The following is a 57,671-nucleotide window of genomic DNA, read 5'->3' as shown; positions in this document are numbered from 1 at the left end:
TTTGTTGCAATTGGCGACTACGCCTGATTTTCTCTAAAAAGAGACCGAATGGGGTCACAATGCTTCCTAATCCAAGTAACATGCGACGAGGGTAATGAATTTTTTTCTGATTTGCAAATTCAATTTTCAAAAAAAATTATTTGTCAAGTATTTTTACCTGACAAGTAAGCTTTTTTACCGGACAAGGTCCAACTCAGAAAAATGCGTGGCTGGCCTCAAGAACAGCTCACACCGGCATGCGGCATGGCACGAAGTTATTTAGGCGGAGTAGAGTGGGGAAAACGAAATATTGCCCTGCTGAATATTTGCAAGTTGGCGGACGCGTTATCGGTCTCGCCGGCGGAGATGTTGAAATCTCAAAAGGGATAAATACGACCTAAGGATCAAATTCGATTAGATCGGAAGTACTCAGTAATACTGTCGAATGTAGCTATACGCCTTCTCAAACAGCTCCTCATCGGCATGCAGTTTGTATTTGAACAAGGATTTGCGTAGCGCCTTTTTGACCTCCCGCTCGCCGGCCAAGGTATTTTGCCAACCGGGAAAACGCACCAGCCGGACGATTTCGTCGATGTCCACCAGCAGGCGTTCAATAATAATTGGTGTATCGGCGACCATAGCGCTTGTTGGGTGAATGACAGAAGATGACTACGGAGCAGCCATTCAACGCAGAGTAAACCGGGCGCCATGTCGTTGGCGCTCCGTTTGAACGACCAGTTAGGCATCTGCACTTGGCCGGCGAGTTGTTTTCGCAGTTGCAGCCTTCTGGTCGCTCGATTGCTTGAGAAAGCCAAGAGTCCGCAGAACTTCGTCCTCGTAGTTTGAGGTGCCAATCTTCGCCTGTAGTTTGGGGAGTACAAGATCTCGGAGTCCGAGTATCTCTACGTCAAACTCTCGTCCTAGTGCATCTGACCTGATCGTGCGATGAAGCGGCGCCGATGTATCGCACCCCTTCACGAGCCAGCACACCCAGACTCGCTTCACTTTCGCTGGGTCAATCCCAACCTGACGATAGGTGGCCTCAATCTGCTCAAAGTAGTTCTTTTTCCTTTCATGGTCTGTGCGACCAGTGCTTGCGCCGTCACGTTGCGGCGCTGCACCGAAAAACTTCTTGTCGAATCGAGACTCAAGGTCCTTGACTGTAGGACACCAATTTGGACGATGTGTCACACCAACTTCGATGTGAAACGATTCGCCATTGGCCAAGTCATGCGCAAGCAGAGCGAACTGCCTATTGTTTCCTTGCTCGACTTTCAAATCGCTCAGCGTGAAGCACTTGCGGCACAGGCGAAAGTACGCGTCGACTATGTGTTCTGCAGCGTTCATGTAAACAGTTGAATCACATGCCTAACGCCAGTCGTACCTGGCGCATTTGTAGTTAGCGCTGCGAACGAAAAATGCGTCCGTGTTGACGGCATTGTTATGCCAATCATGCACCTGGACCGAGCGCCATATCATAGATTCGACCAGTATTCAGGTGTGCATACTGCTGAGGTGTAGCTTGCTGGATTGTAGTTTGGTTGCTCCTCTCAAATGCCTTAATATCTTGATTCGCGATTTTGAGTGCTTCAATCCATTGATTCGAGTTAATCACGTTTCCTGTTCCAAGATTGCCTCTAACTTCAGAATCGAAGGCTGGCCCAACGCGACCATCACTTAACAACAATACAGCCTTTGAAATGCCCACTATTCCAGCAAGCCCGTTTCTTGCTCGGCCATGATATGACAGATTTTGAAAAATATTCCAAAGCTCAATAAGTGCCGTGCAATTTTCAGCTGAAAACGATGCTTCCTCTCTAATCTCAAAGGCTTGTAACACCTGTATATATTGCGCTGCTTGATCGACTAAATTTTCGAGATATGGCTCATCGTGCGTGTTTTCGATCTCCGTACGTCGCATTCTATTTGGACGGCAGGCTTGCCATCTTCGTAGGACAGCGCCGAGTTGCCGAGGACGCGCATTTTGTTGAGTGTTTAGCCAACAATTCCAATCATCCACGTACTTCGCAGCAAAGCGACTAACTTTGCCTTGAAATTGAGCAATGTTGAGATTTGCAATACCGGGCATCAGTGTTCAATCCTTAAGGCATAACTAATAATTAGAAAATTCTGTATATCCACAAAAAAGACCTTCGACAAGATAATTTATTGATCAGCATATGATTTTCCCTTATGTATATCATCAATGATAGGCTGCTATGACAGGTAACGATTCAATCGCTGTCATTGGATCACATTAGGCGATAGGCGGCAAAGGGTCGATAGCGACAGTTCAAGTTATCAAAAATCCTCGCTCTGTACTGTCGCAAACATATTGGAATTGGGGATGGTTTGGGGTGGAATACTGCGCTGGTATAGGCCGCCGCCGGGAATATGCAGTGGCATTCAGTGCACAATTGAATCAATATGGCTGCTGTAGACTGCTTTTGCCAGAATTGACCGACACACTATATGCATTTTTTCCATTCCCCTAGATTTTTCCCTATCAAACCAAAAATCCTGACAATCAAAATCAATTTAGGAGAGCAGGTACCATCCCAAGAAAGGGCACCTGCCTCGCGAGTGCTCAGTTTGAAATAAATGAGCAAGAACTGTCGGATTTTTTCATTTTTTGTGTCATTAGTTTTTCACTAATTTGGCACACTTTTCATTTTTTGTGTCACTCGTGTCGGATCTCATAATTTCTGAAAAACTGACCTTCATAAAAATCAACCAGTTGCATAAATTATGAGATTTTCATTTCTTTAAAAAATCTCATAATTAAAGGTTAAAACTTAACAAAATTCTCATAATTTTTGATAAATTGATTTTAATCATTAAAATTCAATATCTTACAAAAAACAAACCAATCTAGTAACACATTACGTGTGCATGAACTCGCAGTAACAGGCAATAAAAAAGTCCAACTGAGATCAGTTCGGCTTTTTTAATTGGGGTGGTGTCGCCACTTGAAACAAACCGCGTCTGCTCTGCTATTGCGGGTCGATGCAGGCTAGTTTTGGCAGGGGTTCAATTCCCGATTCCGCAATTGAACCGAGATTCCCTTTGGATCAGCGAAGCTCATACCAAACACCGCGACCACTACCATGTTGATTGAGGTGTCCCAGCTCAACCAGCGCTCTGAAGTGTTGCTTCAGGGTGTTTCGATTGCTTCCAGTTAGTCTGATGGCATCTGCCATCGTCATGCGACCGTGTTCTCGAGTGAATTCGACAATCTGCAGCGATAGCTCGGGCAACGGCGCCAGAACCAATTTTTCACGCTCAACTTTTTTGTTGAGGCGACGCATTTGCTCGGCAAGCGAACGCAAGAAAAACAAAAGCCAAGGTAGCCAGTTCGGCGCTTCGGTTCGAATCGTTCCCTGGGTCTGTCTTAACGCCAGATAGTAGGCTTCCTTGTTCATTTCGATGACGCTTTCCAGCGAGCTATAAGGCACGTAGCTATAACCTGCTTGTAAAAGCAGCAATGTGGTCAACACCCTACTCAATCGGCCATTACCATCTTGAAAAGGATGGATTTCAAGGAAAATAACTACCCACAAACCAATCAATAGCAACGGATGCAATTGCGCTAAACTGCGTTCTTCCTGAGTCCACGTGACCAATTCGGTCATTAATCTTGGGGTATCAAAGGGCGTAGCGGTTTCGAATACCACACCAAGTTGCAATCCGTTTTCGTCAAAAGCAACCACGCTATTGGAGGACGATTTGTAGTTACCACGATGCCAGGCATCCTTTTCGCTGTAGACCAGCAGGTCGCGGTGCAATTGCTTGATATGGTTCTCGGTCAGCGCGATGTCCGCCCAGGAAGCAAATACCAAATCCATGACTTCGGCATAACCCGCCACTTCCTGTTCGTCTCGTGTGGTAAAGGTCTTGATCTGCAAATTCGACAACAAGCGCTCAACATCGCGGTCCGATAATTTGCTGCCTTCAATGCGAGTGGATGACCCGATGCTTTCAATCGTTGCGACTCGTCGCAATGCGGAAAGGCGATCAGGCGCCAGTGTGCCCAATGCACGCCAGGCACCTTTGAACTCATCAATTTTGGCGATTAAGCCAAGAATCTCCGGGGTAATCTGGATGGTGTCAGAATTTATCATGTGACCAATCTTACGCCCAATAACACCCATTATCCATAAATACACCCATTTACACCCAAAAGCGGCAATTCCATGCTCTATACAGGTTTTTGCGTGGAGTGTTTCATGGAGAACAAACAATGCCCTGCATGTGGCCAGCTATTTCAGCCTCGACCACAAACCCCACATCAATCCTATTGCTCAGCTATCGGTTGCCAGCGCCAACGTAAAAAGCAGTGGCAGCGGAACAAATTGCAGAATGACCCAGATTATCTAGATAACCAGAATCGCGCACAGCAGGCCTGGATTGATCGCAATCCGGACTATTGGCGTCAATATCGCAAATCACATCCAAAGTATGTCGAGCGAAATCGAGCTTTGCAACGGGGACGAAATCGGCAAGCGACTGCCAGCGTAATTGCAAAGAGGGATGCGTCAATCCCTGTTAATTCAGTACCTCCAGGCATCTATCAGCTGAGCCGCAAGTCAGACGACCCTATTGCAAAGATGGACGTGTGGATCGTAGAGATCACGGTGCATGCCTGTGTTTGCTCGGGTTCCGTGAAAATTGCAAAGAGATGACCTGATAGACATTACCAATGGCTGATATTACCGTTACACGTAAATAAGTCCTTGAAACTGGACACATCTGATCCGAATTGACTGGCTTTGGATCAGGCTGAACAAGGACAACATGCAAATTGGCGCTTACGGGATGGGCTATGCAATCAGACGATACCAATGAAACCGATAGTGGGCATCCTCCTGCACTTAAAGCCGCTCAATACGTGCGGATGTCGACGGAACACCAACAATATTCCACGGAAAATCAGGGTGACAAAATTCGAGAATATGCCGCCCGACGTAACCTGGTAATCGTGCGAACTTACGCTGACGAGGGTAAAAGCGGATTACGGATTGATGGTCGACAGGCTTTACAGCAATTGATCAAGGATGTCGAAGCCGGTACTCAGGAATTTCAAGTCATCTTGGTTTATGACGTTAGTCGCTGGGGGCGGTTTCAGGATGCCGACGAGTCGGCTTATTACGAATATATTTGCCGCCGCGCCGGCATCCAGGTCGCCTATTGCGCTGAGCAGTTCGAAAACGACGGCTCACCGGTATCCACCATCGTCAAAGGCGTCAAACGCGCGATGGCCGGCGAATACAGTCGCGAACTATCCACCAAAGTATTTGCGGGGCAGTGCCGACTGATAGAGATGGGCTTCCGCCAAGGCGGACCTGCCGGTTATGGATTACGCCGGGTATTGATTGATCAATCGGGCGCACACAAAGGCGAACTAGCCAGAGGCGAACATAAAAGTCTACAGACCGATCGAGTCATTCTGATGCCGGGTCCGGATAATGAAATTAAGGTCGTCAATCAGATGTACCGATGGTTCGTCGATGAAGGCATCAGCGAAACCGAAATAGCCAATCGACTGAATGAGCGAGGTGTCCGTACCGACCAGGATCGTCACTGGACGCGCGGTACCGTTCGCGAGGTCCTGAGTAACGAGAAGTACATCGGGAATAATATTTACAACCGCATATCCTTCAAACTAAAAAAGCTTCGCATCGTTAATTCGCCGGATATGTGGATCAAGAAGGAAGGCGCTTTTGAAGGCATCGTTTCCCCGGAGCTGTTCTACACGGCACAAGGCATTATTCGGGTGCGGGCACATCGATACAGCAAAGACGAACTGATCGAAAAACTGCGCAATCTCTACGAACGCCGAGGCTTCCTCTCAGGGCTGATCATCGACGAAGCCGATGACATGCCGTCCAAAGCCGCCTACGTTCACCACTTCGGCAGTCTGATCCGTGCCTACCAAACCGTCGGTTTTAACCCTGACCGGGATTACCGCTATCTCGAAGTGAATCAGTTCCTTCGCCGCCTCCACCCGCAGATTGTTTTGCAAACCGAACAGAAAATTGCCAACCTCGGTGGCAGTGTCGAGCGCGATCCGGCCACCGATCTGCTGCTGATTAATCGCGAGTTTTCAGTCTCTGTTGTCCTGGCTCGGTGCCAGACTCTCGATAACGGCCATTATCGCTGGAAAGTCAGATTCGATACCAGCTTGGCCCCAGATATCACCATCGTAGTCCGTTTGGACCAACCTAATCAGGCGCCTCTGGATTACTACTTATTGCCGAAGCTGGATTTCGGCATACCCAAGATCAGTCTCGGTGAACACAACGGCATTGAATTCGAAAGTTACAGGTTCCACACACTTGATTACTTGTACGGCATGGCCGAACGCAGCCGGATCCGGAGAGCGGCATGACCAAACAACATCGGCAAGGTAGTGTCCACATGATTCCCATTGAACTGATTGTGGCACTCAACCCGCGTGATCGTAATCATCGTGTTTTTGGCGAGATCGTTAACAACATCAAAACCATTGGCCTCAAGAAGCCCATTACGGTGACACCCCGCCTCTCTGCGGATGGCCAAGATCAATTCCTGCTGATTTGTGGCGAGGGGCGACTCAAAGCCTATCAAGAACTTGGGGAAACCAGAATTCCAGCGCAAGTCATTCAGGTCGACGATGAAGACGCCTTCATCATGAGCCTGGCGGAAAACATTGCCCGCCGCCAATGTCGACCGCTTGAGTTATTGGCCGGCATTCAGCAATTGAGGGATCAGGGTTATGACAAGGCAATCATTGCCAAAAAAACGGGGTTAAGCGCCTGTTATGTCCAAGGCATTTTGATGTTACTGGATCAAGGAGAAGAGCGGTTGATTGTCGCCGTTGAAAGCGGACGAATCCCTTTAAATACCGCGCTAGAAATTGCAAACGTCGGCAACGCCGAAAAAGATGTACAAGTCGCTCTCCAGGAGGCTTACGAATCGGGTGAGTTAAGAGGCAAGCAGTTGACTCAGGCGCGGAAGGTTATTTTACAACGCCAAAGTCTAGGGCGATCCATCGCACATGCAGCACCGCGCAAAACGCCCAAAGAGGTTACGACGATCAGCTTGGTGAGAAGTTATCAAAAGGAAGTCGACCGCCAAAAACTGATGATCAAAAAGGCGGAATTTGCCCAACAACGTCTGATGTTCGTTGTCGGCGCCTTGCGAGAATTGCTCGCGGATGAAAATTTTACAACATTGCTGCGCGCCGAAAGCTTGGAAACGCTGCCGAAATACCTGGCAGAGCGTGTATCGGCGGGAGGCCATTAGCTGTGACAGAATTACCCCTCGGTTTTGAAATGTCACAATTGGTGATTCCGCTCGATCGGATTTTACCTTCTCGAAAAACGCCAGAGGGTTTGCTGAACTCCCGGAAGTTTAAGCAAATTCAATCATCAATTGCCGAAGTCGGCCTGATAGAGCCTTTGACCATCGGCAAGGCTAATAAAGCGACGGGGCACCACATTCTGCTGGATGGCCATATTCGGTTGATGGTGCTGCGCCAGTTTGAATATGACGATGCCCCCTGTCTCATAGCCACTGACGACGAATCCTATACCTACAACAATCGTATCAACCGGCTTTCTACCGTGCATGAACATTACATGATTCGTCGAGCAGTGGAACGCGGTGTCTCCCGGGAGCGGCTCGCCATTGCGTTGAACATGGATATCAGTTTCGTGGACAAAAAGCTCAATTTACTGGATGGCTTATGCGCTGAGGTAGTTGAGCTCTTGAAGGACCAGGAATTCTCGGCTTATGTGAGTCCGGTGCTGCGGAAAATGAAACCCATTCGACAATTGGAATGCGTGGAACTCATGGTGTCAGCCAACAATTTGACCGTGCCCTACGCCCAGGCATTGTTGATGGCGACGCCTGACAATTTATTGGTCGAACCCAGCAAAGCCAAGCGAATCAATGGCGTAACGCCCGAGCAAATCAGCAAAATGGAACGAGAAATGACTAATTTACATGGGCAGTACAAATTGGTCGAGCAAACGTATGGTGAGGTCATTCTAAATTTGGTTCTGGCCAAGGGATATTTGTCCAAACTACTCGATAACCCGCAAGTGTCGCGTTACCTGCGGCTTCATCAGCCTGACGTACTGGCCGAGTTTGAAAACATCATCCAGACGGTATCGCTGGATAAATAATGCACATTGTCGGACACGGCCATGAGCGGGCAAACCATGAAATGCTGGCCGGCAAGTTCCCGGGCACAACCGGCCGTTCGCCACCGACAGCTTTGCAGCGGCCCACCGCCCAGGAAGACGTACCCGTCGCTGTTCCCTCTCATTAGCCTCTTTCAAGACGATGAAAACTACTGCACGGGTTTGACATAGACATAAAACTTTATTTGTGCAACAAAGCCTTTCATAAGGAGGAAATTTGGATTTAAATAAGCTAGGCAACCGTCTTTCTGTAGCTTATTTTCTGGGAATTATTCTGGCAATAAATGAGCAGACTTTAGCGCGGTGTTGTGCTTAAGGTGTCAACTAACTATGTATTGATTACTTTCTGAATAGTTGGATCTGCCGCAAGTGAGTTTCTAACTTTTTCTTTTGCATCGTCATCAAGCGATGCTGCTTTCGCAATTTTTGAAATAATGGCATCAAGCTTAGTTTTGCACTTTTTATCTTTGTTTTCGGTTGCTTTTGTAATTATTTCGTCAAAATCCTTATAATCTAGCGTTTTGGCTGTAGATTTAAATTCCTTATAAATATTCTCAGGTATCCAGCCAATATGTTCCTGTAGAACTTCATTAATCATTTGTTCAAAAGTCGCTTTGTCAGGCGCTCCAGCTGGCACATAGTCTTCTGTCCCAACTCTTGAATACAAATTACCAACAAGCCATCCGAGTTTTGATTGAAAGTTATCTTTAAGCTCCAAGATTTTGGCATCTAAGCACAGATCGTAATGTTCATATGCTCGGATTGCTATTGATAGTAACAAAAATGTGCAGCTATCTTCAGGTAGGCCAAGTTGAGGCATTTTTTTAAGAAAAAAAAGCTCTTTGTCATTGTTGTTATAAATTTTCTTTAATTTATCTTCTAACAAATATTTGTTTTTCGATGAGCAAAATAATTTTTCATCAATTTTAATTGGGGCATCGCTCTTTATCTCGGAAATATACCTGTTAATAACCAAGTCAAGACTTCTAACTGCTGCTAAAGTTATGTATCTTGATTTGCAATCGCTACCGTTTCTTCTAACGAGGTCACAGCTCTGAGTTAATATTTGAAAATGCGTATACTCATTCGCTGAATAGTGAGGGTGTATGGTATCTATAAGAGAAATTAAGCCTGGTGTTTTTGCAAGTATATCGCCCTGCTTAAGAGAGCTTTTGTCGGGAGCGTCTGTGTATGTGAAATGCGTATTCATTTTCAATAAAAACAAACATTAATGTCAAACAGCTCCTTTTAATGTCATATTAATTTTTCTAAATTCATCCCTGATAATTGATTTTTTATTTACAACTTTTCCTGATGTCATCGCGTAAATAGTTTTATTTGTGGGAAAGCTGCTTTTTGTATTAACGACATTATCCTGTTTATATGTATAAAATACATATTCATAGGCATTAGAACCAGCCGACGATGATGTTGCAGTATAATTGATTGATGCTGACTTTGCGTTCATGATAAATATCCGTTAATTATTGTTTTCATCAAGGTCTATTTCATAGACGTTTTTTATAAAATCAGTAGCTTGTGCAATCCTTTGAATAGCAGTTTTTTCGTCAAGAATTGAAATAACATCTGATAAATTAGACACATCAAAATGAAAATTAAAATCCGCTCGAATAGAGTTCATGTTATATGATATGGATAGATTCAATATTTGTCTGCTGTCCAGTTCATATATTCTCTGTACGATGGTTTGCTTTAGTTTGTATGTATTAGCATCTATTGCGGTGCTATCAAGTAAATCAAATTTCGATGAAATAGTATCTATGTCATCCGTATCTTCAAAGCTAAAATTAAAGCCAATGCCGCTAACAGGTGTATGTTCGAGTAGTGTTGCTATTTTTTTACCAATATCAATCGCAAATTCTAATCCGCTAGAATTTTCATTGTCTGGCTTTATCTCTAATCGCTGAGCTGATGGATAAAGCTTTATATTAGGAATGCTTATCTGAACAGGGAGGGAAGTGTCATTTAACGGAAAAGCAATCGTAGCTTCTTCGCCTTCTGTAAGGAGGTTTTTATTTATCCATTGAGGATTAAAAATGCTTGGATTCCAAGCCCCAACAATTACAATGTTGTAACTTCCTTTAACAGGTCTCATATATATGGCTCTTGAATTAAGCGGGTCAATGTTGACCGTTATAGCTCCCCATGCCCTTCATGCATGGATTCTTACTGACAAACTCTATTATTCTAGCACTGATCCATCAAAATTGCTGTTTCGAGCAAGTCCATAGCTCTATCAGGGAATCAATATTTAACATCGTTTAGTCTATCTAGTGATCACAGCTGAGAATCAAGGCAAGGTGTGCGGCTGCGGACTCTATACGAATAGTGATTTCTTCCGACGTTGGACAGCACTATGTCTTGCCGGTTCATTAGCGATTCTGGAAATTGAAGTACCGCCTACCTACTTTTAAGTTGAAATGACGCCGCTATGGGCGTTACCGGAGAGGAAGGGCATGGGCGTCCTCTTCTTACTTATAGCCATCCTGCTGTTATTGTTTGACGTTTTTACACAGCCTGGGTCGAACACTGACTGTCGCTGACCGTATGAAGCAAGCTTATTAACCTTGGCTTTAAATCCCATCTTCACGGTTGACCGTAATACTTTATATAGGCATTACGCCAGTCATTGACTAACATCTGTCTAGCTGCGCTGAGCGACAACCGTCCAGCACACAATTCTTTGTTTAACCGGTTTTCCAACTTATCTTTCAAGTGGGCATTCCAGGGTGTGCCGCCATAGGCTTGCGGCCAAAGGTTGTTGACGTCATCAGCACCGCCCAGTTCACGACTGATGAGATGGTCTATTTCACAAGTTCTGCCATGCGCATCGGTCGTACAGCGTGGGTCGTCATAACCGCTAAATCCATAGTTTGCGAATACTTGTTTCTTCATGTTCGGCGTGACGTGGCGTTCATCCGCACCCCATTTGATGCTACAGATTTTGGATTTTGTCAGACCTGGACGAGTTACACCGGGTGTTTTGGTTAAATCGGGAATGTCGTCAGCACGAGTGCTTGCAGAAAACAGTAGGACTACCAGCGACAGGAAACTACATAACCTAGCCATTCTACCCCCTTGGGTGCCAACGGCGTTTGCAAGCTCGGGTCATAGCATCCCGACGTTATAAATTGATATGACCACAGTATCGTAAATACCGATACCCAACCAAATTAAAATTAACAATGACCCTGCTAGTCAATACTGTGGGGGAATGATTGACCGCTGCCAAGGCCATTTTCGGAGTCGACTGTCTGCGCCATGGTAAGACAGTGGCTAGTTTGCAATGTTTGCAGCGCTATCTAAACTAGCGGTTAGCAACTAATATTTTAGCTTTGCGACTGAAGAAAATGGAAACGGACGGACTCGTTATCCGCAAACATAAGCCCGAAGACAAACGCCAAGTGTTTTTATAAACTAACGGACAAAGCAATCGATCTGGTGCCGGTGCTACTTGAGGTTAGCCGCTGGAGCGTAATTTACGATAAACATACGGCAGCCCCACCGGATCTCATGCGTCGCTATCAAAAAGAGCCGCAGTAGTTGATAGCAGAATGGCAGGAAGCAGCACGAGTTCGGCAGTCATGCTACGCTTTAAACATAAGAAAACCAGAATGATCTGCCCGGAAGCAGGTTCAGGTTCATACGTTAGAGAGTGTCCATGACATCAAAAGCTTTACAAACATTTGAGCACGCTATTCAAGATGCAGATGATCTATTAAATCACTTTGATGTGTTGAACAAAAAACCGCCACCACCGGAAGCAGAAGTACTCAAACGAGCGTGCCTTGTTATGGCTTTGGCGGCATTGGAAACCTATTTTGAGGACAGAATTGTAGAGGCTGCGGATGCTATGTCCGGCCTCGGTTCTGACGCAGGTCATTTTGTGAAATTCTACAAGTCGTCTCTAGAAAACGATCTGAAGTACTTTCATACTCCAAGCACTGAAAGAGTCAAGATCATTTTCGTTAAGTACCTGGGCTTCGATGTGACCGAAGGTTGGACTTGGAATAATTATGATCCAAGTCGCGCACGTAGCGAACTCAGTAAGATTGCCAAAAAGCGTGGCGATATTGCGCACCGATCATGGCGACCAGATCCAAGCCAACCTGCGGCTCACGCGGTCACTCGTGAAGATTTACGTAAGCACATTCGCTTCATCAAAGATTTGGTAAGAGCGACGGATGTTTTCCTAGATGAAAAACTCTAACAATCCTCCATAGTGGATCTGCTTAGTACTTAAATACGTCTCTTGGCGATGTGTCTGGGAAAAGTGGGCAAGATCGCCCTGCTAGAATTTAAAAAACCAATTATGATCATCGTAGGAATTTAGATGTTTTTCTTTGACCCTTTGACAAGAATGTTAATTCGCTTATATAGATTTCCTTTTGGATGTTTGTTGATGGCGGCGTTTCTAACCGTTTTTATTACGTCAGCATCATCTGAAGCGAATAGCACTAGGCCTATAACTACTATCATTGATCAATTAGTATCTACCGGCGCTTATTATGGATTATTGGTGTGCTTAAGTTCGTTTACCATTTCCTTTCTTTACTCCAGTTTTAGGCTGTGGAAATGGCGTAGCGGAGATAGTGATGAAGTGTGCCATGTATGTGGCGGCATAGTAGACCAACTAGAAGGGCGATGGGGGTCGTATTTCAAATGTTTGGCTTGCGGGAATAACCGATCGATACGATAAGCGTACCACGATTTCAAGTACAGATAGGCAAGCGGCGCGAGTTCGTGCAGTCATGATACGGTTTACACCATTGTCCGGTAAAAAAGCCTTCAACAGTCTGAAGGGCAGTTAAATTAATGGCTCCAGTCATTAGCGAACATAACGACGTCTCTGCACTTCTTTATTAGCTAATTTAATATCTACCTTTAACCTTTCAATTTGGAGATCTATTAGCTCATCTTGCTTCGGCTGGATTTTTGTATGCCACATATAGAATCCATAGGCTGTTGATAATGTTCCAGGCAGTAAAAATAAAAACACATATAAGCCTAGCTCGAACTCTTTATTTGATTTGTCTATAGCTTGCTTCTGTTCGTGAATAAATAAATCTAGCTTTTCAGAATCCGTGAGCTTATCTTTAGCTTCGAGAATTCTTATAGGGGCATATCTCTCGAAAGCTCGCCGGTTGTATTCCTCAGCTCTAATGAAAAACATTATGCCAGTAGTTAACATGACAACAAGCCCAAACATCGCATAGAACTTGTAAATATTATCAGTTGGTAAAGGGACTTCTGGTTCCATGGTTTATCATTTGATCAGCTAACGTTAAAAGTAATTGGTCGCCAAAGCGCTGAAATCTCTTAATGGCAAGGCGTTCACATTAAATTGCCACTACAAATTCTCTTTTATTACCTTAGGAATTCGTAAGGGACCAACAATAAGTCAATTTCCGGCAAATGTTGAACATAATGTAAAAGCTTGGTCGACTTTAGGACATTCATAAACCTATTCCCGGTAAATGTGGAGTATCAAAAATTACTCAATGATTTCTTTTCCGATTGGCGTACCCCAACCAAATTCAGAATGTTTGTTCTGAGGCGTGATTCTGCCGAGTAATTGCGTTAGGGTATATCTACGTTTAGAATAATTATTTTTAATTTTCTTTGCAGCGTTAGGGAATTTTTTCATGTTATTTTTAGATAGTCCTTGCCGCTAATCATTGAGTTAGGCGAAGTTTCTAAGGAAAGAAATACTTCGCGTGATTGTTTATAACACATAACCTAAACCCCTCAAACATTCCATAACGAGTCATGACATCATCTGCTATGTTGAAGCAATAAAGATTGTCTGATATTCGTTTTATCAAAAGCAAACAACAGCGCCTATTGACCGAAAGCGAGATCGCGAAGGTGTGCCGTAAAATCCAAGCGGGTCTCGTAAAGCCCTCTATCAAAACTCATATAGAGCACGTCAAGCATGTTAAGACCATCGTAGAACAAAAGCAGCAGCAACCTGAAAACGCATGCCCTAAATGCGGAAAACCGATGATCCTGAGAACCGCTAAAACAGGAGACAACCAAGGTAATCAGTTTTGGGGGTGCAGCACTTATCCCAGATGCCGCACTGTGAAAGCTGTTTAACGTTAGATTTGATAAGGCGGATACTGTATCTATAACACTTTTTGCTCGATCTCAGACTTTAACATTGTGTTCCTAATGTACGCGTTACACGCGTTTTTGAGTGTGATCATGGCCTTTTGCGGACTTATTTTCCGAATAATCCGTACATTAGGAACCGGTCTACGTACTTTAGGAACTACTAATAGTTTTATGGATTTCCTTCAAGGCAATCACCCATTTATCCACTAATCTGCCGGCAACCACCTTGAGCATGTTGAATGAGCCTCAACTCCTTCATTCTCTGGATTACGTCTAACTCGCCAGTAATTGGCGAGTTTCCGGTAAATGTTGTACGTAGCGAAACAAGAAACTGGATTTCAATAAATCTTCTCGCGCATATAATTTCTGCCGCAATTTTTTCGATTCGCCATGATCAACGGGATAAATTTCGGCGTCTTCAAGTATGTCTATTATTCGACTCGAAGCGATCTCAGATGTTTCCGAGAGCTTGGATAAGATAACGAATTCCCGCCTAAATCGCCGAATATGATCTGGAAATACCATCTTAGTGCCTCGAGGGCCGACGCTATGAATAAGATAACCGCGATTGACTAACTGATAGGCAAATTCTTCGTTGATACAAAGTACTTCTGCCACGTCAGTAATCGTCATGGCATTTGATTGAGGTTGCAGCCCTTTTATCCAATTGCAAAACTCCGCTTTGTCTAACCAGAATTCCCGAAATGTTCGAGGCTTAGCGTCTGGTTTTCGAACAATAATCTGCCCAGCGATAATCCCTTTGAACACTTGTAAGAACGGCAGTTCGATCCGCCCTTGGATGCGGTTTTGCATGGCTGGAGCCAGAAGTACGCAGTCCTCCGTAGGGGGCGCCGCGCTTTTGTTGATGGTTTCCATCAACGCGTCTAGCTCCAATTTAGAATATTGCCAAGTCGTACAGTAACCCCTCCGCGGAGCCACTTCAAATTTAAAACAGCCATTATTTTGCAATTGTATGAATTGCGCCTTGGTCACACCCAGGATGTTGGCAGCCTCGTACGCTGTCACAAGCCCCTTTAGATGTGGCAGAATCTTCTCCAAGTCAGGGCGATAAACCGAGCACATACTGTACTCGGTATTGGTTTGTTCAAGATGAACAGCGACTTGTTTATCTATAATCGCTCGATTTAGCTCCGATGGCGCTAGATTGTATTCCCGACATGCTCTGCTAAACGAATACCACAGCTGAACTTTTTTGGCATCGGGACTGAATAAGGTATGCTTTTTCGTGATGTCGCGGATCAAATTCTCGGTGGCGTATTGTTCGACAATTTCCGTTAAAGGCTGAAACATCGGCTCGGGAAAATCATTGAAAAATTGTCGGTAAAAATACACTAGCCTTTTTTGCTGAATGCCGATAAAACTGGCATGGGTAAGATGGACCGTTTGCAAGTAGCGCCAAAATCCGTTCTGGTTGGAAAACAACGCATCTGCACATTGTTCTGTTCTCACGCTAAAGTCAGCCAAGTGCTCGAAGTTCTGGCGACCAGGTTTAGCCAAATCCTCTCCGATTGCCAGCCAACTCATTAAGAACACCAAGAATTCACAACGCCGAAGCAATGGCAACCACTGCGCTGTATCGAACAGCGGATGCTCACCTGGCAACAAACCCTCCTCCAAGAACTGTTGCAACCGAATCACCGCTATCGGCGCAGGTTTGGTTTCGGCGCTGGCAAGATATTCCAAACATTTGCCGGCACTCTTACGCGGGCCGTGAAAGCTGTAGGGCTTTTGGCAACGAGGACACAAATCCATTAACCATATTCGATGCTTTATGCAGGCAACCGATATTTTCAGTTGCCAGCTAATTCGCCAATAGTTTTCTTCCTGTAAACAAATTGGGCAATAACGGAGTCGCTTGGAATTTAGATGGATTTTCGGTAATGCGCAGACCTGAGGAAGCCAGCAGGCTGTGTGCTCAAATCCGGTCCATTCAGCCTCAACACAGGCTTGATACAACTTTTCAAAATCGACAGTTTTTACGCCTTTGCCTTCTAATAACCACCGGTAAGACGAATAAGTATTCTTATCGGCCAATCGCGCTAGGTAACTAATCGGATTTTCATCAAAATAGCAATTGGTCCGAAGAGGCGGACAAATCAGAGATAATTGGGTATCGCTCATAGCTGCTCCTTTTTTCTCGTCTTTGCCAACTCAACAGCCGGCGCTTTGTAAAACACCATACCGCGCTGATCCAGCCGTTTACCGAGAAATTCAGCATTGAAGGGATTCAACTTGCCGACGCCTTCAACCCAAATCGATTCACTGAACGCCGCTTGCAAACAATTGCGGTCGATGCCTGGCAAGTCGGCGTTAAGTGCAAACTGGTAAGCGTGAAAACATCAACGTCGCGGGCAAAATCCCTCAAGCCGAACGCTATTCGCGCGGCTTTACACCGACAGCCAACATGCAGTCCGCTTGGCAACTGCAAGGCCGAACCATAGCCTGGCCGGATCACGAGGATGGCCATTATCAAATTCCCTACGTTTATTCCTGCAATGGCAGGCCGTTTGTCAAACAATTGGCCGAACAATCGGGGACTTGGTTTCGCGACGTCCGCGAGCCGTCCAATCTCGCAAAACCCTTGCCGGATTTTCATAGCCCACAAGGCCTGTTGGACAAACTACTACGCAGCAAGGCAGTGGCGGAAGAAAAGCTGAAACAAGAAGGTTTCGCATATTTGCGCCTGCGCGACTATCAGCAAAATGCCGTACAAGCGGTCGAAATTGCATTGGAAGCCGACCAGCACAACTGTCTATTGGCGATGGCTACCGGCACCGGAAAAACCCGCACCATCATTGGTTTGATGTATCGCTTCTTGAAAGCCGAGCGCTTCAAACGCATCTTGTTTTTGGTGGATCGTACCGCACTGGGCCAGCAAGCGATTGATAACTTCAACGATGCCCCGCTGGAACAAAACCAAACCCTATCCAACTGAAATACCTTTTTTATGCATTGAAAGCCAGGGGATTTGAAGACGCAATTTCTGGATCAGCGCAACCACAAATTACCCAACAAGGATTAGCAGAAGTAAATTTTCCAATAGCGCCACTTGCTGAACAACACCAAATCGCCGCCAAACTGGACGAACTGCTGACACAGGTAGATAGCATCAAAACCCGCCTCGACGCCATCCCCAAAATCCTCAAACGCTTCCGCCAATCCATGCTGGCTGCGGCGGTGAGTGGGAAGTTGACTGAGGAATGGAGAAGCCACAATAAATATTCATTAAGTTTTACTGACCATCAACGCCTGATTTCTGAATCTAACTTTAAGCCCAAAGCTAAAGATATTGGAAGCGCCATTTCCGAATCCGAGATAGGTTGGCTCGAACTGTGTCTTGGTCATGTATTTTCTGTTAAATCTGGTGATGGATTAACAGCAAAGGAAATGATCAGTGATGGAAAAATTCCGGTGTATGGTGGAAATGGAATTAATGGTTATCACGATAAAGCGAATATCGTTGAACCGACGATTGTGATTGGTCGTGTCGGTTTTTATTGTGGATCGGTTCATCTTACTGAACAACTGGCATGGGTAACGGATAATGCATTGATTGTTAGTTTTCCGTCTGAATTGGTGGATAAAAAGTTTGCGTATTTATTGCTGAAAGCAACTAATTTGAATGTTGATTCTGCGTCAACTGCTCAACCAGTAATTAGTGGTGCAAAAATATATCCACTTCAAATATCAATCCCATCTATGGAAGAGCAGTTAGAAATATCGCTGCGAGTTGAACAACTTATCTCTTACGCCGACCAAATCGAACAACGCGTTAAAGATGCCCAATATCGTGTCAACCGCCTGACGCAATCCATTCTCGCCAAAGCCTTTCGCGGCGAACTCACTACTGACTGGCGGTTGCAAAATCCCGATTTAATCAGTGGTGAAAACAGTGCCGAGGCTTTGCTTAAACGTATTCAGCTTGAACGGAATGCACAACTTGCGGGGGGCAAAGCAACCAAAGTAAAAAAAAAGTCGAGTGAAATCATGACACCGAAACAAATTATTCCAGTCTATGAGGCGCTGCAAGCAGCTGGTAAGCCATTATCTGGGCAAGAGCTTTTGGCAAGCTCAGGTTATCCGAGTGATGCCGATACACAGCAATTAGAGCAATTCTTTCTGGATATTAGGCAACAGCTCAATCTTAAAACCATTGTCCGAAATCGCCTGGATAGCACCGGTCAAGATTGGTTTGAATTGAGTAAATCTGAAGAGTAGTTCGTGAAAATTGATAAGTTGCATATCCGGTCAAGATTCAAGAATCTGGAAAATGTCGTCGTTGATTTTGACGAAAACAATTTGATGACGGTTATCGTGGGCCGTAACTCGTCAGGAAGATACGACGTTAACTGGCAGCAATATTCGCAATGAGTTTTTTCATTTGTTTTTACCCAGTGTTGACTCATTGCGCCAATTTGCTCGTGACCTGAGTCCTGACGAATTATTTAAGATGCTGGAAAGCACACTGCTTTCTGAAATCATTTCGGAAGTCAATATACGGGTAAAAGTTGCTTCCAGCGATGAGCCACTTACATTTCGCGAGTTGAGCGAAGGTGAACAGCAATTGCTTACGGTACTGGGCTTGCTTAAATTCACTGGTGGAAAAGATTCTTTGTTTTTGCTGGATGAGCCCGACCGGGCTTGTGCTTGTCGGATTGATACCTACTCCACTTGTTTCGAAATGGCGTTCTTTTATCAATCGATGCTTTTGTGAGTGGTTCAAAGTAGCATTCCAGTTGGTAGGCGGTACTCAGACCGGTTTTTTGCTTGACGCCGGCATACCAATAACGGACGCGTAAGATATTGATGAGACGTCGATTGCTGGGATCATCCCAAAATTGCTGCAGGAGCAGCTGCTTTTTTTCTTCGACGCGAAAACTCATAACCAATTGATTTATATAAATGTTAACTGCTAATTTACAGTAAAAGTTTGCTTAAACTCTCCAGTTTTTTCAATAAACGACTTCGGTTAGGCTATTCGGCATCAGAATCACTACCGAGCGCAACATGACACAACCCGACTCTATCGAGCCTTTAATACTGGAATTGCAGGAGACGTTGACTCGCCTGTACGGCCCATTATTGGCGAGTCGCGACCTCTGGAAATTGTTGGGATTTACCAATCCGGCGGCTTATCGCCAAGCCCGTTTGCGGCAGCGGATACCGGTAGTGGAATTCGAAATTGAAGGCCGGCGTGGCCGTTTTGCGTTGACGCAGGACGTTGCACGTTGGCTAGCCGAACAGCGCTTATCTATCCCACAAACTAATAAAGACCAGGAGCCAACAAATGAACTAGCTGACAAGCCCAAATAATTCACAGACTCAGAACGACAAAAGCCCAGGGCTGCAACCCCGGGCTTTTCAAGAAACTGTCAAGAAATTCACAGACTCATGACAGTTTCATTGTCGATCTAATCCAGGCCGGCGTCAAGTCGGCTGTCTGTTCCAAAACCCATTTTTTAATACATCGCAACGGGCGAAGGATTTCGCATGCCCGTTGCGAAGGAATGACAATGAAAATATCCATAACCACTTTGCGCCAAGTGATTCGACTCTTGGCAGACCCAGACCTTTCGATGCGCTCCATTGGCATCTCCTGCCGCATTTCACCCAATACCGTCAGAGCGGTCCGAGTGGTGTTGCTCGGAAAACAATTGACATGGGCTGATCTCCACGCCCTGGATGACGGCAAGCTTTACCAAGCGTTGTTCGGCGATAAAAAGTCGGGCGATTCTCGAAAACCTGTTCCAGACTGGATTCAGGTGCATTCAGAAATGTACAAACGGGATATGACCTTGCAATTGCTTTGGGAGGAATATCGCCAGTGCAATCCGGAGGGATTTTCTTACGAGCAATATTGCCGCCGTTACCGAGCCTGGAAACGCAGTTGTAAGATCAGTCTGCGTCAAATCTATTTTCCGGGCGAATACATTTTCGTCGACTTTTGCGGGCGCACCATGCCGATTCGTAACGCTGAAACTGGCGAAGTCTGGTTCGCCCATGTATTTGTCGGGGCACTGGGTGCTTCCGGGTATTTGTTTGCCATTGCCGTCGCCTCCCAGAAAATTGCCGACTGGCTGAAGGCTCACGCGCTCATGTTGGCGCATCTCGGTGGTGTACCGCGTTACATCGTGCCGGACAATTTAAAATCCGCAGTGCTACAAAACAATAAACAGGGTTTGTTGTTGAATTCAGCCTATCAAGAATTTGCCGAGCACTACGATTTCATCGTGATGCCGGCCAGACCCCGCAAACCGAAGGATAAGTCTTTGGGTGAGATCGGCGTACAAATCGTACAGCGTTGGGTGCTCGCCCGATTGCGTGATCAAGTATTTTTCAGTTTGAACGAGTTGAATACCGCCATCAGCTACTGGATGGAAAAACTCAACGAACGTACCACCCGGACGTATCCGACCAGTCGGCTCCAGCGATTTCTCGATCTGGATGCGCCTGCATTAAAAGGACTTCGTGAAGATCCTTATCCGTATAGTCAATGGCGTTATCAGGTCAGAGTAGATGAAAGCTATCACGTTGAATACGAGCAACACTACTATTCGGTGTTGTATACCTATGCTCATCAACAGGTTGATATTCGGGCCAACGACGAGTTTCTCCATGTCTACTACCAACGCCGATTAATTGCATCGCACACACGAAAATTCGGTCCCGGTCGAACCACATTGGATGAACATATGCCTCCCAACCACCGTTTGTTTCGCGAAGGGACACTGGAAGGCTTACAGACCTGGGCGCAATCCCTCGGCCCGTCCACTGTGACGTTTCTGCAACGTAGCCTGGAAGACAAACGCTACTTTGCCAGCCGTCTGAAAGCCGCGCAATTACTAAGGCGAGACGCCCAGAAAGACCACTGGCAGGAGCGCATTGAATCAGCTTGTACCCATGCCCTACGGTTAAATTGCCTGGGTTTTGACCGGCTAAGGGGGATTATTAGCACCAATGCTGATAGTCGCCAGTCTAAGGTGCCAGCCGTCAAGGTGATTGAACACGAGAACTTGCGTGGCGCCGATTATTTCACTACCACATCGGAGGCGCCCTAATGATCATCGCTGGTACCATACCTCATAAACTGGCTCAGCTTGGCCTACACGGCATGGCCGCGGCCTTGGAAAAACAGCAGTCCGAGACGAAATTTACCGACATGCCATTTGATCAACGTCTGGGTTTGTTGATCGAGCAGGAATTGTTGAGTAAAGACGCCCGCAAAATCGAACGACTTTTGAAAAACGCCAAACTCCGTTATTCCCAGGCGGTACTCGAAGACATCGATTACCGGAATCAACGTAGCCTGGACCCATTGCAAATACAAACGTTGGCGACCGGTGAATGGATGCGGCAAAAACAAAATCTGATTCTGACCGGTACGACCGGCACCGGCAAAAGTTGGATCGCCTGTGCCTTTGGTCAACAAGCCTGCCGGCGAGGATTAAGTACGCTCTATATGACCGCAACCCGCCTATTTGAGAATTTAACCGTGGGGATAGCCGACGGCAGTTTGCCCAAACTGCGACGTCAATTAATCACCGCATCGTTATTAATCATCGACGATGTCGGCATTGGCGGCGTACCCGCCCAATTAGGGCCGATACTTTTAGAAATCCTGGATCAGCAATCGATGGTTGGCTCCTTAATCCTAACCAGTCAATATCCGACCAATAAATGGTATGAATTGTTCGAAGACGCCACGGTCGCCGACGCTATTTTGGACCGGATCGTCCATCGGGCTCATCCGATAGAACTCAAGGGCGAATCGATGCGGAAGCTGAAAGGTAAAAATACATCCTAGAGGACGAAATCCATCACTTGTGCAACTAGTTAGACCAAGGGTGTGCAAGTGATGCACTTAGGTGTTCAGATGTCGTGCACTTGGGTGTGCAAGTGGGTGCAATTATGCACCCGTTCGGCTTTGGGTTGTGGCGTAATATTCAGGCGCAAAGCGGCGCCCTGACCGGCGCTATTGCGCCCGCCATACGAATTTATAGACATAACGATTCCTTACCGCATTCGGTAATGAAGTTTTCTTTAGGTGGTAAGTTGTGCCAGGGTAGGCTTGACTAGAACTGTGAGCGGCGAGATACTGAGCTTTCCGAGGGCGGAGTATCTACTTCGCTTGCAGTGCGGGGCAAGCCATCTGGTTTGTTCCGTGCTGCACTTTACATGTTTATCTCCCGGTATTTGACCGCTGACTCGCGGTTGCGTTTAAGGCAAGGACGTTCAACATCAGCGTAATCTGTCCTTGGTTCAATGTCCCTAGTTGTTTTCTTAATTCATTTATCAATTGATACTCAGCAAGCACCATGTTGTCAGGCAATTGGAAGGATCGTTTGGATTGTTCCGCACTGTCCCACATAGCGTTTTGCTCTTCTTCATTTAAATCTAAAACGCTAATCAGCTTTTCCATTATTTTTTTCGATGGCGGCGCCTTTCTGCCTTTTTCCAGAGAGCTAATGTAGCTGGCTTGAATACCCAGATCGGCGGCCAATTGTTTTTGTTGTAGTTGACGGCTACGCCGAATGTTTTCCAAAAACAACCCAAACGGAGTCATTAGTTACCTTGTCTCAGTGATGTCTCTCAATGGTAATACGTTCCCAAATTTTATTCAAAGAATTTTTCATGGTCTTCACAGCCTAACCCTATGAATTACATAGGCTCTTTGAGCCTCATTTCATGTTTTTATCATACGTTTATGTTAAGTGGCTAGGAGATGTTTTCCATTACTTTGCGGCCGGTTACCTCAAAAACGCCCATTGATTATATGGCGATCATGATTGCCAATTTCCAATGGTGGAAGGAATAAAATATGTATTGGCGGTAGTTATAGGGGGCGAGTGGTTTGTCTTCGATGTTAAGCAAGCTGTTACCAGCTTTCCAATCGCGCAAAAATATTTCGAAAGCAGTTCAAACTGATCGCATTAAACGGTGATGTATTTATCCGAACTAAATATTGCTGGTATTGGTTCAAAGAAATGGCCTAATTGAATTGAACATACACCCCAGCATTCCGCTCCGGGTAACTCTCATACACATGCTCGAACACCGCCGAGCATTTACTTTGGTAAATTTTCGGCGTGTAAGCGCGCGGCAGGCCGGAATCGAGGGTGTCTTCGATGGTGAGCTTCAGTTGTGAGCGGGCCGTGGATTTTTGCCGCCAGTTCAGTACCAGTAGTTCTTTCAAGCGTGCCAATAATTCGCGGGCCACTTTTTTGACTTCGCTGCGTTCCTCGCTAGTCAGTTCCGGTGCGGGACGGGTCAGAATGTCGAAGATGACCAGTTCTTCCTCGCTCATATGCTCCCGCACATGACGCTGCTGCTCGTCGTTCAGGCTGTTACTCAGGGCCAGCAATTCGGCATACAGCGCTTCAATCGAGGCACTGCCGTTGTTGTAGCTTTCAATCAACGCCTCGAACTTTTCCGCAAAGTCGGCACGGGTGCGATTCAAGCGGATCATTTTTTCCAGTTGCGCACGAATCGCCGCCTTTAACACTTCCAGGTCAGTATTTTTATGCTTGGATTGTTTGAAGCGCGAGGCCAACGCTTCGAAGTTGATCTTGGACAGGTCTAAGGCCGGCGGCCCCTGTTCGCGAATGGCGTGGCCGGTAATGGAATCATCCAGCAAGCTGTTTATTTGACCCATCACAACTGAAATATCCGGTGGATTGGGGTTTAGCTTGACGCGCATCGCTTCGGCCAGCGTTGCCAAACAAGCCGCGCGACTGGCAAACTCCAGCGCGGCAGGGTCGGGTTTGACGGCTTGGTACAGGGTGTTGACCAAGCGCTGGTGTCCGAAAAACTCCCGCCGTAAAGGATCAGGCGAAATCAACGCATTGATCGCGTCCTCTATGGCCTGCAAGCGTTGCAAGCTCCCGGCGGGCAGCGCTTCAATCTGATCCAACGCCACGCCATGCGCCGCGCAAAATGCAGTGGCATGGCTAACGGACTGCCGCAGCTCATCCACTAACTGCTGCTTTTCCTTGACCGGATTCTTGCCATCTTTGCCGGCACCGTAGATCGCCAGCGCTTTTTCCAGCGAGACAAACACATTGGCGTAATCGACAATCATGCCGCTATGCTTGCCGGGAAAGACCCGATTCGCGCGGGCGATGGTCTGCATAAGCGTATGGTTACGCATCGGTTTATCCAGATAAACCGTCGAGCAACTGGGTGCATCAAAGCCCGTCAGCCACATGGCGCAGACGAAAACCAGGCGCAGCGGATCAGTTGTGTCCTTAAACCGCTCGTCCAAGCCCGGCTGCGACTCATTCATGCGCTTGCGATGCAGCGCAATGTCCAATCCCAACGTTTGCATCTGCTGGATTTCATTTTGCCCAGGCGAAACAATCACCGCCATGTCGGTGCTGACCAACACATCCAATCGTCCCTTCAGTTCAGCCATACGCAAATCGCGCTGGGCCTGCTCGGGGTTCGTCTCTGCACCCCGTGGAAGGAAGGACAATTCACCAAGCTCCTTTCGTACTCGTTCGGTTTCCCCCGTCCAATGCACCTGCACCTTGTTGTACATCCGCAGAGCGGTTGCCTTGTCGATGGCAACCACCATCGCCTTGCCGATAAAGCCGCGCCCCAGAAAATGCCGCACGATGTCTTTTGCCACCGTTTCCAGCCGGTCGTCGCGTGTCAGTAGGTGGTATTGACGGGCCAGTTCCCGTTCCAGCTTGGCTTCTTGGTCGGGATCGAGTTCGGCGTCCTCGATCAGGCGGTAAATGTCTTCATTCAAGTCCGGATTGACGAGCTGCAATTCCGGCGTTCGGTTCTCGTAGAACAGCGGCACCGTGGCGCCGTCTTCAATCGACTGCTGGAAATCGTAGATCGACACATAATCTCCAAACACGTCTTTGGTGCGCTCTTCGCCGGCGATCAGCGGGGTGCCGGTAAAGGCCAGGAACAGCGCGTTGGGCAAGGCCGCCCGCATGTTTAGCGCCAGGGTGTCGTATTGGCTGCGGTGGGCTTCATCGGTCAGTACAATTACATCGGAACGGTCGCACAGTAATTCGGGCATCTGGAACTTGTGCACCAGGGTAAACACGTAGCGATGATTGCCGCGCAACAATTCCCGCAAGTGTGCGCCACTGGCAGCATGACATGCATCGCCTTCGGCCTCGCTGACCGCGCCGACAGCTTTGAAGGTTTTGGCGATTTGCTCGTCCAGTTCCACCCGGTCGGTAACGATGACAAAGGTCCAGTTGCCGATCAACTTACGCATCACCTTCTGCGCATAAAACACCATCGAAAAGCTCTTGCCGCTGCCCTGAGTTTGCCAAAACACGCCGCCGCGCCCGTGGCCCAATTCGCGGGCTTTTAACATCGCAGCGATGGCGTTATTCACACCGAGAAACTGATGGTTCTGGCCGACGATTTTGATTAACCCGGCTTTGTGCTCAGAAAACAGCGTGAAATTCTCCACCAGATCCAGCAAACGGTTACGGTCGCAAGTCCCGCGCAGTATCACTTCCAAAGACACCCGCCGTGGCTCGTCCTCGCGGGCTATGCGTTTCCACTCGAAGAAGCGCTCCCAGTCGGCGGTCAGCGACCCGACCCGGCTATCCGTGCCATTCGAGGCGATCAGCAATGCATTGCTCCAGAACAGCGCAGGAATCTGCTGTTTGTAATGGGTCAGATTTTCGGCAAAAGCCGCGTGTGCCGGCACACCGGGTTTCTTAAGTTCGATGACCAGCCACGGCAAACCATTGACGAAACCGACCAGATCAGGCCGGCAGGTATACAGTGCGCCGGTCACGCTAAACTGACTGACCAGCATAAAGTCGTTGTGCTCCGGGTGCTGCCAATCCACCACCCGTAACCGTTCGGTTCTCTGGCCGCCATGTTCCAAATCGGGCACCGACACCGTAATGCCGTCTTTCAGCAGCCGGTAGACTTCGCGGTTAGCCGCTTCCAAGCTCATGGCCGAGCGGTCGCGGATCAGCTCATCAACGGCGTTGCTGATGGCTTCCGGCGGCAGCGAAGGATTAAATTTGCACAGCGCTGCACGTAGCCGCACTACCAACACCACTTCGCCCTTGGTTTCCCGGCCCAGCATACCGCCTGTTCCGAAGCTTTCTTCCAACGCCGATACCGTTTGCCAGCCAAGTTCGGCAAATAACTCTATGGCGGGCTGCTCGACCAGTTGATCTTCGGTATAGGCGTGGTGGCTCATGGCAATGCTTTAACGATCGGTTTCAACACATGATCCATTTTGATTAACCGCTGTGTTAGCCAGTCCAGATATTCCTCCCACCGACTTTCATCTTCAAGAGATGCCTGTGAATACCATGTAGCGATGCGGCAGGCTATCGCGTCGGGTAGTTCCTGCCAATCCAAATCAAAACCTAACTTGTCGTGAATTTCCTGTTTGTACTTAGAGAGATTGGCGAAATGCTGTTTTGCCGCCATTCCCGGAATCCACAATTCCACGCCTAGCCGTTCATCGCGGGTATTGGCCGTCAGGTTTAAACCAAACCCAGAACGCCCGATGGAATTATTCAACCAATGCTGGGGACGCGGCTTCTGTGGTCGAATATGTGGCGCTTTCACCTTCAATCTTTCGATTAAGGCCATCCAAAACTTTTGCTGCAATTGTTTGGTTGGAGACGTAGATGTCGCGGCGCGCGCCAGTTCACGACCTGATTTCGCCCAATCGTTGGGTTTGACCACCACCTCAAATTTCGGTGCCAGAGGCGAATCACCAATGCGCCAAAGCTCCACCTCAACCGCGAAGAAGCTCAGCGCATCCGTGGTGTTTTCATTCAAAAACTGAAGTGCGGAAGCATGCTCGGGCCGAAATGTCTCCGCAACCCAAATCACCTTCTTCGCGCCTACACCAGCGGCATAGGCAATGATCTGACCTAAGTGCGAGTGGTTGGTTTTTTCCAGCTGGTTTTCAATGATGACCTTATCTTCCCCATCCGTGCAAAGAATATCCAACTTGAAATCCCCAACCCAATGCTCGGTAGCCACCAGCAACAGCTCACTCAGGCCCAGCGCATCGGCTAGCGAGTTCAAATTGTCGGTATCCGCTAGCCACGGCGTAAAATCGTTTGCCTCATGTTTCCAAGCTACACGCAGTGGCACCCGTTCCAGTTTGCTTAGGTTAAATTTCATTCGTGGTTCTCTACATTGATCTGACCGGAGAGTAGGCGTGGCAGAAGTAGGTCGCGGGTTTTGCGGAGGTTTTCAATCTGAGAAACCAGAACACGGCACGACTCAACCATTGGGTCAATAATTCTTGCCCATTCAAACTGGACTTTTTCTGCTGGCACTAGGATTTGAAATTTCCTAAAGTCTTTTAGAACGATACGTGGAACAGCCACACCCGACACAATTCCTTTCATGCGTGCCTTAGTTACAGGGTCGCGCAAAGTGAAGCACAGATAATTTGGGCGAATTGAACTGTTTGGACGGAGCATTGCAATAGAAGACAATATAACCAAGTCTTGCTCTTCACCGACAACGAAAGTGTGTTTCAAATAACTTCCATCCTTCGCAATTAAAATGTCATTCTTCAATGGTTTGCAATCATTCCTTACAAGGTTTCTCGTAATCATCACTGGTGATTCGGCGACAGCTTTCAAGATTGATTCCCCAATCATGCATATCCTTAACTGAAGCCATTGGATAGCCGTATTCGACAGATGGTGGACTGAAATGGGAGCCGTCTGTAATTCGAGAACATAAATCCATCAATGCTCTCACCTCCCACCCTTTCGGGATCTCACCAAGCGGTGAATCAACACGCGGATGATTTTCATGGCCGGGGAAGCGGAAGTGGACGAACCACTCGCGGTAAAGGTTGCGGGCCATCGTCTCCAGAATCTTGATGCGCCGCTGGTTGTTCTCGATGAGTTCGTCGTAGGCCGACAGGATACTAGCGATGCGTTGCTGGACGGGGAGTGGTGGAAGCTCAATCTCAATGCTCTTTAATAGCACGATGGTGAACGCCGACTGGGAAGAACCAATTGTGCATTTCTGAAGCTCCGCTTTGCCTTGAGGTGAGCCTATCCAGTAATACAAAAACTGGCTGTCGAGCCCCTTGAAGTGGCGAAACCAAGTCAAGTTTCCATCCTTGAAATAGAAACGGTCGCCTGGCTTTACAACATAAACGGAACCGAGCGTGCCAACCGATGTAAGCAATAAGTCACCTTGCTTAGGCGCGCCGAACTTGCGCTCAATCTCCCTGAATTTCTCTTCTGTGATGAAAAGCTCCGTTGAGACTTCAAGGTTACCTTTATATTTTTCGGTAATTTCCCGTCCGCGATAAAAAGGCACACCTTCGGAAACGTAGTCTGCCGCGAAAATACGTTTGCTTGAGGTGATCTCACATAGTTCATCCATGCGTTTTAGCGACCAAGTTGCCATCCTCAATTTCCCAAAATACCCGCCACATTCACGGCAATCGTCTGCTCCAACTCCCGAGCCTGCGCATTCAACACTTCCAGTTCCTCGTTCAGCGCCTCGAGTTGTTCCTTGAAATCTTCGTCGCTGACCTCTTCGCCCGGCGCAACCCCAACATAACGACCTGGATTGAGCGACCAGCCCTGGGCTTCGATTTCGGCCAGCGTCGCCGCCTTACATAAGCCAGGCACATCGGCATAGGCGGTCGTTTCGCCAAAAACTTCCTTGAGTTTGCTCAAGGTGTCCTCGCCACCGACGGTCAAGTCGAGCGCTTCGCCACGATACAGACGAACCAGGTTGGCGATGAAACCGATCTGCACCGGTGTCCATTCGCGATGGGCCCGATCCACTTGCCGGTAAATGTGGCGGGCGTCGATGAACAACACGCTGTCGGCGCGCGGCGACTGGGCTTTGGCTTTATCAAAAAACCATAGGGTACACGGTAGAGTGACGGTGTAGAACATGTTGGGGCCGACGGCAACCATAACATCCACCGCGCGAGCCTCGATCAATTGCTGGCGGAGTTCCTGTTCGGACGAGCGGGCATCGGAGGCGGAGTTGGCCATAACGAAACCGGCACGGCCAGTGGCGTTAAGCGCGGAGTAGAACAGTTGTATCCACAAATAATTGCCGTTGTCGGTGCGTGGTAGGCCAAACGGAAAGCGCCGGCCAGCACCGACCATGTCCTTGAGCCGTTCTTTATCCACGGCGTTGACGTTGAACGGTGGATTGGCGAGGACAAAATCGAATTGGCCGGTGGCGTTGTGCGGGTCGTCGTAATAGCTGTTGACGTTGCCGCCGTGTTTGATGTCGCCTTCCAGGCCATGTACCGCCAGGTTGAGACGACACAAGCGACCGGTTTCGTCGGTTTTTTCCACGCCGCAAATCGCCAGTTCGGCGGCTGGGTTTTTCTGGTGTTCGGCGACAAAGCGCGCCGATTGCACGAACATGCCGCCCGAGCCGCAAGCCGGGTCGAGAATCCGGCCATGAAAGGGTTCGATGATTTCGGTCAGTAGCCGGACGATGCAGCTTGGGGTGTAAAACTCGCCGCCTTTTTGGCCTTCTGTACGGGCGAATTCGCCGAGGAAGTATTCGTAGATACGGCCAAAGGCGTCGTAATCGACGGTGGCAGGAATCTCGGAGACTTTCTTTAGCAGTTCCTTGAGCAGGGTGCTGGTAAACAGGTTGTAGGTTTTGGGCAGTACGCCCGCCAGTTGCGGATTGTGCTTTTCAATGCCGCGCATGGCCGCGTTGACGTTAGCGCCGATGTCGGTAGCTTCCGGTAGGGTCAACAGGTAATCAAAACGGGCTTCCGGTTCCAGGTAAAGTACGCCTTCGGCATGATAGGCCGCAGGTTCATCCACCCGGCTACCGCGTCTGGACGATGCGCCCGCTGCATCAAGCTTGTTGCGCAGTATCGCAAAGCGCACTTCGGCGAAGCGCAGAAAGATCAGGCCAAGAATAGGGCCGGAATATTCCTGAGCTTTAAGGCCCGAGTTGGCGCGGAATTGATCGGCAGCATCCCAAAGACGCTTTTCCAATGTGGCGGTGTTGGTGTCCTTTTCGGAAGGGGCAATCCAATGCATGGTTTGTTCTTGGCTTTATCGAAAAATGACGGGAATGATAGCTTAGTTACGCACTTTAAAGTACTTGCTACCCTATGGTAGTACATGAGTTCACCGGCGCCGCATCAAGCATTCAAGTCATAAGATCGTACAAGTCTGGCCGCCAACCAGATCGATCATGATTTGTCGCTAGACATTACTTGCGAATTGGATCTGCTTGGGGTTTCTTCTTATTTGGCATCGCCGATTCATTTGTAATGAAATCCGGCTTTCCAGAAATACTAATGGCGCCCGAAGGCGCCACCAAAAGCATGCAGGGATAACAACTTTATCCGCCAGCAAAAACTCCCTGCTCACTAAGCTCAATACGGAAGGCAGTGTCTTCAAACTCCAACCCGGTTACCCGTCAATGGCAACAAATAACAATCAATCTCATTTGAACAAGTTTTGTAGTTATTTAGGTTGAGTTCAGAACCTGCCTAATCCCCCCAAATTCAATTTGTCGATCAGTTAACCAAGCCAGAGCCCATTTCACGAATTATGAGATTTCATTTCACAATTGTGAGATTTTTTTCATCTATTTTGAGATCTGACATCGACAACAGCTGTCGGGTGCCAAATTAAGTGAAAAATGGATCATTGAATTTAAAGCTGTTTTTCATTTTTTGTGTCATACCCTATTCTCGCTTTTGACACAAAAAATGAAAAATTCCGGATTTTGTGCCATTAATATTGAAAAATTTCGAACCCATCTCTGATAGAGCAAGTTCGGCCAAAAACCCGACGTTCGGTCTACTGGCAGTTCAGACGTTCAAATGACAGCAACGCACTAGTTGCTGACACTCGCAAATCAGAGCTCTTCGTTGCGTAGGCCCATGAGAACGACATTAATCCTGGTTGTTATTCAGGTCTGTAACACTGTAAGACAACGAGTTATTTGGTGACTTGTTGTCATTTAGATTAATCGCGATGACTCAGATTCGCGAAGTTCCATTGATCAGTCTGCTGGGTTTCTTGCCAGCTAAACTCATTTCCAGGTACAACTCCACTCAAATCTTGATTTACTTCTATCCCTTCGCAAGCATCTAGTTCAGAGACAAACTTTGCAAATGCTGCGTTTATGGCTTTTCGGTCATCAAGATCACCATTCCATGTGTCCTCATCGACAACAAAGTAAACGGCTAAATGATACGCTTCGCCATCTCTGAGCTCTTGGTTCTTTTCTGCTATAGCAACCCTTACCTCGGAGTTATCCTCAGCAAATAGATCAAGATCCAGCGCGTCTTTTAGGGCGTCCGTTGCATTTCGAATACGATCACAAAAGTTGTTTGGCCAAGATGGGCGCCCAGCGCGGAGTGCATACCATGCCAATACCCTTGAAGATGAAATATTGTCTAAACAACGTGCTTGGTCAGGTACATTAGTTGAGAGCAAGTTCCGAGGAATAAGGTAACGATCAGCTACCGCATGCGCAGTTAAGACTAAATCAGCATGGGTTTCGCGATTTGGGCGAAAGTCGAGATGACGGGTTGATTCCAGATTGCGTCGGCCTTTGCGAGGTTTGCCTAAAATTGGCTTGCAAAGCAGTACTTCGACCAACGGCTCTGCATCCAGTTTTGAAACAACGATGTCGCAAGTCTGCGAAACGACAACAAGCCAATCATCTGCTGCAACTAATGCCGGCTGCTGATCGTGCCGTATTAAGTAGGGTTGGAGCAGGGGGAGCATTTCGGCTGCTATCACAGACCCAGTCCGCCACCCATGCTGAGCAACATCATCACCGAATGCCAAGGAAAATCTCCCTTAGTCGTCCAAAGGAAGAGATGATGTCCGTCGGGTAAACCCTGCTTCACGAAGGCGCTGGCTGCGTGTTTTGGGTTTTGTCTGAAGCTTGGTGGCCAGTTCATCAAAGCTAGCTACAATCAAGGTTTCGTCGATGATATCCGCAGACATCATAGCAAGTACGGTTTTTCCGTCTGTCACAGCTTCACGGCTTACTGAACTGAGTGGTACTTTAGACCGTGACATCCATTCCTTAGCAATACGTTCTAATATCGATAGACGCACGCGGCTCGCTTCTTGAATTTGTATCGGATTGGCAGCATCAAGCCACTTATAAAGCTGTTGGCGCGAAATACCAAGGACGGATGCCAAATCCTGAGTCGTAAATCCAAAAGCCGCTTGGAGCGTGGCAAGGCGATCAACTCTCAGGCGAGCGGCGGCTGTCGAAGGGTGCTGTTCCTTCAACGCACCTTTTTGCAGAGCCTCTTTGGCTTGTTCTGACCAGCGAATCCAAACATTCTCGCTAGGAATATCGTCCGAAGCAGCAAACAACTCAGGCGAATTTGTTGGTGAAGAAACGCAGAGTACATATGCCACAGTGCCAGCAGTTAGGGCCTTGCCAAACCCTTTTCCAAAGCTGTGAAGACCTAAAACGCTCGAAGCTAAAGCTTGAGTCTGGTCGTCAGAGTAGACTACTTGAACCCTCCCAGATTGGTTGCCCGCTAAAGTTTCTACCGATTTTTGAGCGGCAGAAATGATATCGCCAGGGTGCTGCTGCATCAGTGCCGCTTGGCGAGCAGTGTATTGGCGCGTTACTATTGTGTTGCTCATATCCATTCTCTTTTCGCTATATCTGAAAGCGAGGCTTTGAAAGTTCTCGACGTCAATTTTTGCATTTCCGTATAGATCCCCAAAAGTTCTCCTGCATCAAATACCTGCCCAATTTCTTTGAGGCAGTCAGTATCGACGAACCCTATCGCCTGTCCGTTCTGGATGTGTTTCTCAGCTCCTTGCATCATTAATGGCTTGCTTAGTGGTAGTGCATTGAAATCCGGCGGCAGCAAGAGACCCTGTGGTGCTGGCGCAGCTGCGCGAAGATTTACTAAGCTTCCGTCGTACTGAAATGCTGCAGCCCACATGGAGCCAGTAGAGTGAGCTCCTTCCGGTTCAATACCTTTGAGTCCATCCGCTAAATAGTCAGCTGGCGAACGGTCATTTGAAGGAACAATCAAGTCAATGTATCTCAAACCTGCTCGCTCGACGAATGCTCCAAGACTGGCATTTTGAATAGCATCTAACACTTCAGCCCAGCGACCCAAGAAGTCGTTCGATTGAACATAGCTCGTTGCGTGCAACGAGATTGCGCGCGTGCCTAACTGAACACCAAGTTTTTGATCAACCGACAACAGCTGCCATAAGGGTTGTGGAGTGGGCTTGCCCCCATCGATAATTAGTTCTTTAGCTTCAATCGTACGAGGAAAGGAGTGTCTCAGACTGTCCTGAAGTCCAGGAACCTTAACGCTCATTGAGTAGTAGGGGGAGATGGCAAGTTCCGCGACAACATAGACGAGGGGCGGATTACGCCACGTCCCAAGCGCAGTGGAATTCATAACTTATCTCCTTATTGTCACGGTTATGTAAACATGCTTTCTTCAAAGTATACTAGAAATAGTTTACAAAAAAGTTGACACTTCTGCGCAAATAAATTTTTCAATGTTTTTTTGACCGCTCCTCATTGGAAATTCTAGTCCAGGTATCACGTGAAAAATCCGCTCAGCCAGGCGACTGATTAGTGAGCTGCCAATTTCTCTAAGATCAGAAAATATTAATTCCAAAACCAAAAGCTTAAAATGCCCAGAACAGCTGAACTGAATTAAAGTCACGATGAACTAGGTTAGTCACAAATTGGTTGCAACCGATACCGGTCAGAGCTTTAAAAATTGCCATCAGTGAAAAATCTCAGCACTTACAGCTAACGGTAAAAACAGAGAATCCATTGCAAAACTGAATGGCAGGTCCACTAAAGGATAGCTCGGAGGTTCAACCTTGAATTTTCGGATAGTCACATCGTCGTTTTCTAACGCTGCCCAATTTAGTCTGGTTCCGCTATAGACGAATACGCGCTCATACAAGGGAACCTCGGCGTTTAAGCTTTTGAAGGTTGCACATCCGGATAGTCCGATAATGCAAATTGCTCCGTATAGGACTTTCTTAAATGTTAGCACCGCTGTACCTCTACTATTTCACCGTTAGCAATCTACCTTGATAATTAATACAACCAACTCACAAACGACAAAGGCATCTTGTTTAAAAGATCTCGCCTTTCACGCCAATTCGGCATGAACTTATCCATATGCTCTCGGAAACGTTCGTTATGTTTGCGTTCTAATAAATGAACCAACTCATGGACCAGAATGTATTCCAAGCACTCGGGTGGCTTTTTGGCGAGTTCCAAGTTCAACCAGATGCGTTTTGCGCCAACGTTGCAGCTACCCCATTTGGTTTTCATCTTCTTGACACTCCAACCAGCAACCTCAACCGCCATGCGTTGTTGCCATTCAGGGATTAGCTTTTCGACCTGCTTTTTGAGCTCTGTCCGATAAAACTCATTCAAGACCAAGGCACGATTTTCAATGGACGTACCGGGATTGACGAATAAATGGATTTTGCCGCCAGATACTTTGACTTCATGCCGACCAACCCGTTCTATCAAGTTCAAACGGTGGCGTTTGCCCCAAAAGTAATGACATTCGCCACTGACCATCTCTCGATCTGACTGCCGAGGTTGTGTGGCAAAGTCGCGTTGCTGCTTTTTAATCCAAGGTATGCGGCTGATCACGGCCATACGAATGGCGGTGTCAGTCATCTGTTCTGGCGCCGCCACACGAATGCGGCCATCGGGCGGCAGCACGCTGATATGCAGGTTTTTAATGGCCTTGCGATTCAGTTGCAGGGATAACGAGCCAATCTGCATCTGTGGCATTAGTGATAATCCTTCTGCGCTTTAGCCAATTCCATCACGCTGGGAATATCGATGTCATAGCCTGCGGTTTCTTCCCGAATCGCATTGGCAATTTCGCGCTCTTTAAAGCGGTCGCCCACCCAATCGGCTTTCTTGGTAAAGCGAATGGCGCTATCGATTTTGGTAGCCAGCACTTCATCCTGGCCAAAGTTGTCGTAAAAGGCCCGCTTGGCTTGACTATCCAGCGATGACGGATAGCTGGCACTGGCTTGTTCCGGACGAATCACTTTGCGGGATAGTTCGCGAATACGTTCCAAGTATTTCTGATAATCGATGGCCTTTTGTCGACGCTGCTTAATTAACTCATCTAACAACAACGACATGTGTTCGTAGTATTTGGGGTTGACCGGGTTTTCATCAACAATGGTGCGACGGACATTATTTTCGATGGTTTCCGCCATCGCATCCTGATTTTTGCGAATGTTTTCCGGGAGAGATTCCGTGGCTTCTATGCCTTTTTCAACGATCAGTTGGATTAGCCCAAGCTCTTCAAAATCCATCAACTGTTCACTGGTATCAGCACGGATATACATATCCAACAGATGCCGCATAGCCGGTTCAAAGCGTTTCATATCCAGCAAATCACCACTAGCCAACTTCACCTCGTCGCGCACTTTTTCAAAATGCGCCACTTCCGCACGAATCTGCTCAGCTTCGGCTGAAGCGAATCCAGCCTGCGGCAGTTCATTGGCAATATTGGCAAACGCCCGTATCAGCTTGGCAACGTTTTGATACAGGGTTAGACGCAACGCTTCTTTCTCACTAAGCGCGTCCGGATTAACCCCAGATTCACCGCAAAAGTAATGAATGTAATCTTGAGTCGCGCGCGGCGCTTTGACCGGTTCGCACAAGGCGCGAACCATTTCCAGGGCGTCGTCCAAATCCAGTCGCGCCTGTTCCAGACGGTCTTTCAGCAGCCCGGCCACATCCTCCTGGTCGTAGCCATCAAAAGCCCCTTGGGTGTAGTCGGTAATAGCCTTATCCAGCGAACGGAACAAATCTTTGTAGTCGACGATGTAACCATATTCCTTATCATCGCCGTCCAAGCGATTCACCCGGCAAATGGCCTGGAACAAACTGTGATCCGCCATTTGTTTATCGATGTATAAATAGGTCGCAGAGGGCGCATCGAAACCCGTCAGCAATTTATCCACCACAATCAGCAGACGCATTTGCCCCGGCTCTTCGATGAAGCGCTTTTTAACCGCCTTTTCAAACTCTTCAACTCGACTCGCTGCTACATCTTCCGGCTGCTCAAAGTAATCGGCCAGCATCCTGCGATAAATTTCGTATTTGAATAGCTTTTCGGTCAAACCTTCGCCGGTTTCCTCACCTTTGATGCTGGTCGCGGTCGGCTGGAAACTGGTGACAATCGCCACCTTACCGGCCAAATCCGACTGATTGAACATTTCATAGGCTTTGCAAGCCTGATAAACACTGGCGCACACCAACATCGCATTGCCGTAGCCATCCATCAGCCTGGGCTTGGTATCCATGTCCAACAGAATGTCATTAACGATCTGCTGCAAGCGCGACTTACTAGATAACACCTTTTGCAAGGTGCCCCATTTTTGCTTGAGCTGGGTTTTGGCGATGTTGGATAAACCACGGGTTTTGGCTTCAAACCATTCGTCGACTTTCTTTTGCGACGTGATGTGCTGATCGATGTCTCGCGCCTCATAGCGCAAATCCAGCACCACGCCATCGGCCACCGCCTCGTCGAATTTGTAGGTGTGGATATAGGTCCCAAACACCTCCACCGATTTTTTCTTGTCCTTTTTCATCAACGGCGTACCGGTAAAACCGATAAACAGTGCAGTGGGCAAAATGCTCTTCATGGCCTCGTGCAATTTGCCGGATTGGGTGCGGTGACACTCATCGACAAACACGAACAAATCACCCTTAACCTTGAAATCCTTGGGCAGGGATTTTTTCAGTTCTTCAATAAACGCGTCGGTCGCGCCTTCATCTTCACCTTCGGATTGCCGGCCGAATTTATGTACCAGTGAGCACACCAGCCAGGGATTGGGCTGATTGAGCGTTGCCACCAGGTCAGCACCGCTTTTATTGCGATAAATAGCCTCTTCCACACCGGTAAAAACTTTTTCAATCTGCTCATCCAGCTCGGTACGGTCGGTGACGATCAGCACCCGGCTATCTTTCACATTTTCGCGAATCCACTTCGCCAGCCACACCATGGTCAAGCTTTTACCCGAACCTTGGGTGTGCCAGATGATGCCACCTTCACGCCGCGCGATATGCTGCTTGGCAGCGGCAATGCCGAAAAATTGGTTATGGCGGCAAGTTTTCTTGACGCCAGCATCAAACACCATAAAGTCGTGAATGATTTGCAGGAAACGCTGTTTATTGCAGATGCGGCTTAAATGAAAATCCAGCTTGTGCTCATAACCATTAGCCACATCCTCTTTCCATTCCAGATAATACTTTTCCGGGGTTTCAATCGCGCCGTAACGCAAGCCCTGAGTATCGTTACCGGCCATCACCAGTTGCTGGGTGGTGAAGAAATTACGAATGAAGTCTTTCTTTTGATTATCCAAATTCTGGCGTATGCCTTCGGCCACCGATACCGAAGAGCGCTTCAGCTCCAAAAGACCTAAGGCAATGCCATTGACGTATAACACCAGATCGGGGCGCTTTTTGTTTTCACCCTTGATCGACACTTCTTCGGCAATGGCAAAATCGTTGGCTTCCGGATTGTTCCAGTCGATCAACCAGACGGTTTGATTCTGTTCACCCGCGCCTTCTTTATCCTTCACGCCGTAGCGTAACAAGCGATACACATCCTTATTGGCGTAATACAGCTTTTTACCTTCGCCCAGTGCCGCCGCCGTATCCAGTTGGCGGATGGCGCGGGTAATCAGTGCATCACTAACGCCACGTTTTTGCAGCCACACAGTTAATAAATCAGTTTCAATGTTTTTATTGCCTGCGCGATCTTGCCAGTCGCCCAGATAACGGTAGCCTAGTTCTTTTTGAAAAAAGGCCACAATCCGATTTTGTGTTGCGCGTTCACGCTGGCCTACCTGACTCAAAGCAAACTCCTTTTCAACTAACGGTACAACGTGGTTTTCAGGTAATCGTCCGTTACCACGAATTCTGGCTCTTTACCGGTCAGAGCCCTAGTCAAAGGCACAATTTTAGTTCTCACCCCCATGCCTCGAAAATCAACGTAACTATAATCCCTCAACACTTCCATAATCAGCGTGTTTCGTGGCGAGCGCTGCCCAGCCTTCATTTTTTCTATCGTCATTGAATTCGGCAGAGCACCGGGGCTAATTACTTCAAAGCGATCGGCATAAGAACCAACTTCGATTTCAACAAACCGCGTCCAATCCCTATGCGCCAGGGCGTTAATTAAAGCCTCTCTCACGGCCTCTAGTGGATAGAACCACTGGGTTTCTCGCCTTAACCCTTCATCAATCTCGCCTGCTTCCTGTGAGATAAATGGCCCAATCGCATCCATAAAGCGCTCGATGACGCCGCCATCAACTAACCGCTTGCCTGAGTCATCAATATCCCAACGGCCAACCATCGGCCCATCTAAAATCTCATCCAGTTCAGCTTGATATTCTTTGTCTTGGGTCTTGAATGCCAGGACACGGAGCCCGGCTTGTTTCAAATATCTGCGTGGATTCTTGCCAAACAACACCAAGCCGGCAATGGTGCAATATATATTGCCTGCTGCCTCGGTAAGAAAACTGAGCCCCAATAACCGAGCCTGCCAAGCCTCCGGTGAATTTGGTATGTCCGGGTCCCTTAAAATGTCTTTCAAGTAATTGGTTAATCGCGCATCATCCAAGCAACTCATATCGGTACGCGGCACTGGCATCACTTCCGTATGCAACATGCCACCTAGCTCGAACAATCGCATTTGCTGTTCTCTGGTCGCAAGCCTGGAAGTCGAACCCACGCGAATATAGATTTCCTCTTTACCTTTATCGCGCACCACGTAAGGTTTCGAAATGCCTTGTGGAAAACTAATGACCGCGACAGACTTCCCATCATCCTGCTTTATTTCTTCATAAAAGGGCAGAATCAGCGGATGAATTTTGTCCTGCATTACATTCATCACCCACTCTTCAAGGTTCGGACGTTGAATGCCGCTTATAGTGCCGTCATCTTCAACTCCCAATAACAACTTACCTCCTTGGAAGTTAGCCATCGCAACCACTTCTTTGGCCAATTGCTCAGGGCGAATGTCGTCCCGTTTAAACTCAACACCTGAGTTTTCACCATTAGCAATAATTTCTAACAATTCTGTTTTCAGCATTTCGCTCTCCTAAGGCGACGACTACACCTATTCAAAGCCATATTTCTCACGGCGTTGATTGAATGCACTTTTACCGCCTTCTAATATCTCCGCTGATAACTGTTGAATCGCAGGTACATCGATGGCACCTTGCTGCTCAGGTAAAATACGTCCTTTATTGTCATCCACGCTCAACACACCAATCCATTCAGCGTCACCAAATACAGGAATATTGGCGTTATGTGTGGCGAACAAAAATTGCCGCACTAGCTTGGCTCTACGCAGCTCAGAAACAATCCTCTCGGCAATAAAAGCGTTATCCAAGTTGTCTTCCGGCTGATCAAGAATAAGCGGGTCTTGGTTATCAAGCAGCAACAGATGTAAAACAGCCGTGCATTGTTGACCTGTTGATAAATCATCGATTGGTCGGAAATTCGCTTCTCGTTCACCATGGGTCACATTAAGCTCAATCGCCATGGTGTCTGGAAGCAAAAGTTCTTCTAGCTGTAACAACTGGCTTTCGGTCATTCGGCACAATGCTTGGATAACCGCTGGAGTAAGTCCCCAATTGCTTTGTTTAAGCGCCTGCTCTCCTTCGCGTATAGTTGCTGCCAAATTAGCAGGGGAAAAATCACCTTCCACGACCCAGGCTAGTTTTTTGGCACCGACACCTTCCAATTTGCATCCTTCAAGGAAATTGACGAACACCTGTCGGTTCCCTTCGCTTTGCAACTTTAGACGTACCTTTTGTTCCAATTTGCGGTTTAAGCTCTTAACAGACTTCTGCATAGCGCTGGATCGTGCACTGGTTTCCTGGGCTAATTCCAGTAAAAGTTTTTTACGTTGGCTATAAAGCTCATCAATTTGGGCTTGCCTATTTTGTAATACGGTTTGTTTGGGACGGATCTGCTCAATCTGTTTAAGTAACGATTGATACTCAGCTCCAATCTGGCGGCCAGTTTTACCTTGACTGGCCGGAATATCTTTAAAAGCACTTTCAAGAGTTTGCTCTTCACCTGCAATAGCACTCTGTATTTGTTGCTGAAGCGGTGCCAGCCCAATGGTCGCTTCTTGCTTCATCAGCTCCAGTTCTGTAATCGCGTGCGTCAGCTTGCCGGTTAGCTGCTCCAGCAACAATCGTTGCTGTTTTAAAAGATCGGCATGAGGTAGCTCGTCCAAAGCGGCATCACTAAGGAAAGTTGTATCGGGTAGACTGTCTTTTAACGTAACAATCGCCTCACCAACGCGTTCCATTTCCTCGGTGATACGTTCGCCGAGCTGCTTTTCTTTTTCCAGCTTCGGAATGATCTTGAGTTTTTCATCTAGTCCTAAGGCTTGGAACTGTCGCGCCTGATCTTGCAATTTGGGTAAGCGTTCAACATCGGCTTCGATATCCGCTTTCTGCTGTTTTGCTCGATTGATGGATTCTCGATTGTCTTTTAGGCTGCTCAATATCTTGTCAATTGTGGTATCGAAGTTAGCGTGATCACCCTCCAAAAAGCGCTCAATCAGTTGATTCCTGCTGTGCGGGTCGCGGGTCATCTCGTAAATTTCGTTTTGACCATAGAGTTCAATCCCCGGCAACAAATCAATCGGTTTGTAAGGCATAACACTGCCTTGATCATCAACAACGAACGGCTGATTGCCATACTTGCGGCTGACCTTAAATTTTCGACCATGCATTGTGGCGGAGCGCACTATCAATTCAACGTTCCCGCTTTCCTTGCCCAGGTTGTTTTTCAAAATTGCGTCATGTTTAGACTTTGCCTCTTTCCCAAAAGGCTCAAGGTCCATTGCGAAACGAATACACTCCAGTAGCGTCGATTTACCGGTACCTCGGCCACCGATCACTGCGTTCAAGTGTTCTGAAAGCTCAATATCCACGCCATCTAAATAGCCCCCGACAAATCGCACTCGCTCAATGGCAGAGGCAAAATTTTCGGGTTTCTCTGAATTCAAACGAACTCGCGATCCTGCATCCAGAAAGGCTTGCTTAAACGAGGCAAAACACGGTTTGGTCATTTTGACCAAACAAGAAGCACCTGGGTTTTTAATATCTTCAGGTTTAGCAACATCCGCAGCATTAAGCGCCGCCATTTCACGTTCGCGCCGATAAGCGTCCTCTTTATTTGTAAACGCTCGGTAATACAAAACCTCAGATGCTTCTTTTAAACCTTCAATAGTGCCGGGTATCTGGGCTGCTAATAATGCCTCGTGTTGCCACACATGGTTCATTTTGCGCTTCAAAACACCATCATCGTTGGTGCTGTGAGCTGCAAATATGAAACCGCCAATTTCTTTGACTTTATCGATGAGTTGAATCGCCGTGAGGTTGGTTGGCAGTACGCCATCTTGCGGATCGAGTAAATCCAAACGCCCCAATATCCGCTCCAGCTCTTGCGAGGTTTTGCTTTCATCGAACAGACAAACAAAGTGAATTTTCTCGCTGGACGCAATTTCAAAGCCCGGAAACACCACAAGCCCATTTTGAGAAAACAGGCTTCGCAACTTATCGACTCCATCAACCGAACCATGATCAGCCAGACCTACTACTTCAATAGCTGCTTCGAGCGCGGCAGTTAGTAGTTGCTGGTTATATTCATCCTCGGATAACGTTTGTTGTGCTCCGCGATATTTGATGTAGCCGGCCGGATTGACCTGCAAAGCGCATTTAAAGAATCTCGCTTTGGTGTAGATGGCTTGTCCGTTTACCTCAGACATTCGCATTCTCCTTTGGGGCTGGTTTAACCAAGCGTATTCTACCTGTCAACAATTCCTGCATGATGCCCTGTTTGATTTGGCGGGTTTTGCTTAGGCGTTGTTGCAGGGTTTGGATGTCGGCGTCCATATCGGACAGGATGGTGGCAATGGTGGTTTGTTCTGATTCCGAAGGCAGGAACAGTCTGAAATTTTTAATCAATCCAGTATCAAGAACACCAGCGCTATTTCCAGCGGAACTTACTAACTTTAGAAGCTCGTTTTCCATTGCCAGAAAAAAGAAGGTTAAAAACCTGGAGTCTAATCCATTTGTAGGAACCAGCGCTTTAACATCCTGATTAAACGCAACTGGCGCCACAACCATTCCGACTCTAATTTCATTGTGAAGTGCGCTTCCTCTTACAAGTAATAAAACAGCTCCTACTGGTGCCATTTTACTGCCAGTAGCAACAGCTTCTACGCTCAGAAATTGATCTGACGTTGAAATCTCGAAGCTTTTTAATGTCGATCCACTAATCCAAGGAATGGAACCGTTCCAGAACTCTTCATTACTTCTACTGGGCGTGCCACCAGACATCCATAGAGTGTGGTTGCCAATAGTTGATAATTCCCAATCCTCCGGAATTTCCCCCAGCTTACTCTGCTTATAGCCCTTTTTTGTACCGTCTTCGCGCAGGTTGAAGGGTGGCAGGCGGGTGCGGCCGGTGAGGAGTTGCTGCATGGTGGCGGTTTTGATGGCCCGTTTTTTGGCAATCAGTTTTTCCAGCTCATTAATCATAGCATCGACATCGGACAGGGCATTAGCGATGGCGGTTTGTTCTGATTTTGATGGAATCGCCGCACGTATTTTTCTTACGGCATCAAGATTCATTCCAGCTTTTGCGCCTTGATCAGCGGCTCCTTTAAACAGCTTTTGGACATTCTCTGATGATAAAAAGTAAGCTATATATTTTGAATGTATTTCCTTTTTATCAAAACGAATAAGTGCAACATGCTGATTAATAAAAGCAGGCTTTTCCAATCGTTCATCCACATAGCTGCAAATACCAATATCAGCGGTAATCGATACAAGAATATCGCCATTCTCAAGCGATGTTCTTTTGCCTTCTGACGATTGATAGGGCAATAAAACAAACTTTGTCTCAGTCAAATCTAAAAAGATTGACTCCCGCGACATATTTGTAATCCTAACGAACACATCTCCATGACCGGCATAAAAGGACGCCCAGCCGTCTTGTACCAGCACATAGACATCGTCCTGCATGACTTCGGCCCAGTAATCCATGAGGATTTGGTAGACGTCGTATTTATTCAGCAAGGCGCTGTTGGCGTAGGCTTGTAACAGGTCTTCGCTGATGCGCTGGATGATGAGTTTAGGTTTCTGGGCTATTTCAATCTCTTTTAACGCGGCGCGTTCACGCCAAGCAGTGAACGGTTGCAGGCTTTGCCGGGCAAAAGCGATGAATTCGGGGTGGTTCAAAATCGTGGGTTTGACCTGAGCGGTCGAGATCAGCGCTTGGCTGTAGCCGGGTCGGAGTTCGGCAAACAGGCTGTGACGCAGACTGGGGAATACCTGCCAATAGTCTTGCAGCGCGGCGATGTCGCGGTTGGGTATGCCGCCTTGTAAGTGACCGCTTAAATCGTGCAGGTCTTCGGGTTCGCTGCTGTCGATGTAACGGGGAACATTCAGGTTGTAATCGTTGGCGGCGATTTCGCTTAAGGCCACCATGCGGCTATAGCGCGGCAACACCAGTTGTTTGGTAAAGGCATCGACGATTTTGTGGATATCTTGCGCGCGCAGCCGGTTTTTGTTGCCGTCTTTCATATAGCCTTTGCTGGCATCGATCATGAAAATACCGCTGCGGTGCGCGGCGTGTTGTTTATCAATGACGATGATGCAAGCCGGAATTCCGGTGCCGTAAAACAGGTTGGCTGGCAAGCCGATAATGCCTTTGATGTACCCTTGCTTTAGCAGGTTTTCACGAATACGCGCTTCGGCATTGCCGCGAAACAACACGCCATGCGGCAGAATCACCGCGCCTTTGCCGGTGGATTTCAGGCTTTTGATGATGTGCAGCAAAAAGGTGTAGTCGCCGTTTTTATCTGGCGGTATGCCCCAGGTGAAACGGTCGAATTCGTCTTCCTGCGGGTTAATGCCGCTGGTCCAGTTTTTGTTGGAAAACGGCGGATTAGCGACGGCGAAATCGAAGGTTTTGAGTTTGCCGTTGGCGTCTTTCCATTGCGGGTCGGCAATGGTGTTGCCTTTCCAGATTTTGGCGGTGGCATTGTTGTGCAGAATCATGTTCATGCGCGCCAACGCGCTGGTGGCATTATCCATTTCCTGGCCGAAGATGGTCAGGCCGCGTGGTGCTTCGTCGCTGGCTTTTAACAACAACGAGCCGGAACCGCAGGTGGGGTCATAAACGCTGGCATCTTGCGGCGTATCCTGGCTGATACCAATCACTTTAGCCAAAATGCGCGAGACTTCCGCCGGGGTATAAAACTGGCCTTTGGATTTGCCGGATTCTGTAGCGAAGTGGCGCATCAGGTATTCGTAGGCGTCGCCCAGCAAGTCGTCACCGTCGGCGCGGTTGGCGGATAAGTCAATGCCTTCAAAAATACCTACCAGTTTGGATAGGCGGTCGATCATGTCCTTGCCTTTGCCGAGCTTGTCTTCGTCGTTAAAGTCGGCAACGTCGATCACGCCTTTCAGGTCGTTCTCTTCAGCAAGGGCACTAATAATCTTGTTCAGCTTTTCTCCGATTTCTTTATCGCCTTTTAATGCCACCATGTCATCAAAGCTGGCTCCTTGCGGCACAACGATCATGCCGTACGGGTCACCCCTGTACTTGTCGGACACGTACTTCATAAACAGCAGCGTCAATACATAATCCTTGTATTGGCTAGCATCCATGCCGCCGCGCAGTTCGTCACAGCCGGCCCAGAGGGAAGAGTAAAGTTCGGTTTTTTTAATAGCCATTTAGAGGTAAGGATTCCGTTGGTTTGTATTCGGTTTATTCCGTTAAAGTAGATCGGTATTGAGTCCCGCCGCTTTCAGGCGTTGCGTCAGGTTACGCATCTTGCTGAATTCAGTGCCAAAACTCTCGCGAAGACCTACGCCTTCGCAAAACTCTTTAGCGGTGATGTGTTTGAGTTCATCAGCGTACTTAATCATCTGCAGATGTAGCTCAGCGGTATATTGATTACGCGGCGCATCCACCAAGGCTTGCTTGATGCTGTCGTAGATCTCGTTTTCGTTCATAGCTTAAACACGCAGCGCGCATAATTAGAAAATTTAGCTAAATTAGCTAAAAATAACTCAACAAGCAAAAATTTCCTTCTCATAATCGGAACCCTGGCAAACGCGGTATTCGTTACCGAGTGTTATTTTTAGCAAGCGAGGTAAAAGTCTTGAGCTTAAGGGCTGAAAAAGGGTAGCTAACAACACTCAAATTAAGCACCGCTCGTCATTATGTCTTGGATTATTTACATAATCACTAATGGGTGTTGTGGTCATATCAACGTAAGCTTGATTACCCAATAGTTGAAACACGTCATCTTCCCCTGCTGATTTATTCAGCCAATCCCGGTAATGGTCAGTAGGCATGATAACCGGCATACGCTCATGAATCGGTTGCATCAGTGCCGTTGCTGCGGTCGTGATGATGGTACAGGAATACAGAGTTTGCGCGTCGTACTCCCAATGTTCCCAAAGTCCAGCAAAGGCAAATAACTGATTGTCTTGACGATGGATATGAAACGCTTGTTTGTGCGATTCCAAATTCTGCCACTCATAAAAACCGCTTGCGACGATTAAGCAGCGGCGCTTATGAAAGGCAGCGCGAAAACTGGGTTTTTCTCTGACGGTTTCCGCGCGGGCGTTGATCAGATGGTGGCTGTTTTTATCGTCTTTAGACCACGATGGCACCAAGCCCCAGAACAGGTTTACCGATTTTAAGGATTTGTCGTCTAGCTCAACGATGCAAAGGATTTTTTGCGCAGGGGTAATGTTGTAGCTGACGTTAAAGCGCGGCAAGCGTGGCAACTCAAAATGTTCAGCTATGCTTTCCGGCGTTGCCCTGAGGTTGTAGCGACCGCACATACCGACCATTCCTTACCTGTGGTTCGTAAGACCCATACCGATTAAAACCACCATTGGACTCATTAAATGGATATTAACCAAATTCTGTTACAAGCGTTTGCGCCCGTGATAGCAAGCTATTGGTGGCTATTTGTCTTGTTGATCGTCATCGGCTTCTTGAAAACACCGTTCATGAAAGGTGTGATCGGAGAAGCCCTGGTCAATTTAGCGGCCGCGTTGTTTTTGGATAAAAACATCTATCGCTTATTCAAAAACGTCACGTTACCGACCGAAGACGGCACCACGCAGGTGGATCACGTCATCGTATCGCCTTATGGCATTTTCGTCATTGAAACTAAGAATCTGAAAGGCTGGATATTTGGTAGTGCGCAGCAAAAGATGTGGACGCAACAAATCTACAAGCACAAAAACCAATTCCAGAATCCCTTGCATCAAAACTATAAGCACACGCAGACGCTGCAATCTGCATTGGAAATTGAACCCAGCAAACTGTTTTCGTTAGTAGTGTTTGTCGGTGATAGTGAGTTTAAAACCCCGATGCCCGAGAACGTGGTATTTGCCGGTGGGTACATTCGCTTTATTAAAAGTAAGCAACAGCGCCTATTGACCGAAAGCGAGATCGCGGATGCGTGCCGTAAAATCCAAGCAGGTCGTCTAAAGCCCTCTATCAAAACCCATGCTGAACACGTACGGCATGTTAAGCGCATCGTAGAGCAAAAGCAGCAGCAACCTGAAAACGCCTGCCCTAAATGCGGAAAACCGATGATCCTGAGAACCGCTAAAACAGGAGACAACCAAGGTAATCAGTTTTGGGGATGTAGCGCGTATCCTAGATGCAGGACTGTGAAAGCTGTTTAACGTTAGATTTGATCAGGCGGATTTTATCTATGACACTTTTTGCTTGATCTCAGACTTTAACATTGTGGTGAAAATTAGACGCCATTTTGCAACTAGCAAGCAAAAAGCCATTTAAATCAACAGGCAGATAGTTCGCAGCCATCACATTGCGACTTCGCGCCCAACGCTTGTTCCCCACTCAATCGGCTCGTGTCGATTATCGGGCGTAATTTCAGCCAGCAAGTCGTCCAACTTGAGCTTTGGTTTTGCTGTTGTTCGTTCAATCCGAAAACCCGTTTCGTCAACAGTTAGTTCAACTGATGAACCAACTTCCAACTTCAATTGGGCGAGCATCCTGGCCGGCAATCGAACCACGGCACTATTGCCCCACTTCTTAATTTCAGTTTGCATTTATTAACCCTTCTTGGATAACCAAGTTAAACCATAAAATTTATTTTCAATGAAAACAATACCTTACTTATTGAGCCAAGCGGTCAGGCGAGGGAACACGTGAAAAAATATGGGCATCCGAAGAAGCTTAAGTAAGTGCCATTCGTATCTGGCACTACTTTTTCAATGCCAACGAATCACGACGAGCAACTAAGGTGGGACAATCCACCCACCTCAAAGAACTCAGGCGGTTTCAACCTATAGTATTTATCTTCCACGTCCTTCGACTGCTCTTCATAGGGTTGCGTCATCACGTCCTGAAGTTCTCGAATTAGAGAATAATTTCCCACAGCTGCTTGCTGATATGCCGGCACAACAAACCACTCTCGCAAAATGTACTTTGGGTTTACAAGCTTCATCTGCCTAGACGTTTCCTCAGTGGAACTGCTGAGAAGTGTTTTCCATTTCGCGAGCCACGCTGTCCAACGCTTATCTACCTCTTTGAGGGTTGTGTCATGCGCCGCAAAATTGTAGAAGCTTTTCTTGAGTGGGCCAATGTCGTCGGGTACCGACGAGAGCTCGCGGAAGAAAATAGTGTAGTCGACAGGCGTTTGCATCATGAGTGTTCCTAGCTCGCTGATTAGTGCGCTGCAAAGCGCCTTATGAGACGCTGTTTTCAAATCACTAAGACCCAGCTTGGCGGCCCACATCTTTTCCATTTGCGCTTCCATAACTTTCGAGAATCCACTTTGAATCTCGTCGAGCTCTAGCAAATAGTCCTGATGCGATGCCAGCAACGGCCGCAACGACGAACAAAACATATCGAAATTGCGTTGCGCTGCGCTAGGTTGATTCATGAACGAAAAGTGATGACCGCCTCCCGTCCAAGGCTGATAATGGGGGTTAAACACATCGCAAAAGCCGAAGGGGCCATAATCAAGTGTAAAACCACCGACTGCACAGTTGTCGCTGTTGAAATTACCCTGGCAGTAGCCGACGCGGATCCAGTTCGCCACCAGTGACGTGAGGCGGCTACGAAACTCGCGCGCCAACAACAGCAATTTATCGGGGGTTGTGAGTTGTTTATTGACCACGTCAGCGTACTCACGATCAATCAAGTGCAACACAATTTTCTCCAGTTCTTCCAGCGCTTTTGGGTGTTCGTTTTTACGGGAGCGGCGAGCGAAAAGTTCAAGTTGACCGACGCGAATGAACGACGGCGCGACGCGTGTCGATATGGCGACAGCCTCAGATATAAGCATGTCAGGATTCTCCGAGCGCGAACCCTCCGAGTACCACGGTCGCTTTACTTTCTCCGTTTTTGAAACGTACAAACTCAAAGACCGCGATGTCGGTACGCCAAGGGCGTGCATGTGCTCCTGAGCCAAGAACTCGCGGATACTTGACCGCAAGACAGCGCGACCGTCTGCGCCTCGGCAATATGGCGTGCGACCGCCACCTTTGAGCTGCATCTCCCAGCGTCGACCGTTGATGACGGCCTCAAGCACAGAAATTGCACGACCGTCTCCATATCCGTTGCCAGTTTGGAACGGACACTGCTGAATGTATTCCGTACCATAGATGGAAAGTGCGTACCCAGTCGCCCAACCAACCTTGCGCATCGGCTCTGGAACCTGAGAGATGTCGCCGGAGAACATGCGGACGAAATCGGAGGACTCTGCCATGCTGTCGGCAAAGCCAAGCTCGGAAAAAAAGTTTTTGCTGTGAGCCGCATACTCAGGGTCTATGATTGGAGTCGGCTTGACGGGAACATAATGTCCCGTAAAGACTTGTCGCGGCGCGTGGTCGTTACCGTTTTTTGTCGCGTCAGGGTCACAGTTGAGCGTGTCCATCAGAGAATAGTTTGCCAACTTCGCAAGATCCTGGAGCATCGATATAGTCGAGGAGGCTTTCTGGGGCAGTCGGTTTGTCATAATTGTTTATGCCAAGGCTCGTTAAGGTAAATTCCAATACTAAAAGTTCCTAATGTACGCACAATCGTCTTTTCTGGGGTATTAAGTTTCGTTTTATCCGCTTGTTTTGAGGATTATTGATACATCAAGAAATTGTTCGGCGTACATTAGGAACCGCCATTACTCATAAGATTGTCAAAGATTTGCCGCGTTTTGAACAACAGCGGCGTCAATTTTTTCAAGTTAGAAGCTCACCATTGTCATTGCAGAAAGAGTGTAATACGTCACAGTGTGCCGGTTGATGACTACTATTCAACACCCGCGATGGACTTGCCGCCTTTTTTCCATGTTAGTGATGTTTGTTAGTTCCCAGCAGTCAGGTTTTGCCGGCCTACCATCCTTGGATATACTTTATCGTCGTTGCATACATCGCGTTATCGCCATCGCGTTGTAAGTAAGCGAACTCGGCGGACCCTGCAAAAATACGATGATTTTTTCTCTGGCATTTCTCCTGCTCAGCGCCTGACGATTTCAAGTATGGGTATGTCTTTGTAACTTGGATTTGGGCCCAGCTTACCGATCATTTTCCATTCGGCGCCACAATCCTGACAAACGTATGTCCGTTGATAACTCATTCCATCTGGTAAGTATTTCGTTTTCCCCCGCTGTTTTAAACCCAGAAGCATTTGACCCTCTGAACCAAAGGGCTGACGTATACCGTTTTCATCGGCTGGACTGCAAAGATTACATGGCATCATAGGGTTTCTACTCCATTTCATTTGGAGAGGACGGGGCAATCAAACTGGCTCCATTGCCACTCAATTCACCATATAGGTCAGACCGACGAAAAAAATACTGCCGGCTGCCATCGATCAAAGGTCCTGAAACTGGTTGCACCGGCAGAGTTTGCAATAGCCATCGCGGCGCCCGATTTACTGACTTGGCATATTCAGCCAATGACATATAGGTGGCTTGAAAATTGTCGAGACTTGCTTGCGTGACTCGCCGACCAGGAAGATGATCTTGGATAGTCGTCAGTAACCTCAGCCTTACCAAGTCGTATACCACTTGTTGTTTCAAGCCTAGTCTCTTCGCTGCCTGGTCGACAGAAATACTGGCACCGTCGGCATAGCGCATTTCCGCAAGCCACTGCCAAGTCTGTTGCTCATCAAGCTGGATATTTCCCAATGGCACTGACTCATCCGGCTTGCCCACTGGTTTCAATTGGTTTGCCAAAAGCGCCCGAACGAGTGCGATGAATTCCCCATCGCGCAGATGCCAATACTTCAATATGTATCTGACGTTTATTGTCGGTGGCGAGTGCATCGTTTCTGTGCCGGCGAAAACCAATGCTTGCACTTGCTGTTTTGGAATTAACCAAGCAGCGGCATTGCCGTGCATTCTTGATACCAACGGTTTTAGGATGCCATCTGCAATTAAGTCTCTAATCCGGGCCTTCGGCAGCACCAATTGTTTGGCAGCTTGATCAAGCGTGACACATCCCTTTGCCAGAATCGCTATTTCAGTAAGGCTCTGTTTATCGACTGAACGCATCTTCCGACCGGACGGCAATTCAATCTGATTCCCAGCGATCACCTCGGCTCGAATGAAATGGCGAACAGTTGACGGTGCCACGCCGGCTTTTTTGGCGGCTTGTTTCAAGGTCACGCGGGGATGTCTGGCAATCGTTTCTAGCTTAAACGCTCGGTGGCGTTTATTGACTATCCCTGACCAATGCACGTGCAAATAGCCCTCGAATGCGTCGTGCAGAAATTGAAAACATTCATTGGACAAGTCCGTGTATAGCGTCCGATAGAGCGACCCGAAAGTCCTGCGAATACTGGATTGACTGTCCGCTTGCTGATTTAGAGTGCTCAATAGGGCGTGAAAGTTTTCCGGCCAGCCATCCAATAGCCGACTCACTTGCAGCATCAACGTGGTTGCCGTATTCAGTTGATGTAAATTCGCAATCTTCCCCGGTTTGGCGGGTTGGAAGGTTTCCGAGTACTGCCCTAAATAACCAATCAATCTGATCCATTCTGGCAATGACATAGCAGGAAAACCCGCCAATGCCGACTTGCTGTCAATTGCCGCCTCAACCGCGCGGCTGACGGAAATCAGGGGTTCATCGACTCGATCAGCACCTCGGGCATCGGCAAGCCACGCCCCACAAGCGCATTGCTCAAGGTTAACCCGTTCTAGCCGTTGAGTGCTTCCACACCTAGGACATTTTTCAGATAACCTGATCGAATGCCGGTTGCAAATACAGCTGATTTTCAGCAGCCATGGCCCGCGTAGATGTGCCGACTCGCGAAGGCAGAGCGGACACCAGCGCATTTGACTATGGTTAAAGTCGATGGCAGTCAGCCCGTTCGACAATGCGCTTGGTCCCCAAAAACTTGGATGGGGTCCAAACAATGCCTGTCTTTCCTCAGCTGATAAGCCAAGCGCTTGGCATAGGCATTCAAAGTTTCGAAATGTATTGCCTAGCTGCCGCAGCGTTTCGTAACCGTTTGCCCGTGCAACGCGCATCAAAAAACCCAGGGTGGCCTCACCATCGATCGGTCGCGGACGCACAGGTAAAGCGCAATAATCGTTCACGACAATTATGCTGGTTTTTCCTGGCACGCCAGTCGAACCAAGGAGCCAACGAAGTACAGCTCATAATCGGGTATCACCGTCAGGTGTAATCCCAGCTGTTGCAAAACATCGCTAGGACTCTGTAGCTCACGCAAATCTTTCGGTATCCGCCACCAATAGCTGAGCGCTCGACAATCCGCTAAATCAGCTTGCTCGAATGCCACACTCGACAGGCGATTTAGGATGTCCACCAACTCCAACTCGTATTCCCGCTTACCGTATTTGATGGGCGGTATAACTGTTGTTTGTTGATAGCGAAGCATTTCGGGATCGAGGTCGCCGATGTGTTTGGATAAATTTGCCCACCAGTGCATCAACCGTGTTTGGTTTTCGCAACGCCGTGTCGGCGAAATCCAGGGGTTATAAAACACCGCCGACGAAATTGGCAATTTCAGTTGGTATTCGGCCAGCATTTGCGCCACTACCATCCGAATTTTCGTCTGGAAGTATCCATAGTTACCGGTGCCGACAAATCGCATCAGCCGATACAACCAATCTAATTTCGTAACCGAACAGAGCAAGTCTTTATGCCCTCTGAATCGTCTGACAAGTATTCTCAGTATCCGATGTTTCAATTCGTCAGGCGACGCCATAAGTAACACGGCAACCCAATCGTCAGACCAGAAAGGTCTGTAATTCCGCTTGCTCTGAATCGGCTTGCGGGATCGATGACCGTCACGACATAACGCTTTACGCAATCGACCGCCCCATTCAAGACCTGCGTAAACTTCACTGAGCGTATAACCTTGGGAAATTGACGGCTCAACACGATTATTAAAGCGGCTGGGTAGGTCAATATCTTCCGATTCCGCTAAGAGCTGTGCAAATAGCAACTGATTGCGACTGGCAAGTTTAATGGGTGCATTGATAATCGACTGACCACAGGCACAAAACCAATCCGGCATTAATTCGGACCAGGAAAAAGTTTTGGCGCAAAGAGCGCAGTGCTCATACAATCGGATCTGATGAACGGGGCATGCCGCAATCTGCGGCAATTCCCAAAGGGCAAAATGAAAACCGCATTCGCTTAGGCAGAGAACACAAAAACGTACCGGGGTAATATTTAATCCCGGCCTGCTATTCTCATGCCCATTCGAGCATTTCGGCAAACGCCGTTTGCGCAGCCACCAGGTCCGATCGAGTTCGGTTGAAGTCCCCAGCAACATTTGTAAGGTATCAAAAGCCGCTGGTGGAGCATCAGTTGCCGTTCCGCGATACAAAGCGCCTAAGGTATGCTCTAAGCGACGGGCTATTCGATGCCCGTTGCCCCCCTGAAAACGGTATAGATAACCCGCTAGACTTTCTCCTTGCTGAAATTGGGCTCGAACTGGAAAGTCACTGAACGGAATCAACACACCACCTCCCGGCGGCCCCTGCGGACGCTGGAGAGTGAACCAGGCTCGAACGGTTCATTACCCCGATCTAAGCGGCGAAACACAAAAGCAGGATTAAAAGGATTTAGTTTGCCCACGCCCTCCAGCCAAATCTTGGCTGTGAATACTTGTTCCAATAACTTAGGGTCAATTTCTTCCACTTTATTTTCAAGCGCGAATTCCAAAGCAGATAGTAAAAGCGTTTTGATGTAACCCACTCGCCCATCGCTAGCGTAATAAAGACGCATGGCCAAGTCATCCCAACCATAATTCCCCGATGATAACGGTACCGGCAAACAAAAGCCCAATGATCTAAAAAGTTGTAAGCACTCGCTATGGATAGTTTTTTTATCGTCCTGCCCCAAAGCCAATCGAATACGACTAGAAAAACGCCTCCGCAGTTGTTCGTTGACGCGCAAAAGCTCTTCGAGTCGTGGTATCCCCAGTAAAACGGTTGGAATCGCTGTTTGATCTACCAATGATTTTAACCAGTCACCCACTTTGTAATGCGTCGCAGCCAACCCTCTATCCTGAATGTGTTGGGCTTCATCGAACAGAAGCATTTCAACCTGACAGGCTCGGCATAAAGTTATCACGCGTGAGGTCTTCGCCGATACCGTTCCGCATGCTGCAGCTGGATCGCCCAGTTGTTCAAGCATGGAAGAAGCCACACTCGAAATAGTGGCGCCAGATGGTACCGAGACTACCAGCACCGGGGTGACATCACGATCCGGCAAAGTGAATTTAGGATATTGATGTTTTACCCATTTGCAAAGGCTGCTTTTTCCGGCTCCACTTTCCCCAAGAACCAATAAATGACGAGGGATTTTGGTCTCGCGATAAAGCGAAAGATTGGTTTTGATAGCGTCAATGGCTGTGACAAACGGGGGAAATGGAATATATTCTTCATCAAATTGTTGTATAGCAGAGAGAGTTTCGTTGGAATTCATCGTAGTTCCCCTTTCAACGTTTCATTTGAAAGGATGTGATGATTTCCATCGCCACCTGTTCTTGATCCTGTTCAAACGCTTTTGACGCTTTGGCTTTTTGCAGCTTGGGTACCGCTATAACATCGGGTTTGGTATCGGTATTTAGATCTGACCCATTTGGTTTACTACTAGTTATCCCCAGCAGGGCCGCACTGCGGCGCCGAGCACGATGTTTTCGATTGGTCATTAATTCTTCGACGGCTTGTGCCAGTTCATATCGAGCCCGTTCGAGAGCAGCTTTATCGATAACTGCCGCGCCTTGCTCCCGCAGATATTGGCGAATGAAGTCGTTCTGTTTGACGGTGAGTCCATGGGCAAACGCGTAGTCGATGGCCTTCACCGTCACCGGCTCGGCATCATTGGGACCCCAGACCTGGATTTCACCCAAGTCTTCCGAGTCGTAGACCAACCGAACTTTCACCCCTTCACCAAATCCCCGCAGGATGGGACCGAGTTCATCGCCACTGTAGCGGATGCCATGCAGGGAAATGCCATCGCGGCGCAACGAGCGTTCTGCGACTAGGCCTATACGGCGTTGCAACGTTCGCAGATCATCCGGTAATGTCGGCTCATAATGCGCAATGCTTTCTTGCCAGCGAGCCCATGGCGTTGTTTTACCGAGTCCTCTATGTTCGTCCTGCGCATAAATATCGACCACCCACTTTTCGAATATTTGCTTAAATTCGGCAAAGGTTAACAACGCCGCTTTTTGTGGATCGTAATCGCCGCGCAGATAATATTTGGCAAAACTGGTACCCGGCAGCTGGTGGGCAAAGAAATAGTTAATCGTTTTGAGATAGCGCTCGACCACACCTTTGAAGCGTGGTGCGTGCTTCGGACAGTATTGAATACGAATTCCCAAGTCATAAGCCACACTTTCTAGATCATTGCTATGGAATTCCAAGCCATTGTCGACCACCATGACTTCAGGCAAACCGTAACAAGGCCAGGTATTGGCGATTTTTAAGTTTGCTATGACACCATCCGCCAATTTTTTGGGCAGAATGGCATGCCGTAATGCGCCCATCACCGCCGCAGTAGACGGGCTATCGAAACTCAAATAGTACCCAAGCAACATCCGGCTATAGTGGTCGATAATCACGGTCAACGTTGGCCTGCCCAGAGGTAGCCAAGTTCTTTCGTCAACTAGGAATAGATCGAGCGGTGTATGATCAATTTCAACCCGCTCCAGGATACGAGAAGTTTTTACACCAGCTTTGCCGATCCTAAAACGCCTATCGGCAGATGCTTTACCTTCCTTTAAGACCACTAGTTCGTACGCCTCGGCACGCTTAACCAATCGGTATAAGGTACGCAAGGATGGCGGTTTGATAGGCTCACCTCCGAGAGTGCGTTGGTTCTCAATGTCGATTTTGCCAAGCAAGCGCGTATACACGTTACGACAGGTAGCTTGCGGTGAGGCCTTAAAAGCTTCCTCCAAAGCTTCTGCTACCAACTGGAGAATACGATCATTTTGCCGCAACGCTTTGGGACCACGAAGATCTATCCTCGGAATGATCGCTCGCGTATCGTTAGTTGAGTTAAATCGGCGATACCAACGATATACGGTAGTCACGCCCGGCGGGGTTAAGTCTCCAACTTCCACGGCGGCCTGCTCAATCAACGGCTTCAAATACGCCGGTGTAAAAATCGGAACACCATGATCAAGAATACTTTCAAGATAATGCTTACGACGCTTCACGACGTTTCTAAGGCCTTCGGATAGTTCATCGAGCGGTCGTGAAAATGAAGGTACTAACGAGGTAGTAGCAGAGGCAGCCTCAACAGTCTTTGCGGAAATGTTGCCTGCCCCATACTCAGCGAGCAGTTGCTCACGACTGATCACCGAAAAATGGCCATCATTCGTGCTTTCCAGCAGTAAATCACCATTCGGTTGGATACGATCAATCCGATATGCAGTACCGTCCCAATCAAAAACCCTGTTCTTGTGCAATGCAAAACCAGCCATTGTCAGCCTCCGTATTCAATTCAATTAAGGTTTCTAGAGAAATTGGCTGATCCAAGGCACAGCGCAGATGTCCAGCTAGCAATAGACTGCAAGGGTCAATGTCACTTAAGGCGATTAATTGGCTAAATGGATCAATACAAGTTGTCCTCAGCATGGCTGTTGCCTTTGCAATCGATATGGGGAGACAATGGCGAATCTTGTTGATGGCAACCGTCATAGCGTCCGGCGATGGAGGAATTCGTCGAGCCCGATGATAGACCCAGCGCAGATTGGATAATCGGGGCTCTTGCCGTATTACTTCATCGGTCAATATAACGAAGGGCATTTTCGATCTACGCATATGCTCAGCGACACAATTAAGTTTGTGCTGCACATCATCATGACCAAGGCTACTGACCGGTTTGACTTCGATGAGGACGATTTCGCCGGTGGTCAACACCAATTCAAAATCAGGCGTATATCGGCGCAATTTGGCGCCATCGGGATAATGAAGGGTTAAGGGTTGTTCACGATAGCGGACAATATTGGCAGATGCCTCGAACAGATAAATCGCTTCGAGTTCTAGCAATCCCTCATGGTGAACCATCCGCCCGTTCTTGCGGCTGGGGAATTTACCGCGGACAATGCCGCCTGATGGGGTGATGACATTTCGAGCTCGTTTGTGAATGTCGCCGTCAGGTTGACGACCTCGCCAAGCCCCCTGCCAAAGATTTTTTGACATGATTACTCTCCTGCAGTGCGGCTAAAACAGGCAAAATGCTGCCGGCCACAGCCACGGCTATAGTTGAATAGCACTGCTTTCAGGCGTAACAACGCCTGCGCCGGGTAGTCAAACTCGACGTTACGCAGACACTGGTGATTAGAGTGGGCTTGACCCTGGTGGGAAGTTTGACGATACTGAAGATGCGAATCGGGGTATCGTTAGATGCTCCACCCAGCGGGGCAAGCCACAAGGTTTGTCCCGTTTTTACATTTGAGCCTCCATTTTTTTGCGTCGATGCAATCGATAACCTGGCTCGACGTAACTATTGCCGTACGATTCCTTGAGTTTGAGAACCTGGCGAATCAACTGTATTTCCGCAAGCGTTAGATCAGATACACGATCACGTAGCTCCTGGAGCATCCAAAAAACATCCTGCGGCATGTCGCTATCGATTACCAACTTTCGATTGGAGGCTTCTACTGCTTTAAGTAGATGCTCACGTTCTTCCCCCTTCAAGTCCAACGCCGTAATCAGCTTTTCAACGAACTCTGGCGTTGGCGGACCCTTTTTTCCAATCTCAAGTGCGGAAATGTAAGTTTGCTCATACCCGATTAGATCGGACAACTCTGTCTGGCGAATACCTCGCTGCATTC

53 protein-coding genes and 1 pseudogene (2 of these 54 running past the window's edge) are annotated in these 57,671 nt (G+C 47.8%); 15 read left to right on the top strand and 39 right to left on the bottom strand.

All coding sequences use genetic code 11. From position 1 onward, the window contains the following. A protein-coding gene (locus ACR64Q_RS21030; protein WP_231499624.1) for a helix-turn-helix domain-containing protein crosses the window boundary here: on the bottom strand, nucleotides 1-130 show its 5' portion. The gene continues 335 nt to the left of window position 1, outside the view; 130 of the gene's 465 nt are visible here — the first part of the coding sequence; its start codon is at nucleotides 128-130; the stop codon falls past the left edge of the window. Between the two features lie 71 nt (nucleotides 131-201). On the opposite strand from ACR64Q_RS21030, the gene ACR64Q_RS21025 reads away from it, so the two are divergent. Next, nucleotides 202-369 carry a helix-turn-helix domain-containing protein gene (locus ACR64Q_RS21025; protein WP_081733815.1) on the top strand — a complete coding sequence of 56 codons (168 nt, stop codon included), beginning with the start codon at nucleotides 202-204 and terminating at the stop codon, nucleotides 367-369. A gap of 39 nt (nucleotides 370-408) precedes the next feature. Here the strand turns inward: ACR64Q_RS21025 and ACR64Q_RS21020 are convergent, their stop codons facing one another. From ACR64Q_RS21020 to ACR64Q_RS21005, 4 genes are all read right to left on the bottom strand, one after another. Then, nucleotides 409-618, bottom strand: a complete 210-nt coding sequence (locus ACR64Q_RS21020; RefSeq protein WP_313733029.1) for a hypothetical protein — start codon at nucleotides 616-618, stop codon at nucleotides 409-411. 99 nt (nucleotides 619-717) lie between these two features. After that, a complete protein-coding gene (locus ACR64Q_RS21015) occupies nucleotides 718-1,326 on the bottom strand; it encodes a hypothetical protein (RefSeq protein WP_313733028.1) in 609 nt (202 codons plus the stop codon). A 103-nt stretch (nucleotides 1,327-1,429) separates the two neighbouring features. Then, nucleotides 1,430-2,068 (bottom strand): hypothetical protein, encoded by a 639-nt coding sequence (locus tag ACR64Q_RS21010; protein ID WP_313733027.1) that lies wholly within the window; start codon nucleotides 2,066-2,068, stop codon nucleotides 1,430-1,432. 982 nt (nucleotides 2,069-3,050) lie between these two features. Further along, entirely contained in the window at nucleotides 3,051-4,220 is a 1,170-nt protein-coding gene (locus tag ACR64Q_RS21005) for a Fic family protein (protein ID WP_313733026.1), read from the bottom strand. Here ACR64Q_RS21005 and ACR64Q_RS21000 point away from each other — a divergent pair. The 4 genes from ACR64Q_RS21000 to ACR64Q_RS20985 all read left to right on the top strand — a co-directional run bounded on the left by ACR64Q_RS21000 (nucleotide 4,206) and on the right by ACR64Q_RS20985 (nucleotide 8,147). Further along, nucleotides 4,206-4,661: a hypothetical protein gene (locus ACR64Q_RS21000; RefSeq protein ID WP_313733025.1), complete on the top strand. Its 456-nt coding sequence runs from the start codon at nucleotides 4,206-4,208 to the stop codon at nucleotides 4,659-4,661. The genes ACR64Q_RS21005 and ACR64Q_RS21000 overlap by 15 nt on opposite strands. Before the next feature lie 140 nt (nucleotides 4,662-4,801). Beyond that, nucleotides 4,802-6,367, top strand: coding sequence for a recombinase family protein (locus tag ACR64Q_RS20995; protein ID WP_313733024.1), 1,566 nt, complete (start codon nucleotides 4,802-4,804; stop codon nucleotides 6,365-6,367). Continuing rightward, on the top strand, nucleotides 6,364-7,263 hold the full coding sequence (locus tag ACR64Q_RS20990) for a plasmid partitioning protein RepB C-terminal domain-containing protein (RefSeq protein WP_205452425.1): 900 nt from the start codon (nucleotides 6,364-6,366) through the stop codon (nucleotides 7,261-7,263). The genes ACR64Q_RS20995 and ACR64Q_RS20990 overlap by 4 nt, the downstream gene beginning before the upstream one ends. Before the next feature lie 2 nt (nucleotides 7,264-7,265). Continuing rightward, nucleotides 7,266-8,147, top strand: a complete 882-nt coding sequence (locus tag ACR64Q_RS20985) for a plasmid partitioning protein RepB C-terminal domain-containing protein (RefSeq protein WP_205452423.1) — start codon at nucleotides 7,266-7,268, stop codon at nucleotides 8,145-8,147. 346 nt (nucleotides 8,148-8,493) lie between these two features. Here ACR64Q_RS20985 and ACR64Q_RS20980 read toward each other — a convergent pair whose 3' ends face one another. The 4 genes from ACR64Q_RS20980 to ACR64Q_RS20965 all read right to left on the bottom strand — a co-directional run bounded on the left by ACR64Q_RS20980 (nucleotide 8,494) and on the right by ACR64Q_RS20965 (nucleotide 11,255). Beyond that, nucleotides 8,494-9,375 (bottom strand): hypothetical protein, encoded by an 882-nt coding sequence (locus ACR64Q_RS20980; protein ID WP_313733023.1) that lies wholly within the window; start codon nucleotides 9,373-9,375, stop codon nucleotides 8,494-8,496. 24 nt (nucleotides 9,376-9,399) lie between these two features. After that, a complete protein-coding gene (locus tag ACR64Q_RS20975) occupies nucleotides 9,400-9,633 on the bottom strand; it encodes a hypothetical protein (RefSeq protein ID WP_313733022.1) in 234 nt (77 codons plus the stop codon). A 12-nt stretch (nucleotides 9,634-9,645) separates the two neighbouring features. Beyond that, entirely contained in the window at nucleotides 9,646-10,281 is a 636-nt protein-coding gene (locus tag ACR64Q_RS20970; RefSeq protein WP_313733021.1) for a hypothetical protein, read from the bottom strand. Between the two features lie 491 nt (nucleotides 10,282-10,772). Next, on the bottom strand, nucleotides 10,773-11,255 hold the full coding sequence (locus ACR64Q_RS20965) for an HNH endonuclease (RefSeq protein ID WP_313733020.1): 483 nt from the start codon (nucleotides 11,253-11,255) through the stop codon (nucleotides 10,773-10,775). A 592-nt stretch (nucleotides 11,256-11,847) separates the two neighbouring features. Between ACR64Q_RS20965 and ACR64Q_RS20960 the strand changes: the two genes are divergently transcribed. Next, nucleotides 11,848-12,396: a HEPN domain-containing protein gene (locus ACR64Q_RS20960; protein ID WP_313733019.1), complete on the top strand. Its 549-nt coding sequence runs from the start codon at nucleotides 11,848-11,850 to the stop codon at nucleotides 12,394-12,396. 618 nt (nucleotides 12,397-13,014) lie between these two features. Here ACR64Q_RS20960 and ACR64Q_RS20955 read toward each other — a convergent pair. Together ACR64Q_RS20955 and ACR64Q_RS20950 are read right to left on the bottom strand one after the other, a co-directional pair. Further along, nucleotides 13,015-13,446 carry a hypothetical protein gene (locus ACR64Q_RS20955; protein ID WP_313733018.1) on the bottom strand — a complete coding sequence of 144 codons (432 nt, stop codon included), beginning with the start codon at nucleotides 13,444-13,446 and terminating at the stop codon, nucleotides 13,015-13,017. 234 nt (nucleotides 13,447-13,680) lie between these two features. Then, nucleotides 13,681-13,833: an AbrB/MazE/SpoVT family DNA-binding domain-containing protein gene (locus ACR64Q_RS20950; RefSeq protein ID WP_313733017.1), complete on the bottom strand. Its 153-nt coding sequence runs from the start codon at nucleotides 13,831-13,833 to the stop codon at nucleotides 13,681-13,683. Between the two features lie 221 nt (nucleotides 13,834-14,054). Between ACR64Q_RS20950 and ACR64Q_RS20945 the strand changes: the two genes are divergently transcribed. Further along, the gene (locus ACR64Q_RS20945; protein WP_313735047.1) at nucleotides 14,055-14,285 is read left to right on the top strand and encodes a topoisomerase DNA-binding C4 zinc finger domain-containing protein; all 231 of its coding nucleotides are present in this window, start codon (nucleotides 14,055-14,057) and stop codon (nucleotides 14,283-14,285) included. A gap of 291 nt (nucleotides 14,286-14,576) precedes the next feature. Here the strand turns inward: ACR64Q_RS20945 and ACR64Q_RS20940 are convergent, their stop codons facing one another. Further along, a complete protein-coding gene (locus ACR64Q_RS20940) occupies nucleotides 14,577-16,445 on the bottom strand; it encodes a TniQ family protein (protein WP_313733016.1) in 1,869 nt (622 codons plus the stop codon). A 193-nt stretch (nucleotides 16,446-16,638) separates the two neighbouring features. On the opposite strand from ACR64Q_RS20940, the gene ACR64Q_RS20935 reads away from it, so the two are divergent. From ACR64Q_RS20935 to istB, 7 genes are all read left to right on the top strand, one after another. Further along, a complete protein-coding gene (locus ACR64Q_RS20935) occupies nucleotides 16,639-17,259 on the top strand; it encodes a DEAD/DEAH box helicase family protein (protein WP_313733014.1) in 621 nt (206 codons plus the stop codon). Next, nucleotides 17,250-18,542, top strand: coding sequence for a restriction endonuclease subunit S (locus ACR64Q_RS20930; RefSeq protein ID WP_409521200.1), 1,293 nt, complete (start codon nucleotides 17,250-17,252; stop codon nucleotides 18,540-18,542). Before ACR64Q_RS20935 ends, ACR64Q_RS20930 begins: the two co-directional genes overlap by 10 nt. Before the next feature lie 3 nt (nucleotides 18,543-18,545). Next, the gene (locus ACR64Q_RS20925; protein ID WP_483823427.1) at nucleotides 18,546-18,695 is read left to right on the top strand and encodes a hypothetical protein; all 150 of its coding nucleotides are present in this window, start codon (nucleotides 18,546-18,548) and stop codon (nucleotides 18,693-18,695) included. A 10-nt stretch (nucleotides 18,696-18,705) separates the two neighbouring features. Next, on the top strand, nucleotides 18,706-19,038 hold the full coding sequence (locus tag ACR64Q_RS20920) for an AAA family ATPase (RefSeq protein WP_483823426.1): 333 nt from the start codon (nucleotides 18,706-18,708) through the stop codon (nucleotides 19,036-19,038). A 293-nt stretch (nucleotides 19,039-19,331) separates the two neighbouring features. Then, on the top strand, nucleotides 19,332-19,637 hold the full coding sequence (locus tag ACR64Q_RS20915) for a hypothetical protein (RefSeq protein ID WP_192376959.1): 306 nt from the start codon (nucleotides 19,332-19,334) through the stop codon (nucleotides 19,635-19,637). A gap of 200 nt (nucleotides 19,638-19,837) precedes the next feature. After that, entirely contained in the window at nucleotides 19,838-21,382 is a 1,545-nt protein-coding gene (gene istA / locus ACR64Q_RS20910) for an IS21 family transposase (protein ID WP_313733011.1), read from the top strand. Beyond that, nucleotides 21,382-22,128 (top strand): IS21-like element helper ATPase IstB, encoded by a 747-nt coding sequence (istB, locus tag ACR64Q_RS20905; protein ID WP_313733010.1) that lies wholly within the window; start codon nucleotides 21,382-21,384, stop codon nucleotides 22,126-22,128. The genes istA and istB overlap by 1 nt, the downstream gene beginning before the upstream one ends. Nucleotides 22,129-22,193: 65 nt before the next feature. On the opposite strand, the gene ACR64Q_RS20900 is transcribed toward istB, so the two are convergent. From ACR64Q_RS20900 to ACR64Q_RS20815, 18 genes are all read right to left on the bottom strand, one after another. Further along, a complete protein-coding gene (locus ACR64Q_RS20900) occupies nucleotides 22,194-22,328 on the bottom strand; it encodes a hypothetical protein (RefSeq protein WP_313733009.1) in 135 nt (44 codons plus the stop codon). Between the two features lie 175 nt (nucleotides 22,329-22,503). Next, nucleotides 22,504-22,887 (bottom strand): helix-turn-helix transcriptional regulator, encoded by a 384-nt coding sequence (locus ACR64Q_RS20895; protein ID WP_313733008.1) that lies wholly within the window; start codon nucleotides 22,885-22,887, stop codon nucleotides 22,504-22,506. A 426-nt stretch (nucleotides 22,888-23,313) separates the two neighbouring features. Beyond that, the gene (locus tag ACR64Q_RS20890; RefSeq protein WP_483823425.1) at nucleotides 23,314-26,511 is read right to left on the bottom strand and encodes a type I restriction endonuclease subunit R; all 3,198 of its coding nucleotides are present in this window, start codon (nucleotides 26,509-26,511) and stop codon (nucleotides 23,314-23,316) included. Continuing rightward, nucleotides 26,508-27,356: a DUF4268 domain-containing protein gene (locus tag ACR64Q_RS20885; protein ID WP_483823424.1), complete on the bottom strand. Its 849-nt coding sequence runs from the start codon at nucleotides 27,354-27,356 to the stop codon at nucleotides 26,508-26,510. The genes ACR64Q_RS20890 and ACR64Q_RS20885 overlap by 4 nt, the downstream gene beginning before the upstream one ends. Before the next feature lie 95 nt (nucleotides 27,357-27,451). Further along, a complete protein-coding gene (locus ACR64Q_RS20880; protein ID WP_483823423.1) occupies nucleotides 27,452-27,859 on the bottom strand; it encodes a restriction endonuclease subunit S in 408 nt (135 codons plus the stop codon). Nucleotides 27,860-27,869: 10 nt separating this feature from the next. Further along, nucleotides 27,870-28,709: a restriction endonuclease subunit S gene (locus ACR64Q_RS20875; RefSeq protein ID WP_483823422.1), complete on the bottom strand. Its 840-nt coding sequence runs from the start codon at nucleotides 28,707-28,709 to the stop codon at nucleotides 27,870-27,872. Nucleotides 28,710-28,711: 2 nt separating this feature from the next. Then, the gene (locus ACR64Q_RS20870) at nucleotides 28,712-30,331 is read right to left on the bottom strand and encodes an N-6 DNA methylase (RefSeq protein ID WP_483823421.1); all 1,620 of its coding nucleotides are present in this window, start codon (nucleotides 30,329-30,331) and stop codon (nucleotides 28,712-28,714) included. A gap of 939 nt (nucleotides 30,332-31,270) precedes the next feature. After that, nucleotides 31,271-32,053 carry a hypothetical protein gene (locus tag ACR64Q_RS20865; protein ID WP_483823420.1) on the bottom strand — a complete coding sequence of 261 codons (783 nt, stop codon included), beginning with the start codon at nucleotides 32,051-32,053 and terminating at the stop codon, nucleotides 31,271-31,273. Between the two features lie 60 nt (nucleotides 32,054-32,113). Next, nucleotides 32,114-32,923, bottom strand: coding sequence for a helix-turn-helix transcriptional regulator (locus tag ACR64Q_RS20860; protein WP_313732999.1), 810 nt, complete (start codon nucleotides 32,921-32,923; stop codon nucleotides 32,114-32,116). Beyond that, entirely contained in the window at nucleotides 32,920-33,702 is a 783-nt protein-coding gene (locus ACR64Q_RS20855; RefSeq protein WP_313732998.1) for a TIGR04255 family protein, read from the bottom strand. Before ACR64Q_RS20855 ends, ACR64Q_RS20860 begins: the two co-directional genes overlap by 4 nt. A 336-nt stretch (nucleotides 33,703-34,038) precedes the next feature. Further along, complete coding sequence (locus ACR64Q_RS20850) at nucleotides 34,039-34,317, bottom strand: YceK/YidQ family lipoprotein (protein ID WP_409521146.1); 279 nt, start codon at nucleotides 34,315-34,317, stop codon at nucleotides 34,039-34,041. A gap of 44 nt (nucleotides 34,318-34,361) precedes the next feature. Then, the gene (locus tag ACR64Q_RS20845) at nucleotides 34,362-35,075 is read right to left on the bottom strand and encodes a M48 family metallopeptidase (protein WP_313732997.1); all 714 of its coding nucleotides are present in this window, start codon (nucleotides 35,073-35,075) and stop codon (nucleotides 34,362-34,364) included. Then, on the bottom strand, nucleotides 35,075-38,167 hold the full coding sequence (locus ACR64Q_RS20840) for a type I restriction endonuclease subunit R (RefSeq protein ID WP_313732996.1): 3,093 nt from the start codon (nucleotides 38,165-38,167) through the stop codon (nucleotides 35,075-35,077). Before ACR64Q_RS20840 ends, ACR64Q_RS20845 begins: the two co-directional genes overlap by 1 nt. A 17-nt stretch (nucleotides 38,168-38,184) precedes the next feature. Continuing rightward, complete coding sequence (locus ACR64Q_RS20835; protein WP_313732995.1) at nucleotides 38,185-39,405, bottom strand: RNA-binding domain-containing protein; 1,221 nt, start codon at nucleotides 39,403-39,405, stop codon at nucleotides 38,185-38,187. Between the two features lie 27 nt (nucleotides 39,406-39,432). Further along, the gene (locus ACR64Q_RS20830) at nucleotides 39,433-42,105 is read right to left on the bottom strand and encodes a TrlF family AAA-like ATPase (RefSeq protein WP_313732994.1); all 2,673 of its coding nucleotides are present in this window, start codon (nucleotides 42,103-42,105) and stop codon (nucleotides 39,433-39,435) included. After that, a complete protein-coding gene (locus tag ACR64Q_RS20825; RefSeq protein ID WP_313732993.1) occupies nucleotides 42,098-45,082 on the bottom strand; it encodes a type I restriction-modification system subunit M in 2,985 nt (994 codons plus the stop codon). Before ACR64Q_RS20825 ends, ACR64Q_RS20830 begins: the two co-directional genes overlap by 8 nt. 42 nt (nucleotides 45,083-45,124) lie before the next feature. Further along, nucleotides 45,125-45,364, bottom strand: coding sequence for an HTH-like domain-containing protein (locus ACR64Q_RS20820; protein WP_313732992.1), 240 nt, complete (start codon nucleotides 45,362-45,364; stop codon nucleotides 45,125-45,127). A 186-nt stretch (nucleotides 45,365-45,550) separates the two neighbouring features. Continuing rightward, nucleotides 45,551-46,204, bottom strand: a complete 654-nt coding sequence (locus ACR64Q_RS20815) for an SOS response-associated peptidase (protein ID WP_313732991.1) — start codon at nucleotides 46,202-46,204, stop codon at nucleotides 45,551-45,553. 66 nt (nucleotides 46,205-46,270) lie between these two features. Here ACR64Q_RS20815 and ACR64Q_RS20810 point away from each other — a divergent pair, with 66 nt between their 5' ends. Then, nucleotides 46,271-47,062: a nuclease-related domain-containing protein gene (locus tag ACR64Q_RS20810; RefSeq protein ID WP_313732990.1), complete on the top strand. Its 792-nt coding sequence runs from the start codon at nucleotides 46,271-46,273 to the stop codon at nucleotides 47,060-47,062. A gap of 141 nt (nucleotides 47,063-47,203) precedes the next feature. Here ACR64Q_RS20810 and ACR64Q_RS20805 read toward each other — a convergent pair whose 3' ends face one another. The 9 genes and pseudogenes from ACR64Q_RS20805 to ACR64Q_RS20765 form a co-directional block, all read right to left on the bottom strand. Further along, the gene (locus ACR64Q_RS20805) at nucleotides 47,204-47,452 is read right to left on the bottom strand and encodes an AbrB/MazE/SpoVT family DNA-binding domain-containing protein (RefSeq protein WP_033157619.1); all 249 of its coding nucleotides are present in this window, start codon (nucleotides 47,450-47,452) and stop codon (nucleotides 47,204-47,206) included. 176 nt (nucleotides 47,453-47,628) lie between these two features. Continuing rightward, nucleotides 47,629-49,323 (bottom strand): protein adenylyltransferase SelO, encoded by a 1,695-nt coding sequence (locus ACR64Q_RS20800; protein WP_483823419.1) that lies wholly within the window; start codon nucleotides 49,321-49,323, stop codon nucleotides 47,629-47,631. A gap of 786 nt (nucleotides 49,324-50,109) precedes the next feature. Next, nucleotides 50,110-51,012 carry a hypothetical protein gene (locus tag ACR64Q_RS20795; RefSeq protein WP_483823435.1) on the bottom strand — a complete coding sequence of 301 codons (903 nt, stop codon included), beginning with the start codon at nucleotides 51,010-51,012 and terminating at the stop codon, nucleotides 50,110-50,112. Between the two features lie 582 nt (nucleotides 51,013-51,594). Beyond that, nucleotides 51,595-51,921: pseudogene (locus ACR64Q_RS20790) on the bottom strand (TniQ family protein); the annotation flags it as partial. Nucleotides 51,922-51,950: 29 nt separating this feature from the next. After that, nucleotides 51,951-53,339 (bottom strand): TniQ family protein, encoded by a 1,389-nt coding sequence (locus ACR64Q_RS20785; protein ID WP_313732986.1) that lies wholly within the window; start codon nucleotides 53,337-53,339, stop codon nucleotides 51,951-51,953. After that, nucleotides 53,333-54,307: a TniB family NTP-binding protein gene (locus ACR64Q_RS20780; RefSeq protein WP_313732985.1), complete on the bottom strand. Its 975-nt coding sequence runs from the start codon at nucleotides 54,305-54,307 to the stop codon at nucleotides 53,333-53,335. The genes ACR64Q_RS20785 and ACR64Q_RS20780 overlap by 7 nt, the downstream gene beginning before the upstream one ends. Before the next feature lie 13 nt (nucleotides 54,308-54,320). Next, nucleotides 54,321-56,315 (bottom strand): Mu transposase C-terminal domain-containing protein, encoded by a 1,995-nt coding sequence (locus ACR64Q_RS20775; RefSeq protein ID WP_313732984.1) that lies wholly within the window; start codon nucleotides 56,313-56,315, stop codon nucleotides 54,321-54,323. After that, nucleotides 56,278-57,036 carry a TnsA endonuclease N-terminal domain-containing protein gene (locus ACR64Q_RS20770; protein ID WP_313732983.1) on the bottom strand — a complete coding sequence of 253 codons (759 nt, stop codon included), beginning with the start codon at nucleotides 57,034-57,036 and terminating at the stop codon, nucleotides 56,278-56,280. The genes ACR64Q_RS20775 and ACR64Q_RS20770 overlap by 38 nt, the downstream gene beginning before the upstream one ends. A gap of 246 nt (nucleotides 57,037-57,282) precedes the next feature. Next, on the bottom strand, nucleotides 57,283-57,671 hold the 3' portion of the coding sequence (locus tag ACR64Q_RS20765) for a helix-turn-helix domain-containing protein (protein WP_313732982.1). 34 nt of this gene lie beyond the right edge of the window; only the last 389 of its 423 coding nucleotides appear in the window; the start codon falls outside the window, past its right edge; it ends in the stop codon at nucleotides 57,283-57,285.

This window comes from Methylomonas sp. 2F7 (assembly GCF_057126975.1).
Note: the sequence above shows the minus strand (reverse complement) of the source record. Positions and strands in the feature narration are given on the sequence as shown.

Bases quoted from the DNA above. Each gene is read 5' to 3' on its own strand.
- ACR64Q_RS21000 (WP_313733025.1), top strand. From the start codon at position 4,206: ATGGAGAACAAACAATGCCCTGCATGTGGCCAGCTATTTCAGCCTCGA.
- ACR64Q_RS20950 (WP_313733017.1), bottom strand. From the start codon at position 13,833: ATGAAAAAATTCCCTAACGCTGCAAAGAAAATTAAAAATAATTATTCT.
- ACR64Q_RS20770 (WP_313732983.1), bottom strand. From the start codon at position 57,036: ATGTCAAAAAATCTTTGGCAGGGGGCTTGGCGAGGTCGTCAACCTGAC.
- ACR64Q_RS20835 (WP_313732995.1), bottom strand. From the start codon at position 39,405: ATGCTGAAAACAGAATTGTTAGAAATTATTGCTAATGGTGAAAACTCA.
- ACR64Q_RS20980 (WP_313733023.1), bottom strand. From the start codon at position 9,375: ATGAATACGCATTTCACATACACAGACGCTCCCGACAAAAGCTCTCTT.
- ACR64Q_RS20860 (WP_313732999.1), bottom strand. From the start codon at position 32,923: ATGAGCAACACAATAGTAACGCGCCAATACACTGCTCGCCAAGCGGCA.
- ACR64Q_RS20915 (WP_192376959.1), top strand. From the start codon at position 19,332: ATGACACAACCCGACTCTATCGAGCCTTTAATACTGGAATTGCAGGAG.
- ACR64Q_RS20800 (WP_483823419.1), bottom strand. From the start codon at position 49,323: ATGCTCCAGGATCTTGCGAAGTTGGCAAACTATTCTCTGATGGACACG.
- ACR64Q_RS20895 (WP_313733008.1), bottom strand. From the start codon at position 22,887: ATGACTCCGTTTGGGTTGTTTTTGGAAAACATTCGGCGTAGCCGTCAA.
- ACR64Q_RS21015 (WP_313733028.1), bottom strand. From the start codon at position 1,326: ATGAACGCTGCAGAACACATAGTCGACGCGTACTTTCGCCTGTGCCGC.
- ACR64Q_RS20775 (WP_313732984.1), bottom strand. From the start codon at position 56,315: ATGGCTGGTTTTGCATTGCACAAGAACAGGGTTTTTGATTGGGACGGT.
- ACR64Q_RS20955 (WP_313733018.1), bottom strand. From the start codon at position 13,446: ATGGAACCAGAAGTCCCTTTACCAACTGATAATATTTACAAGTTCTAT.
- ACR64Q_RS20780 (WP_313732985.1), bottom strand. From the start codon at position 54,307: ATGAATTCCAACGAAACTCTCTCTGCTATACAACAATTTGATGAAGAA.
- ACR64Q_RS20940 (WP_313733016.1), bottom strand. From the start codon at position 16,445: ATGAGCGATACCCAATTATCTCTGATTTGTCCGCCTCTTCGGACCAAT.
- ACR64Q_RS20900 (WP_313733009.1), bottom strand. From the start codon at position 22,328: ATGTCTATAAATTCGTATGGCGGGCGCAATAGCGCCGGTCAGGGCGCC.
- ACR64Q_RS21010 (WP_313733027.1), bottom strand. From the start codon at position 2,068: ATGCCCGGTATTGCAAATCTCAACATTGCTCAATTTCAAGGCAAAGTT.
- ACR64Q_RS21025 (WP_081733815.1), top strand. From the start codon at position 202: ATGCGTGGCTGGCCTCAAGAACAGCTCACACCGGCATGCGGCATGGCA.
- ACR64Q_RS20845 (WP_313732997.1), bottom strand. From the start codon at position 35,075: ATGCCACAGATGCAGATTGGCTCGTTATCCCTGCAACTGAATCGCAAG.
- ACR64Q_RS20875 (WP_483823422.1), bottom strand. From the start codon at position 28,709: ATGGCAACTTGGTCGCTAAAACGCATGGATGAACTATGTGAGATCACC.
- ACR64Q_RS20995 (WP_313733024.1), top strand. From the start codon at position 4,802: ATGCAATCAGACGATACCAATGAAACCGATAGTGGGCATCCTCCTGCA.
- ACR64Q_RS21020 (WP_313733029.1), bottom strand. From the start codon at position 618: ATGGTCGCCGATACACCAATTATTATTGAACGCCTGCTGGTGGACATC.
- istB (WP_313733010.1), top strand. From the start codon at position 21,382: ATGATCATCGCTGGTACCATACCTCATAAACTGGCTCAGCTTGGCCTA.
- ACR64Q_RS20970 (WP_313733021.1), bottom strand. From the start codon at position 10,281: ATGAGACCTGTTAAAGGAAGTTACAACATTGTAATTGTTGGGGCTTGG.
- ACR64Q_RS20890 (WP_483823425.1), bottom strand. From the start codon at position 26,511: ATGAGCCACCACGCCTATACCGAAGATCAACTGGTCGAGCAGCCCGCC.
- ACR64Q_RS20820 (WP_313732992.1), bottom strand. From the start codon at position 45,364: ATGAACGAAAACGAGATCTACGACAGCATCAAGCAAGCCTTGGTGGAT.
- ACR64Q_RS20815 (WP_313732991.1), bottom strand. From the start codon at position 46,204: ATGTGCGGTCGCTACAACCTCAGGGCAACGCCGGAAAGCATAGCTGAA.
- ACR64Q_RS20975 (WP_313733022.1), bottom strand. From the start codon at position 9,633: ATGAACGCAAAGTCAGCATCAATCAATTATACTGCAACATCATCGTCG.
- istA (WP_313733011.1), top strand. From the start codon at position 19,838: ATGAAAATATCCATAACCACTTTGCGCCAAGTGATTCGACTCTTGGCA.
- ACR64Q_RS20965 (WP_313733020.1), bottom strand. From the start codon at position 11,255: ATGGCTAGGTTATGTAGTTTCCTGTCGCTGGTAGTCCTACTGTTTTCT.
- ACR64Q_RS20960 (WP_313733019.1), top strand. From the start codon at position 11,848: ATGACATCAAAAGCTTTACAAACATTTGAGCACGCTATTCAAGATGCA.
- ACR64Q_RS20810 (WP_313732990.1), top strand. From the start codon at position 46,271: ATGGATATTAACCAAATTCTGTTACAAGCGTTTGCGCCCGTGATAGCA.
- ACR64Q_RS20990 (WP_205452425.1), top strand. From the start codon at position 6,364: ATGACCAAACAACATCGGCAAGGTAGTGTCCACATGATTCCCATTGAA.
- ACR64Q_RS20855 (WP_313732998.1), bottom strand. From the start codon at position 33,702: ATGAATTCCACTGCGCTTGGGACGTGGCGTAATCCGCCCCTCGTCTAT.
- ACR64Q_RS20825 (WP_313732993.1), bottom strand. From the start codon at position 45,082: ATGGCTATTAAAAAAACCGAACTTTACTCTTCCCTCTGGGCCGGCTGT.
- ACR64Q_RS20830 (WP_313732994.1), bottom strand. From the start codon at position 42,105: ATGTCTGAGGTAAACGGACAAGCCATCTACACCAAAGCGAGATTCTTT.
- ACR64Q_RS20870 (WP_483823421.1), bottom strand. From the start codon at position 30,331: ATGCATTGGATTGCCCCTTCCGAAAAGGACACCAACACCGCCACATTG.
- ACR64Q_RS20805 (WP_033157619.1), bottom strand. From the start codon at position 47,452: ATGCAAACTGAAATTAAGAAGTGGGGCAATAGTGCCGTGGTTCGATTG.